Consider the following 55,652-nt stretch of genomic DNA (forward strand, 5'->3'; position numbering starts at 1 on the left):
TTTTCCGGTCAGCGTGGATATCGCGCTGTGATGCGCCGGATCATCGGCCCCCCTGAACAACCGTGGCGGAAAGGTTATATTGGCACCATGAAACATCTTGCGATGATCCTTGCCGCGGCGTTGGCCGTGGCGCCCGCCGGGGCGCAAGCCCCCGATCCCGATTCCGCGCCCGATCCCGCGCCCGAAAGCGAGGTTGAGGAAGGCTTCAGCCTGCTGGAAGAGGGGGCAAAGCTGATGCTGCGCGGTCTGATGGGCGAAATCGGCCCCGCGCTGGAAGACATGCAGCGCAGCCTGGAAGATGCGGGTGCGGAACTTGGGCCGCTTCTGGCCGAAATGGTGCGCCTGATCGACGATCTGCAGCATTATCAGGCGCCGGAACGCCTGCCCAATGGCGATATCATCATCCGCCGCAAGCCGGATGCGCCGGCGCCGCCCGCTGACGGGGCCGGCAGCCCCGAGATCGAGATCTGAAGGCCTACGCCCCGGGTGCGCCCGGGCGGATCACGGCGGCCTCGGCCTTCATCGCATTGGCCAGCGATTGCAACCGCGCCTCGGCCACCTCACCGAACAGGCCCGCGCCCTGTTTTGTCAGCTGCAGTTCCAGCACCCGCCGCCTGGCATGGAATTTCAGCGCGCCCGCATCCTGGGGCGAGCTGATGGCGAACATCGCGCCAAAGCGCATCGCCTTGCCCAGAACCTCGGCCTGTTGCTGCTGATCGGGGGGCAGCAGGGTGAAGACCCGTTCCATCCGCGACCCCGCGCGCGAATTCTTGTAGCGGTGCAGCAGCGCAAGCCCCAGGAACACCCGTTCGGCATGCGACAGCGCGGCCATGTTGGCACGGGTCACATTGTCGAAACAGGCCTCGGCCCGGTAATCGGGATGGGTGCGCCAGGTTGTGTCATGCAGCAGGCAGGCGGCCTTGATCAGCCGGACCCGGTCGGGCGGGGCATCCTTGAACAGCGGCTGGATGAAGGCAAACAGCTTCTTTCCGAACCCGGGCATCCGCGCCATCGTGCGTTCGGCATGGCGGCAGGCCTCGATCAGCGGATCGCGCCGGCGCAGCTTTTCGGGCATCTGTTCATACAGCAGCCCCTCGCGGATGCCATAGGACGACACGTCGATTTCCTTCGGGGCGAATTCCTGAACCAGGGCGCGCAGCACCAGGCTGGCCAGCGGCACCAGGTCCATCCGCGCGGCCGAGGTGCCGGTGCGCGCGCGCAGGGCCGCCATGTCGTTCTTTTCGATCCAATCCACCGTGCGGGCGATGCTGTCGGGATCCATCCGGTATTCGTGCAGCACCAGCAACGGATAATCGCGCCGTTCCATGTCCAGCCGGGCGATCGCCCGCCAGGACCCGCCGACCAGATAGATCCGGTCGTGATCGCGGCCCATCCGGTCGGCCAGATCGGCCATGACCGCGCCGATATGGGCGATGACGTCCTTGCGCCCGCCCTTGATCTGCTGCAGCCGGAACGGCCCCAGCTGCGATGTGATCCGCCGCCCCACGCGCCCGCCGCGCACCTCGGCCAGTTCCATCGAGTTGCCGCCGATGTCGCAGACCAGCCCCTCGGCCTCGGGCCAGCCCAGCAGCACGCCCTGGGCCGACAGGCGCGCCTCTTCGGGGCCGTCGATCACATGCAGCCGCAGTCCGGTTTCGCGTTCCGCCAGCTTGCGAAATTCGGGGCCGTCGGCGGCATCGCGCACCGCGGCGGTGGCGACGCAGGCCAGGTCGATGCCCATGCCGCGCGCCAGCAGTGAAAAGCGTTTCAGCGCCGCCAGCGCGCGTTCGCGCCCGCGCGGGTTCAGCCGGCCGGTTTCGGCCAGCCCCTGGCCCAGCCCCGCCATGACCTTTTCGTTGTAGAAATAGGCCGGGCTGCGCGCCGCGCCGTCAAACACCACCATCCGAACCGAGTTCGATCCCACATCGACCACGCCCACGCGTTCCAGCGCGCGGGCGGATGGGTCGTCGAACAGCGGTTTGCCGAAGGGGTCGAAGTCGTCGCCTTCGGTATCGGTCCATCCGTCCATCGTTCCACCCCGGTTGCGAGTCGCCGCTGCGGCGCGGCGCGAACCTAACCGTTAGTCCATGCTGTGGGCAAGCTTGGGAACATCCTTCGCCCCCGCCGATCCCCGCCCCGACAACGAGGGATTTTCCATGAAGAAGCGGTGACAGCTGAACAGATCCTCACGATCCTCGGGCAGGGGGCGGACGAACTTGCCATCGGGCTGCAGGATCCAGCTTTGCGCCTCATCGGCCATGTTGGCGGCCATGATCTGGCTGACGATCTGCGCCTTTACGGTGTCGTTCTGCGCCTCGATCAGGGTTTCGACCCGGCGGTTCAGGTTGCGGCCCATCCAGTCGGCCGAGGAAAAGAACACCCGCGCCTTTTTCGACGGCAGGCCGTGGCCATTGCCGAAACAGACGATGCGGGAATGTTCCAGAAACCGTCCGACGATCGACTTGACGCGGATGTTTTCCGACAGCCCCTTGATGCCCGGCCGCACGCCGCAGATCCCGCGCACCACAAGGCTGATCTTCACCCCCGCGTTGGATGCGGCATAAAGCGCGTCGATCACCTCGGGTTCGATCAGGCTGTTCATCTTGGCCCAGATCGCGGCCGGCTGGCCCTTGCGGGCGAATTCGGCCTCGCGCGCGATCAGGTCCAGCAGGCGGGGTTTCAGCGTGATCGGGCTGATTGCCAGATTTTCCAGCCCCTCGGGCTGCACATAGCCGGACAGGTAATTGAACACCTTGGTCGCATCGCGCCCCAGCGCCGGATCGCAGGTGAAAAAGCTCAGATCGGTATAGATGCGCGCGGTGATCGGGTGATAGTTGCCCGTGCCGTAATGGGTATAGGTGACCAGTTGGTCGCCTTCGCGCCGCACCACGGTGGAAATCTTGGCATGCGTCTTCAGATGCATGAAGCCATAGACCACATGCGCGCCCGCCCGTTCCAGCCGGCGCGACTGGCGGATATTGGCGGCCTCATCAAAACGCGCCTTCAGTTCCACCAGCGCGGTGACGGATTTGCCCGCCTCGGCCGCCTCGCACAGGGCATCGACGATCGGGCTGTCCTTCGAGGTGCGATACAGCGTCTGCTTGATCGCCAGCACATTGGGGTCCGCCGCCGCCTGGTTCAGGAAGCGGATCACCATGTCGAAGGTTTCATAGGGATGGTGCAGCAGCATGTCCTTTTGCCGGATGGCGGCGAACATGTTGCCGTCATGATCCTGCACGCGTTCGGGCACGCGCGGGGCGAAGGCCGGCCACAGCAGATCGGGGCGTGAGGACAGCACCAGATCCTTCAGATCGGCCATGCCCAGAAGGCCGCGCACCTCGACCACCTCATCGGGGCTGACGTGCAATTCCTCCATGATCAGCGACCGCAGCGTTTCGGGCGCGCCTGCCGTGATTTTCAGCCGGATCACCTGGCCGCGGCGGCGCCGCTTCAGCGCGGTTTCGAATTCGCGCACCAGATCCTCGGCCTCGTCCTCGACCTCCAGGTCGCTGTCGCGCAGCACGCGGAAGGCGCAGTGGCCGGTGTCGCTGTAGCCCGGGAAGAGCGAGCCCAGATGCAGCAGCAGCAGTTCTTCCAGCGGCAGGAACCGCGCTTCGCCCGGCAGGCGGATGAAGCGGTCGATCTGCTGCGGGATCGGCAACAGCGCCTGCAAGCGGCGCTTGTCGGTACGCCGTTCCAGTTCCAGCGCCAGGCAAAAGCCGGTGTTGGGGATGAAGGGGAAGGGGTGCGCCGGGTCGATCGCCAGCGGCGACAGCACCGGGAACACCTTGTTCAGGAAGTGATCGGCCAGAAAGGCCTCATCGCGGCGGGTCAGCTTGGCGCGGGTCAGCAGATGGATGCCTGCCCCCTCCATCTCGCGGTGCAGGCGGTTCCAGGTGGTCTGCTGCTTTTCCAGCAGGCGGCGCGCGTCGGAATTGATCAGCACCAGCTGTTCGGATGGCGTCAGCCCGTCGTCCGAGGTGTTGGTATTGCCTTCGCGCACCAGTTCGCGCAGGCCGGCCACGCGGACGGTATAAAATTCATCCAGGTTGGTGGCCGAAATCGACAGAAAGCGCAGCCGTTCCAGCAGCGGCACGCGGGGGTTCGTCGCCTCTTCCAGAACGCGCCAGTTGAAGGCCAGCCAGCTCAGCTCGCGGTTGAAGAACCGGCCCGGCCCGGCGATCACCTCGGGCGGCATCTCGACGGGGTCGGGGAAGGGGGTCTTGAGGAAATCTGCCTGTGTCATGATGCGCTTATGCTGTCGATCTGTAAAGATTTTGCGACAGTCATACTGCGCCCCTCAGCCCAGACTGTCCAGCACCTCGGCGGCCAGTTGGCGCGTGATCGCGGTGCCCTTGGCCAGCGCGCGCGCATCCAGCGCGGCCACGACCCGCCGGGCGGTGGCCAGCGATCGGTCCATGCGCAGGACCAGCCACGGGATCAGCGCGGGCGCCACCATCAGCTGTCGGTCGGCGAACAGCTTGACCAGAACGGCGGCCAGAAGCGCCTCATCTGGCGGTTCGATTCGCACGCTGGCGGTGGCCTGCATCCGGCTTTTCAGATCGGGCAGCGCCAGGCCCCAGTCGCGCGGTGGGGTGCGGGCGGAAATCAGCAGATCCGTGCCTTCGGCCAGGGCCAGGTTGTGCAGGTGAAACAGCGCGGCCTCGGCCTCGGGGTGGCCGCCGATGGTTTCGGCATCCTCGACCACCACCGCCCGCGCGGCCACCAGTGCGGGCGCGGCGGCGATGGTCAGCGCCCCCCCCGCGATCACGGCAGCGCCCCGTTCATCGGCCCAGATCTGTGCCAGATGGCTTTTGCCCGCGCCTTCGGGCCCGATCAGCAGCATCTTGCGCTGCGGCCAGGTGTCGGGGCGATCCAGCGTCGCCAGCGCCAGCGCATTGGCGGGCGCGACAAAGAAATCATCGCGCCCCTGCGCGCTGCGGCAGGGCAGGTCAAGGATCAGCTGGCGTTCCACGGGCGTTCAATCGGCTTTGCTGTCGGGTGGCGTTTCTTGCAGCGCGCTCTGCCCCTTGTAAAGCCGCCCCGCAAGATATTGGTCCAGCACAAAGCGTGTCACCACCCCGATCACCGCTGCCACCGGCACCGCCACCAGCATGCCGACAAAGCCGAACAGCGTGCCAAAGGCCGACAGCGCAAAGATCAGCCACAGCGGATGCAGCCCGACCGAGCTGCCCACCAGTTTCGGCGTGATGATGTTGCCTTCCAGGAACTGGCCCACGGCGAAGATCGCCGCGATGATGCCGATCGACAGCCAGTCGCCCCAGAACTGGAACAGCGCCAGCCCGATCGCCAGCACCCCCCCGAACAGCGCGCCAACATAGGGGATGAAGGTCACCGCCCCCGCGATCGCGCCCACGACCAGGCCAAAGTTCAGCCCCGCCGCCATCAGGGCCACCGCATAGAAGGTGCCCAGGATCAGGCAGACCGAGATCTGCCCGCGCACAAAGCCCGACAGAACCCTGTCGATGTCACGCGCGATCTGGCGGATCGTGTCGGCATGATCGCGCGGCAGCCAGCCGTCGATCCGTTCCACCATCCGGTCCCAGTCCAGCAGCATGTAGAAGGCCACGACCGGAACCACGACGATGAAGATCACCGCATTGACCACGCCCATGGCCGAGCTGAGCAGCGTCTGCGCCAGTTCGCCGCCGCGTGCCTTTACCGCCTCGCCCAGCGCGGCCAGGGTTTCGTTGATGGCCGGGCCTTCCTGCATCAACGAGGGGAATTGCGCGGTCAGGAAAGCGCGCAGCCGGCCCGTCATCTCAGGTGCGATGGCGACCAGATCGGCAAGCTGGGACACCAGCGCCGGGATCACCGCAAGGCCCAGGATCACGAAGCCCAGCATCGCCAGAAGCGCGATGGTGGTGGTGGCGGCGACCCGGCTCAGGCCCAGCCGTTGCAGCCGGTCGGCCACGGGATCCATGAAATAGGCGATCGCGCCGCCCACCAGAAACGGCAGGATCACATCGCCCAGGCCCCACAGCGCAAGCCCAAGGCCCGCCGCCGCCACGCCCCAATAGCCAACCTGTTGCCGAACCGGCAGCGCCATGATGAAAACCCTTTCCCAGCCTGTGCCATACTTGGCGCATGGCCCCCGGCTGCGCAAGGGCGCCACCCTTGCCTGAAGGCGGCCGATCGACTAGGACGGGGCCAAGTTTCAGCCCATTTCCGCCCATTTCCGCCCAAGAGGTCCCGATGCGCCTGTCCCGCTACTTCCTGCCCGTCCTGAAGGAAAACCCCGCCGAGGCGCAGATCGTCAGCCACCGGCTGATGTTGCGCGCGGGCATGATCAAGCAACAGGCCGCGGGTATCTATTCCTGGCTGCCGCTGGGCTATCGGGTGCTGCGCCGGATCGAGCAGATCGTGCATGAAGAACAGCAGCGCGCGGGCCATATCCCGCTGCTGATGCCGACGCTGCAACCCGCCGACCTGTGGCGCGAGTCGGGCCGCTATGACGATTACGGCCAGGAAATGCTGCGCATCAAGGACCGCCATGACCGCGACATGCTGTATGGGCCCACGAATGAAGAGATGGTCACCGACATCTTCCGCAGCCATGTGAACAGCTACAAGGACCTGCCGCTGACGCTGTATCATATCCAGTGGAAATTCCGCGATGAGGTGCGCCCGCGCTTTGGCGTGATGCGGGGCCGGGAATTCCTGATGAAGGATGGCTACAACTTTGACCTGACGCGCGAAGATGCGTTGCATGCCTACAACCGTCACATGGTCAGCTATCTGCGCACCTATGAACGCATGGGCCTGACCGCGATTCCGATGCGCGCGGCCTCGGGCCCGATCGGGGGCGACAATACGCATGAATTCCTGGTGCTGGCCTCGACCGGGGAATCCGAGGTGTTCTATGATGCCAGGGTGCCCGAACTGAAGCTGGGCGACCGGCAGGTGGATTACGATGATCGCGCCGAAGTGGCGAAGATCTGCGAGGAATTCACCAGCGCCTATGCCCGCACCGACGAAACCCATGACGAGGCGGTTTTCAACCAGATCCCCGAGGACCGCCGCCGCGTGGGCCGGGGTATCGAGGTGGGCCAGATTTTCTATTTCGGCACCAAGTATTCCGAGGCGATGGGCGCCACCGTGGTCACCCCCGATGGCAGCCGCGTGCCGGTGGAAATGGGCAGTCACGGCATCGGCGTCAGCCGCCTGCTGGGCGCGATCATCGAGGCGAGCCATGACGACAAGGGCATCATCTGGCCCGAGGGCGTGACGCCCTTCCACGCGGGGATCGTGAACCTGAAACAGGGCGACGTGTCCACCGACAGCGCCTGCGAGGCGATCTATGGCGCGCTGAAGGCCCGTGGGCTGGACCCGCTTTATGACGACCGTGACGAACGCGCGGGCGCGAAATTCGCCACGATGGACCTGATCGGCCTGCCCTGGCGGATTACCGTCGGGCCGCGGGGGATTGCGAACAACATGGTCGAGCTGACCTGCCGTCGCACCGGCGCGGCCGAGGAAATGTCGCCCGAGGCCGCGGTGGCGCGTGTGGCCGCGATCTACGAGGGGATCTGAGCGCGCGCCCGGGGGTGCCGGGCGGGCAGGGGGGCGCTGCCCCCCTTCGGGCTTCGCCCTTCCCCCCCGAGGTATTTCGGGCAAGATGAAAGGGCTCGCGCGATTGTCAGGGGGCGGCGGCGGGCCGGCCTTGACCTTGGTTCGGGGCGCGGTCACGTTGCGCGCGTTTGAGGGATAGATCTGATGGCCAGCCGCACCGCGCCCTTTTCCGCGTTTGAATTCATGATCGCCTGGCGCTACCTGCGCGCGCGCCGCGCCGAGGGCGGCGTCAGCGTGATGACCTGGATCAGCCTGATCGGCATCACCCTGGGGGTGGCCGCGCTGATCCTGACGCTGGCGGTGCGGGCGGGGTTCCGGGCGGAATTCGTTGATACGATCCTGGGGGCCAATGCCCATGTCACCGTCTATTCCGCCCCGCAAGAGGTGGTGGCGGGCAGCGGTGTGATGTCGCCCCTGATGCGCGATTATGAGGCGCGGGCCGCGCGGCTGCGCGCGGTCGGGGGGGTGACGCGGGCTGCGCCCCTGGTGCGCGGGCAGGTCATGGTGACGATGGGTGAGCGGTCGAATGTGGCCGAGGTCTATGGCATCGCGGCCGGGGATCTGGCGACGATCCCGCGGGTGGCGAACCCGGAAACCGCCTATGGCGATCTGGCACGGTTCGGCGAGGGTATCGCGATCGGGTCGGGCCTTGCGCGCGAACTGGGGGTAAGTCTGGGGGACCGGGTGCGGGTGATCTCGCCCAACGGGGCGCGTACGGTCTTTGGCACAAGCCCGCGGGTCAATGCCTATGAGGTCGTCTATATCTTTACCGCCGGGCGCTGGGATATCGACCGCACGCGGATCTACATGCCTTTCGCCGAGGCGCAGAGCTATTTCAACCGCGAAGGCGCGGCCGATGAGATCGAGGTTTTCGTGACCGATCCCGAGCGGGTGGATGACTGGGCCGGGCCGCTTTTGGCGGCGGGGGGCGCGGGGACGCTGCTGTGGAGCTGGCGCGACAGTTCGTCCGGGTTTCTGCGGGCGCTGGATATCGAGGATAACGTGATGTTCGTGATCCTGGCGGTGCTGGTGCTGATCGCGGCGATGAACATCACCTCGGGGCTGATCATGCTGGTCAAGAACAAGGGCCGCGACATCGGGATATTGCGGACCATGGGGCTGACGGAAGGGTCGGTCCTGCGGGTATTCTTTTTGTGCGGGGCGTTCACCGGGGTGATTGGCACGGTGGCCGGGGTGGCGCTGGGCAGTGCGATGGCGGTCCATATCGACCAGATCATGTCGTTCGTGAACTGGCTGAACGGGGGCGGGGCCTGGGATCCGGCGATCCGCGGCATCTATGCGCTGCCCGCGAAGCTGCAGGGCTGGGATGTGGCGCGTGCGGTGATCCTGGCGCTGGGGCTGTCCTTCGTGGTGACGATCTTTCCCGCGCGCAGGGCCGCGCGGATGAACCCGGTGGAGGCGCTGCGCTATGAATGAGGTGTTGCGCCTTGCGGGCATCGAGAAAGCCTATAACCGGGGCAAGCCGACGGCGGTGCCGGTGCTGCGCGGGGTCGACCTGACCATCGCGCGGGGCGAGGTGGTGGCGCTGGTGGCACCATCGGGGGCGGGGAAATCCACCTTGCTGCATATTGCGGGGCTGCTGGATACGCCCGATGCGGGGCGGGTGGTGCTGGCGGGGCAGGATCTGACCGGGCTGCCGGACCGTCGCCGGACCGAAGCGCGGCGCCGCGATCTGGGTTTTGTCTATCAGTTCCACCATCTGCTGCCCGAGTTTTCGGCCGAGGAAAACATCATCCTGCCGCAGCTGGCCAATGGCGTGGGCCGGGCGGCGGCGCGGGTGCGGGCGCGGGCCTTGCTGGCGCGCGTGGGCCTGGGCGCGCGGATGGATCACCGGCCCTCGGCGCTGTCGGGGGGGGAACAGCAGCGCGTGGCGTTTTGCCGGGCGCTGGCCAATGCCCCGCGGCTGATGCTGGCGGACGAGCCGACGGGGAACCTGGATCCGGCGACCTCGGACCAGGTGTTCGGGGTGCTGATGGAGGTGGTGCGCGAGACCGGACTGTCGGCCCTGATCGCCACGCATAACATGGAGCTGGCCGCGCGGATGGACCGGGTGGTGCGGCTGGCAGAGGGTCGGCTGACGGATGAGACGACGGCAGACAGGGGACTGGCGGATGGCAAGCAAAGCGGGGGCTGAGATGATCGTTTATGGGATCAAGACCTGTGATACGGTGAAAAAGGCGGTGAAGGCGCTGGAGGCGGCGGGCCATGCGGTGCGCCTGCGCGATGTGCGGGCGGAGCCGTTGAGCCCGGCCGAGATTGGCGAATTCGTCGAAGCCTTCGGCGACCGGCTGATCAACCGCGCCTCGACCACCTGGCGGGGCCTGGATGAGGCGGCGCGGGCCCGCCCGATGGCGGATCTGCTGGCGGCCCATCCGACGCTGATGAAACGGCCGGTGATCCGTGGCGGGGTGCTGACGCTGGGCTGGGACAAGGCGGCGCAGGTCGCGCAGGGGATCTGACGGCGCGCCGGTGGCCACGGCGGAATCCGAGTATTTTTGCCAAGAAGAAATCGAAAACGGCCCGCGCGATGCCGGGCCGTTCGGGTGTTTCGGGCTGTGATCAGAGCAGCTTCAGATCCGACGCCGAGGCGCGGCCGTCGCGGCCGGACTGCAGTTCATAGGCGATCTTCTGGTTGTCGTTCAGCCCCTTGAGCCCTGCACGTTCGACCGCCGAGATGTGCACGAACACATCCTTGCCGCCGTCATCGGGCGCAATGAAGCCATAACCTTTGGTGGTGTTGAACCATTTCACGGTGCCAGTGGCCATTCCGTCTCTCCGTCAAGTCATCCCGGGCGGGATTGCCACGGGCCGTGCAGCCAGGTCTTTCGGGTCTTCCGGCTGCCCCAGATAGGGAGGCGGTAGGAAAGTCGCAGGTCACGCGCGGGAAAGGATGCCCGAAGCGCGCCAAAAATCAACAGAAAAAGGGGCCGCGCTGCGGCCCCGGGCCTGGATTCACAAAAGCGTCACCGAAGGTCGGGCGGTGTGGCCTGCGCGCCAAGTTCGGCGATGATGGCGTCCAGCGCGGCGGTTTCGGTGCGGGTTTCGCCCAGGCGGCGGACGGAAACGGTGCGGTCCTCGACCTCTTTCATGCCGATGGCCAGGATCACCGGGACCTTGCCCACCGAATGTTCGCGGACCTTGTAGTTGATCTTTTCGTTGCGCGCATCGGCCTCGGCGCGGATGCCGGCGGCGCGCAGGGCGGCTACGACCTGATGCACATAGTCATCCGCATCCGAGACGATCGAGGCCACCACCACCTGGCGCGGGGCCAGCCAGAAGGGCAGCTTGCCCGCGTGGCTTTCGATCAGGATACCGATGAAGCGTTCGAACGACCCCAGCGTGGCGCGGTGCAGCATGACGGGGCGGTGCCTGGCGCCATCTTCGCCGATGTAATTGGCATCCAGCCGTTCGGGCAGGACGAAATCGACCTGCAGGGTGCCGCACTGCCAGTCGCGCCCGATCGCATCGGTCAGCACGAATTCCAGCTTCGGGCCATAGAAGGCGCCTTCGCCGGGGTTCATGATGAAGTCGTAACCGGCGGCGCGGGTGGCCTGCATCAGCGCGGCTTCGGCCTTGTCCCAGACCTCATCCGATCCGGCGCGGGTGTCGGGACGGTCCGAGAATTTGATCTTGAACGCCTCGAAACCCAGGTCGCGATAGACGGTCGAGAGGAATTCGATGAACCGCTTGGTTTCCGATTCGATCTGATCCTCGCGGCAGAAGATATGCGCGTCATCCTGGGTGAAGCCGCGCACCCGCATGATGCCGTGCAGCGCGCCCGAGGGTTCATAGCGGTTGCACGAGCCGAATTCGGCCATGCGCAGCGGCAGGTCGCGGTAGGATTTCAGGCCCACGTTGAAGATCTGCACATGGCAGGGGCAGTTCATCGGCTTCAGCGCGTTGATCGACTTTTCGCGCGCATGTTCCTCGTCCACTTCGACGATGAACATGTTTTCCTGATATTTTTCCCAATGCCCCGAGGCTTCCCAGAGCCGCCGGTCCACCACCTGGGGGGTGTTCACCTCGACATAGCCGCCCGTGCGCTGCATCCGGCGCATATAGTCCTGCAGCGTGACATAGATGTTCCAGCCGTTGGGGTGCCAGAAGATCTGGCCCGGCGCCTCTTCCTGCATGTGGAACAGGTCCATCTCGCGGCTCAGCTTGCGGTGGTCGCGCTTGGCGGCCTCTTCCAGCATGGTCAGGTGGGCCTTCAGCTGGTCGCGGGTCCTGAAGGCCACGCCGTAGATGCGTTGCAGCATCGGGCGGGTGCTGTCGCCGCGCCAGTAGGCGCCGGCCACGGTCATCAGCTTGAAGGCATCGGCCGGCAGCTGGCCGGTGTGCTGCAGATGCGGGCCGCGGCACAGGTCCTGCCAGTGGCCGTGCCAATACATGCGGATCGGCTGGCCTTCGGGGATCATGCCGACCAGTTCGACCTTGTAGGGTTCGTTGTTGGCCTCATAATACCGGATCGCACGGTCGCGGTCCCAGATCTCGGTCGTCACCGGGTCGCGGCGGTTGATGATGTCCTTCATCTTCGTTTCGATCTGGCCAAGGTCCTCGGGGGTGAAGGGATCCTTGCGGTCGAAGTCGTAATACCAGCCGTTTTCGATCACCGGGCCGATGGTGACCTTCACATCGGGCCAGATTTCCTGCACCGCGCGCGCCATCACATGCGCCAGATCGTGGCGGATCAGTTCCAGCGCCGGGGCGTCGTCCTTCATCGTGTTGATGGCGATGGCGGCATCTTCGGTGACCGGCCAGGCCAGATCCCAGTGCTTGCCGTCGATCTGGGCCGAAATGGCGGCCTTGGCCAGCGAGGGCGCGATCGAGGCCGCGACCTGGGCAGGTGTCACGCCCGCGTCATAGCTGCGCTGATTGCCATCGGGAAAGGTGAGGGTGATCTGGGACATGTCGTCCTCCTCGTCGGTTTGGCGCCCACGGAACGCCCGGTTGCGGGTTATGGTCGCGCCGCTATCGGGGCTTTCGGGGCAAAAGTCAATGCGGCGCCCCGCACCGCGGCCGGGCGTGCGCGCCGCCGTCCCGGGGGCCCCGGCTTGCGCCAACGTGTCAGAGTTTGGACAGTTTCGATTGCAGTTCGGCCAGCTGCTTCTTGATTGCGGCCAGATCATCGCGGTCGCCCGATGCGGGCTGGTTGGCATCATCGGTGTCTTCGGTCGCGCCGGGCCAGCCGCTCATCATCGATTTGAGAAAGGCCTGCTGCTGGCGTTGCAGCGCGTCAAAACCGGGCATCGAGGCCATCGGATTGGGGAAAGAGGAAAAATTCTCCATCATCTTCGACTGGCCTTCGCGCAGCATTTCAAAACTGGCGGCCAGGAACTGCGGCACCACGCTTTGCGCGGATGTGGTATAGCTGCGCACCAGATCGGTCAGCACGTCGATGGGCAGAACGCTTTCGCCCCGGCTTTCATGTTCGGCGATAATCTGCAGCAGATATTGCCGGGTCAGGTCGTCGCCGGATTTCAGATCGATAATCTGCACCTCGCGCCCGTCGCGGATGAAACCTGCAATATCTTCCAGCGTCACATAGTCGCTGGTTTCGGTATTGTAGAGGCGGCGGCTTGCATAGCGCTTGATCAGCAGGGGTTTCGCGTCTTTCGCGGTTTCGGCCATCCTGTCCTCCCGGGGTCTGTTGGCAGCGCGGCAATGTTTAGGCCGCGGCGCGGCAAAAGCAACACAAGAAAAAAAGGGCGAGCCATGGGCTCGCCCTTCCAGGTCCGACCCGGCAGGGAGGAGGAAGCCGGGTTGCGGAAACCTTATTTCGCGGCGGTCGCCTTCTTGGCGGCGGCGGTCACTTCCTCGGTCGCTTTCTTGACCGCGGCGGTGGCGTCGTCGGACATGTCCTTGCCGGCGGCCAGCATCAGCTCGACGGTTTCCATCTGCACCTTCTTCGCCACTTCGGCAAAGGCGGCCATGTTTTCGGCCGCCATTTCCGCGGCGGACGAGGCGAAATCGCTCATCGCCTTGGCGTAATCGGCCGGCTCTTCCTTGGACTTGGCCAGCGCGCCGACCTTGGTCAGGGTTTCCTTGGCCCATTTCGAGGAAATCTCGGTCGATTTCTCGGCGGCGTCCAGCGCCACCTTGGTCATCTTTTCGCCCAGCGCGGCCTGCGATTTGAACGCGTCCTGGAATTTTGCGGTATCCACCGGGAAGGACGCCATCATGTCCTGCATGATCTTGGTGAAGTCTTGGGTCTTGGCCATGTGCTCTCTCCGAATTGCTGTGGGCCCGGAAGAAGATCGGCGAGGGGCCCGTGTCGCTCTGCACATCATATACATGCTGCGGCGCAGCAATTCAAGGCCCGTATGCCGCACCGCAGAAAATTCATGAAAACCCGGATCGGGTTCAGACCTGGACCTGTTCCACGACATAGGTGCCCGGCGCCGGGGCCAGCACCGGATGATCCGGCCCGCCGGGTTTGCGTGCCGCGACCATGCGCCCGGACCGTTCGGCCAGCCAGGCGCCCCAGCGCGGCCACCAGCTGCCCTTGTGGTAATCGGCCATCCCCTTCCATTCGTTGGGATTTTCGATGGGCGCGGTACTGGTGTAATGGCCGTATTTGCCCTTGCTGGGCGGGTTCACGATGCCCGCGATATGGCCTGATTCCGACAGGATGAAGGTCTTGTCCGTCGATCCCATCTGCGCCACCCCGTTGAACGATGCGATCCAGGGCGCGATATGATCGGTTTCGCAGGCGATGGCGCACAGCGGCACCTTGACGCCCGACACATGCAGCGTTTCGCCCATCATATCCACGCCCTCGCGCGTGAAGCGGTCCTGCTGACACAGCCAGCGCAGATATTCCACCGCCATGCGCGCGGGCAGGTTGGTGCTGTCGCCGTTCCAGAACAGCAGGTCGAAGGCGGGCGGCGGTTCGCCCATCATGTAGCTGCGGATCGCGGGCTGATAGATCAGGTCGTTCGAGCGCAGATAGCTGAAAGTGCGCGTCATGAAATAGGATGACAACATCCCATCGGCCTGGCATTGCGCCTCGATCCCGTCGACGAAATCATCCTGCAGGAAGGCAGTGAATTCGCCCTGATCGGAAAAATCGGTCAGGGTGGTGAAGAAGGTGGCGGAATTGATCGACTTGTCGCGCCGCTTGTCCTGCAACGCCAGCGTCAGGCCCAGCGTGGTGCCGGCGATGCAATAGCCGACGGCGTTGACCTTTGGCTCGCCGGTGATCGCCTTGACCTGATCGATCGCGGCCAGATATCCGTCCTGGATATAGGTGTCGATGCCGGTGTCGGCATAGCCTGGATCGGGGTTCTTCCAGCTGACGACGAACAGCGTGAACCCCTGATCGACGATCCAGCGCACAAGGCTGTTCTGCGGCTTCAGGTCCAGAATATAGAACTTGTTGATCCACGGCGGAAAGATGATCAGCGGGGTCTTGTGGACCTTGTCGGTCGTGGGGCTGTACTGGATCAGTTCAAACAGGCGGTTGCGATAGACCACCGCGCCTTCGGCCGTACCGATGTTGCCGCCGACCTGAAAGGCCTCTTTGTCGGACAGGGTCACGACCAGGTCGCCCTTGTTCGTCTCGATGTCGCGCACAAGGTTTTCCAGCCCCTTCACCAGGCTTGCGCCTTCGGTTTCAATGGCGCGTTCCAGCGCGTCTGGGTTGGTCGCCAGGAAATTCGTCGGCGCCAGCATGTCGATGATCTGGCGGGTAAAGTAATCGACGCGCCGGCGATCCTTTTCTTCCAGCCCGTCGATTTTTGAAACCGTTTCCTCCAGCGCGCGGGCCGAGATCAGGTATTGCTGCTTGATGAAGTTGAAATAGGGGTGGCTGTCCCACAGCGGGTTGGCAAAGCGGCGGTCCTTGGGGCCGGGGTCGGCGGGCGGCTTCATCGGGCCCTGGGCCAGCGCCTGGCTGGCCTCAAGGTAGTGCTTCATCGCCTGGCCCCAGTAATTCACCTGTGATTCGAGAATGCGCGAGGGATGATCCATCCATTCCTTCATCATCGCCGCCCCTGCCGTAAGGTAAAGGTCGGCACCCGGACCTTCCAGCGCGGGGTTCGGGCTGCGCTTGTTGGACAGCGCGGCGACAAGGCGTTGCGACAAAGCCTCGATTTTCGCCAGATTTCCGATCATTTGCTGCGATGCAGCGGGCGGAGACTTGTCACTTGTTGTCATGGTAATGAATCCTCCCTATCTTCCGTGAATCATACCGTCGCATGCGCGGGGGGGTAAAGCGGCGAAATGGTTAATAGTGCCTCTCGCGAAGGAGACCTGAATGAAGGGCATGATGCGATACGACCTGATGGAAACCATCAGAAATACCAATGAATGGATGGGGGCCTCGGCCCGCGCGATGGCGTCCTACCCGGTCTGGGGCATGGTGCCACATCCGATGTTCAAGGTCATGTCCGCCTGGGGGCGGGTGACGGAACGGTCCTTCGCGCGCATGGTGATCAAACCCGACTGGGGCATCCGGTCGATCACCGGCACCGACGGGCGCGACCATCTGGTCGATGTCGAGACGCTGGTGGAAAAGCCCTTCGGAAACCTGATCCATTTCAACGTCTCCAGCCGCGAACCGATGGCGCGCCGGGTGTTGCTGGTGGCGCCGATGTCGGGCCATTACGCGACGCTGGTGCGGTCAACCGTGGCCAGCCTGCTGCCCGATTGCGAAGTCTATGTGACCGATTGGCACAATGCCCGTGACATTCCGGTGTCGGCGGGCAAGTTCGACATCGAGGATTACACGCTCTACCTGGTGGAATTCCTGCGCCACCTGGGCCCTGACATCAACGTGATCGCGGTCTGCCAGCCCGCGCCCCTGGCGCTGGCGGCCACCGCCTATCTGGCCGAGGAAGAGCCCGCCGCCCAGCCGCGCACGCTGACGCTGATCGGCGGTCCGGTCGACCCCGACGCCGCGGCTACCGATGTCACCGACTTTGGCCGGCGCGTGACGATGGGTCAGCTGGAACATCTGGTGATCCAGCGCGTGGGCTTCAAATACAAGGGCGTCGGCCGGATGGTCTATCCCGGGCTGATGCAGCTGGCCTCCTTCATCTCGATGAACCTCGACAAGCATTCCGCCGCCTTCCAGGAAAAGATCCTGAACGAGGCCAAGGGCGATGGGTCCGAGCATGACCACCACAACCGCTTCTATGATGAATACCTGGCGGTGATGGACATGACGGCGGAATTCTACCTGTCCACCGTGGAACGCCTTTTCAAGGGCCTGGAGGTCGCGCAGAACCGCTTTGTCGTGGCCGGCAAGCAGGTGGATATCGGCAAGATCACCACCGTCGCGGTGAAAACCGTTGAAGGCACGGAAGACGACATTTCCGCGCCGGGGCAATGCGTGGCGGCGCTGCGGCTGTGCACCGGCCTGCCGGACAGCAAGAAGGCGCGTCATCTGGAACCGGGCGCGGGCCATTACGGCATCTTTGCCGGGTCCAGCTGGCGCAACAACATCCGCCCGCTGGTGCTGGACTTCATCGACCAGAACGCGGGCGGCAGCGTCCGGCCCAAGGGACGCACCAAGGTGTCCGCATTGCGCCCGGTCGGCTGACCCGCACGCAATTCCGCAAGACCGGCGGCCCTGCGGGGCCGCCTTTCATTTCAGCAGAAGGGGCGCATCCAGCCATTCGCGCAGCGCCTGGGTGACCTTTTCCGGCTGTTCCAGCGGTGCCAGATGGCCCGCGCCCAGAATCAGCCGGAAGCTGGCATGGGGCATCAGCTCGGCCAGGAATTCATGCCGCCGGGGCGGGCAGATCGTGTCATGTTCGCCGCACAGCAGCAGCGCCCGCACCCTGGTATTGCGCAGCGCGCGCTGTTGGTCGGGGCGGCGCATCAGCGCGCGGGACTGCCGCTGAAAGACCCCGGCGCCCAGGGCCTCGGCCATGTCGATCATCATCGCCTGCACCTCGATCCGGCCCGGGCCGGGGGCCAGCGCCTCGGGCGGGATTTCCTCCAGCATCGCTTCGGTCAGCTTGCCCGCGCGGGCGCGCACGATGCGCGGTTCGCGCGCGGCCGCGAGCTGGGGCGATTCGGGCAGGGGTGAGACATCGGCCAGCGCGATCCGCGTCACCCGGTCCGGCGCACGGCGCAGGATTTCCATCGCCACCAGCGCGCCCAGCCAATGGCCCAGCAGCGCAAAGGCCGGGGGTGCATCGGCCAGCACCGCCTCGGCCATTTCCTCGATCGTGGTGCCCTGCGCAAGGGTGGCCACATGCACCGGGCGGGTGGCGGAAAAGGTGACGATCTGGTGCCAGAACAGCCGTGCATCGGCCATCAGTCCGGGCAGGATCAGCAGCGGTTCAGGGCGCATCTGGGCCTCGGGCGGGCTGGCTGGCTGGGGGCGCGAGTGGGGGGGGGGACGGGGATCACAGACGGGCCAGTACCTCATCCAGCGCGGTTTCGATCAGCCGCAGGCAGCCGGGGTCGGAAAAGCGGTGATCGGCGCCCTTGACCAGCGTCAGCCGCATGTCGGGGCAATCGGCATGGGCCAGCAGGCGCAGCGCCACATCCTGCGGCACATCCGCATCCGCCGTGCCCTGCAGCATCCGCACCGGGAAGGGCAGGGACAGCGGGCTGCGCAGCACCAGCCGGTTGCGGCCTTCGTTGATCAGGCGGCGGGTGATGACATAGGGATCATCGCTGTAATCCGAGGGCAGTTCGATCCGGCCCGTCTCCTCCAGCCGGCGGCGGGTGGGGGCGTCCATCGCGGCCCACATGCTGTCTTCGGTGAAATCGGGGGCGGCGGCGATGGTGACCAGGCCCGCCACCCGTTCGGGCATCGCCCGCGCGATCAGCAGCGCGATCCAGCCACCCATGGAAGACCCGACCAGAACCTGGGGCCCCTGCGTCAGCGCGGTGATCGTGTCGCGGGCATCTTCGAACCAGTCGCCGATCGCGCCGTCCAGGAAATCGCCGCCCGACTGGCCGTGGCCGGAATAGTCAAAGCGCAGGAAGGCGCGGCCCTGCGCGCGCGCCCACGCCGCCAGCGCCAGGGCCTTGGTGCCTTCCTTGTCGGACCGGAAGCCGCCCAGAAAGACGATGCCCGGCCCCTTGCCCTCGGTCCGGTCATAGGCGATGCGGCGGTTTTCGGGGGTGGTAAGATATTCGGTCATCTGGCCTCCTTGTCAGGGGCAGACTAACCCGCCCCGTCGCCGGGTGCCAGTGTGATGGGTGCCAGTGTGATGGGTGCCGCTTGCAGGGTCCCTGCCTGGGGGCCCTGCTTTTGGGGCCGGTGGGACCGGCCCGGGTCAGCCCCGCGCGGCCTTTTCCGCGATGCCCGAGGTGCCTTCGCGCCGGTCGAGTTCGGCCAGCACATCGGCCAGCGCCACATCGCGCGCGGCCAGCATCACCAGCAGGTGATAGATCACATCGGCGGCCTCGGCGGTCAGCCGGGCGCGATCGCCCTTCACCGCCTCGATGATGGCCTCGATGGCTTCTTCACCGAATTTCTCGGCGCATTTTTCCGGGCCCCTGGCCAGCAGCTTCGCGGTCCAGGAACTGTCGGGATCGGCACCCTTGCGGGCGGCGATGGTGGCGGCAAGGCGGTCAAGCGTGGGTGTCGTCATGGATGCGGCTTTCTTCACAGGCGGACGGGGATGCCGGCGGCGGCCATGTGTTCCTTGGCCTGCCGGATCGTGTATTCGCCGAAATGGAAGATGGACGCGGCCAGCACCGCCGAGGCATGGCCCTGCGTGACGCCCTCGACCAGGTGGTCCAGCGTGCCGACCCCGCCCGAGGCGATGACGGGGATGTCCACCGCATCGGCGATGGCGCGGGTCAGCGGGATGTTGAAGCCCGCCCGCGTGCCATCGCGGTCCATCGAGGTCAGCAAAATCTCGCCCGCGCCCCTGGCGGCGACGGTGCGGGCGAAGTCCACCGCGTCGATGCCGGTCGGGCGGCGCCCGCCGTGGGTGAAGATTTCCCATTTGCCGGGGCCCACGGTCTTGGCGTCGATCGCCACCACGATGCACTGGCTGCCAAAGCGGTCGGCGGCCTCGGCCACGACATCGGGGTTGGCGACGGCGGCGGAATTGAAGCTGACCTTGTCGGCGCCTGCCAGCAGCAGCGCGCGCACGTCATGCTGCGTGCGTACGCCCCCGCCCACCGTCAGCGGCATGAAGCATTGTTCCGCCGTGCGGGTGACCAGATCATACATCGTGCCGCGGTTTTCATGCGTGGCGTGGATGTCGAGGAAGGTCAGTTCATCCGCGCCGGCCGCGTCATAGGCCTTGGCGGCCTCGACCGGGTCGCCCGCGTCGATCAGGTTGACGAAGTTGACGCCCTTGACCACGCGGCCATCGGCCACGTCAAGGCAGGGGATGATGCGGGTCTTGAGCATGGCGGACTCCTTTGCGCCCTCTTACAGGGCAGGGCTGTCCCGGGGCAAGCACCGAGACGTCAGGCAGGGCGGGGGCGCTGCCCCCGCACCCCCGGAGTATTTCGGCCAAGAAGAAGATCAGGCCTTGAGTGCGGCCAGTGCCGCCGCCAGGTCGAGGGCGCCATCGTAAAGCGCGCGGCCCGAGATGGCGCCCGCGATCACGCCGGTGTCGCGCAACGCGATCAGATCGGCCAGCGACGACACCCCGCCCGAGGCGATCACCGGGATGCTGACGGCGCGGGCAAGCGCCTCGGTCGCGTCGATATTGGGGCCGGTCATGGCGCCGTCGCGGTTGATGTCGGTGTAGATGATCGCGGCGACGCCGGCATCTTCAAAGCTGCGGGCCAGGTCGGTGACCATGACATCGGTTTCCGTGGCCCAGCCCTTGGTGGCGACGCGGCCGTTGCGCGCGTCGATGCCCACGGCGACCTGGCCGGGGAAGGCGCGTGCGGCCTGGCGCACGAGGTCGGGGGTTTCCACCGCGACCGTGCCCAGGATCACGCGGGCAAGGCCCCTGGACAGCCAGCGTTCGATGGTGGCCATGTCGCGGATGCCGCCGCCAAGCTGCGCGGGCACATTGATCCGGGCGAGGATCGCCTCGACCGCCGCCGCGTTCACCGGCGCCCCCGCGAAGGCGCCGTTCAGATCGACGAGGTGGACCCATTCGCAGCCCGCGGCCTGGAACCTGGCGGCCTGGGCGGCAGGGTCGTCGCCGAAGACGGTGGCCTTGTCCATGTCTCCGTGCAGAAGGCGGACGCATTGGCCGTCTTTCAGGTCGATGGCGGGGTAAAGGATCATGAAGCCTCCGGTGGGTTGGGCGGCGGGGTTGGCGTCTCATGCCACAGGGGTGGGGGGAATGCAAAGCCCCGCGGGCGCGGGGGACAACGCAACGTCATGCTTGCCGTGCGCGGCGGGGGCATGGCCAGATGGTATCGGGCAACCGGGGAGGGTTTTGCATGAAGATCTGGATGTGGGCGGCGCTGGCGGCGCTGGCGGCGGGGGCGGCTGTGGCCGAGCCGATCGAGGGGTTGTGGCAGACACAGGCGGATGACGGGGCCTATGCCCATGTCCGCATCGCGCCCTGCGGGGCGAATTACTGCGGTGTGATCGCGCGCAGCTTCCGCGACGGTGCGGAATATCCATCGCCCAATGTCGGGCGGCAGATCGTGATCGACATGGCCCCGAAGGGTGGCGGGAAATATGAGGGCAAGGTCTGGCGGCCCGCGAACGACAAGATCTACACCGGCAAGATCGCGCTGTCGGGCAAGCGCATGAAGCTGTCGGGCTGCGTGGCGGGCGGGCTTTTGTGCAAGTCGCAGGACTGGACGCGCATTGACTGAGCCGCGCCCGGCGGTCAGGGCGCCCAGCGCAGGAAATTGCCGATCAGCCGCAGGCCGGTGGCCTGGCTTTTTTCCGGGTGGAACTGGGTGCCGACGATGTTGCCTTCGCCCACGATCGCGGTGATGGGGCCGGCGTAATCGGCATGCGCCAGCAGATGGGCGGGGTTGTCCACCTTGAAGTGATAGGAATGCACGAAATAGGCGTGATCGCCGGTGGCGATCCCGTCCAGCACCGGGTGGGGGCGGTCGATCACCAGATCGTTCCAGCCCATGTGCGGCACCTTCAGCGTGGCATCGGCCGGCGTGATCCGCACCACCTCGCCGGGGATCCAGCCGAAACCGGCGGTGTCGTGATATTCGCGGCCCCAGCTGGCCAGCATCTGCATGCCCACGCAGATGCCCAGGAACGGCTTGCCGTTGCGGCGCACGGCCTCTTCGATCGCCTCATGCAGGCCGGCGAAGTCGTCCAGCGCCTGCCGGCAGGCCGGAAAGGCGCCGTCGCCCGGCAGCACGATCCGGTCGGCGCGGGCCACATCCTCGGGGCGCGAGGTCACCAGGATTTCGCCGCCGCCGACCTCGGCCGCCATGCGCTGGAAGGCCTTTTCCGCCGAATGCAGGTTGCCCGAGTTGTAATCGACCAGCGCCGTCAGCATCACAGCGCCCCCTTGGTCGAGGGCAGGACGCCCGCCATGCGCGGATCGGGTTCCACCGCCATGCGCAACGCGCGCGCGACCGCCTTGAAGGCGGCCTCGGCCAGGTGGTGGCTGTTGAAGCCGTGCACCCGGTCGACATGCAGCGTGATGCCGCCATGCGTGGACAGTGCCTGAAAGAATTCGCGCACCAGTTCGGTGTCGAACTGGCCGATCTTCTGCGTCGGGAAGTCCAGGTTCCAGACCAGGAAGGGCCGCGCCGACAGGTCCAGCGCGCAGGCGACCTGCGTGTCATCCATCGCCAGCGCGAAATGGCCATAGCGGCGGATGCCGCGCTTGTCGCCCAGCGCCTGCGTCAGCGCCTGACCCAGCGCGATGCCGGTATCTTCCACCGTGTGGTGATCGTCGATGTGCAGATCGCCTGCCGCCCGGATCGTCAGGTCGATCAGCGAATGGCGCGCCAGCTGGTCCAGCATGTGGTCAAAGAACCCCACGCCGGTCTTGTTGTCATAGGCCCCGGTCCCGTCGAGGTTCACCGTCACGGTGATCTGCGTTTCGGCCGTGTTGCGCGTGATGGTCGCTGTCCGCATGAGGCGCCTCCGATGCTGTGGCGCCGTTATAGGCGGCGGGGGGCGACAGGGAAAGGGGGGCGGAAAATCAAAAGGGCGCCGTTTCCGGCGCCCGTTTCGATTGGAGCGGGCGATGAGATTCGAACTCACGACCCTAACCTTGGCAAGGTTATGCTCTACCCCTGAGCTACGCCCGCACTCCGTTCCATCTGGTCTGCCTTGCGGCGGTCCGTCCGGCCCCTTCGGTTCTGCCTTGCAGCGTCCCCTTCGGTGGAGCGGGATTTACAAATCCCCGGCGGGGGCTGCAAGGGGGAAAATGATGTTTCGGCGAAAATTTTTTCGCAGCCCTTCGCGGCGGACGATTTTTTTGGGGGGGGGCGTTGCGGCTGACGATTCGGGGGGCGCCGTTTCCCGCGGGCCTGCGGTTGCAAAGCATTCCAGCGCCGTACGCATGTTGCCCGGCGCCGGAATCGCCTTTTCGATCAGGGCGGCATCGGCCCGGACATTGCATCCCGACATATCACATCACACCGATGGCCCGGGGGGGGGATGCTGGCGCAAGGGGCCAGCAGAAGGCCAGGCCCCTGCCCAGCCTTGCCTTGCTCTCATTCCAGCTCGATCAACAAATCCTTGGCGTCGATCTGGCTGCCGGCATGGACGTGCAGCGCCTTGACGGTGGCGGGGCGGTCGGCATGCAGGCCGGTTTCCATCTTCATCGCCTCGATCGTCAGCAGCAGATCGCCCGCATTGACCTTTTGCCCCACGCTGACCGCGACCGAGGCGACCGAGCCCGGCATCGGCGCGCCGATATGGGCGGGGTTGCCGTCCTGCGCCTTGGGTTTGGCGGCGGTCCTGGCCTTCACGGCGCGGTTCGGGACACGCACGGTGCGCGGCTGGCCATTCAGTTCAAAGAAGACCTTCACCTCGCCCGTGTCATCGGTTTCGCCCAGTGTCAGGAAACGGATTTCCAGCGTCTTGCCGGGGTCGATCTCGGCGGTGATCTCGGCGCCCGGTTCCATGCCGTAGAAGAAGACCGGCGTGGGCAGGGTGCGCACCGGACCATACAGCCGGTGCCGGCCCATGTAATCCAGGAACACCTTGGGATACATCAGGTAACCGGCCAGATCCTCATCATCCACCGCATAGCCGTTCAGTTCCGCCGACAGCTTCGCGCGGGTTTCTTCCAGGTCCACGGGCGGCAGATGCGCGCCGGGGCGGTCGGTGACGGGCGTTTCGCCCTTCAGCACCTTGCGCACGATACCTTTGGGCCAGCCGCCGGGCGGTTGGCCCAGATTGCCGCGCAGCATGTCCACCACCGAATCGGGGAAGGCCACATCCACGGCCGGGTTTTCGACCTGATCGCGCGACAGGCCCTGCGCCACCATCATCAGCGCCATGTCACCCACAACCTTGGACGATGGCGTGACCTTGACGATATCGCCGAACATGCGGTTGGCATCGGCATAGGCTTGGGCCACCTCATGCCAGCGTTCCTCAAGGCCAAGGCTGCGGGCCTGCGCCTTGAGATTGGTGAACTGCCCGCCGGGCATTTCGTGCAGATAGACCTCGGAGGCGGGGGCCTCAAGGCCCGACTCGAAGGCGCGATACTGGTGGCGCACGGCTTCCCAATAGTTCGACAGGGCGCGGATCGCGCCGATATCGAGCCCCGTGTCACGGTCGGTATGGCGCAGCGCCTCGACGATCGACCCAAGGCAGGGCTGCGAGGTGCCGCCCGAAAACGCATCCATCGCCGCATCCACCGCATCGACGCCGGCATCGCAGGCCGCCAGAACCGTGGCGCCCGCGATGCCGCTGGTGTCATGGGTGTGGAAATGGATCGGCAGGCCGACCTCTTCCTTCAGCGCGCGGATCAGCGCGCGCGCGGCGGCGGGCTTCAAAAGCCCCGCCATGTCCTTCAGGCCCAGAACATGCGCACCCGCGGCGCGCAGATCGTGCCCCATCGTCACATAATACTTCAGGTCGTATTTCGCGCGGTCCGGGTCCAGGATGTCGCCGGTGTAGCAGATCGTGCCTTCACACAGCTTGTTCGCCTCCAGCACCGCATCCATCGCGACGCGCATGTTTTCAACCCAGTTCAGGCTGTCGAATACGCGGAACACATCGACCCCGGTCCGCGCCGCCTGCCGGACGAAAAAGCGCACCACATTGTCGGGGTAATTGGTGTAGCCCACCCCGTTTGACGCGCGCAGCAGCATCTGCGTCATCACATTGGGCATGGCGGCGCGGATGTCGCGCAGCCGCTGCCAGGGGCATTCCTGCAAGAAGCGATAGGCCACGTCGAAGGTGGCCCCGCCCCAGCATTCGACCGAGAAGAGCCCCGGCAGATTGGCCGCATAGGCGGGTGCCGCCTGGATCATGTCGATCGACCGCATCCGGGTGGCCAGCAGCGACTGATGCCCGTCGCGCATCGTGGTGTCGGTGATCAGCACGCGGGTTTGCGCGGCCATCCAGTCGGCCACCGCCTGCGGGCCTTTTTCGTCCAGCAGGGTGCGGGTGCCGGGTTGCACCTGCGCGTGCGGGGGCTGCGCGTGCGGGGGCTGCGCGTGCGGGGGCTGCGCCTGCGGGGCGGGGGCGCGGGGCACGCGTGCCTCGGCGGGGGGTCTGGGGCGGCCTGAGGTTTCGGGATGCCCGTTCACCGTGATGTCGGCGATATAGGTCAGGATCTTGGTCGCCCGGTCGCGCCGGGTCTTGAACTGGAACAGCTCGGGCGTGGTGTCGATGAACTTGGTGGTGTAGGTGTCGTTCAGAAACACCGGGTGTTTCAGCAGGTTGATGACGAAATCGATATTCGTCGAAACGCCGCGGATGCGGAATTCGCGCAAGGCCCGGTCCATCCGGGAAATCGCCTGTCCGGGGGTCTGCGCCCAGGCGGTGACCTTGACCAGAAGTGAATCGTAATAGCGCGTGATCACCCCGCCCGCATAGGCCGTGCCGCCATCCAGCCGGATGCCCATGCCGGTGGCCGACCGATAGGCGGTGATGCGGCCGTAATCGGGGATGAAGTTGTTCTGCGGGTCTTCGGTCGTGACCCGGCATTGCAGCGCGTGGCCCGACAGGGTGATGTCGTTCTGGCGGGCGTGGCCGGTGGCTTCGGCCAGGGTGGCGCCCTCGGCGATGCGGATCTGCGATTGCACGATGTCGATGCCGGTCACCTCTTCGGTGACGGTATGTTCGACCTGCACGCGCGGGTTCACCTCGATAAAGTAGAAGGCCTGGGTCTCCATATCCATCAGGAATTCGACCGTGCCCGCGTTCTGATAGCCGACCGCCTGGCCGATCTTCAGCGCCAGGTCACAGACCTCGGCGCGTTGTACCTCGGTCAGATAGGGGGCGGGCGCGCGTTCGACCACCTTCTGGTTGCGGCGCTGCACGGTGCAGTCGCGTTCATAAAGGTGATAGAGCCCGCCGTGCAGATCGCCCAGCAGCTGCACCTCGACATGGCGGGCGCGCAGGATCATCTTTTCCAGATAGCCCTCGCCATTGCCGAACGCCGCCTCGGCCTCGCGCCGGCCCTCGCGGACCTTCTCGACCAGCTCGTCGGGGCCCATGATCGGGCGCATGCCGCGTCCGCCGCCGCCCCAGCTGGCCTTGAGCATCAGGGGATAGCCGATCCGGGCCGCCTCGGCCTTGATCGCGTCGAAATCATCGCCCAGCACGTCGGTGGCGGGAATGACCGGCACGCCCGCGGCAATCGCCACGCGCCGGGCGCTGGCCTTGTCGCCCAAAGCGCGCATGGTTTCGGCGCGCGGGCCGATGAAGGCAATGCCCGCGGCGGCGCAGGCCTCGACGAAGTCGGGGTTTTCCGACAACAGGCCATAGCCGGGGTGGATCGCATCCGCCCCCGACAGTTTCGCCACCCGGATGATTTCGGGGATGCTCAGATAGGCCGCCACCGGGCCCAGCCCCTCACCGATGCGATAGGCCTCATCGGCCTTGAAGCGGTGCAGGCCCAGCTTGTCCTCTTCAGCATAGACGGCGACCGTCTTCTTGCCCAGCTCATTGGCCGCGCGCATCACGCGAATGGCGATTTCACCGCGATTGGCGATCAGGATCTTGCGAAACATGGGTGGCCCCCCTCCCAGGTGAATTTCGTGGGGAACGCTAGCGGTGCTGCAGCGCAGCGCAAGGGGGAAATTTCCGGAATGTAACAGAATCTTTCCGCCCCTGTGGCATTCGGCCCCGGGGGGCGGCGCCGTGCCGCGCGCCACACGCCCCGTGCCGCGCGGCCTTGACAGGCGCGCGGGCGCATGGGCAAGCAAGGGCCATGATCGACCTTCGCCCCGTGGGATATGTCATTGGCTTGCTGATCGCCGCCCTTGGGGTGGCGATGCTGGTGCCAATGGCGGTGGATCTGCAGCGCGGCGATCCGCATTGGCGCGCCTTTCTGGAAGCCGCGATCATATCTGTCCTGGCGGGCGGGTTGTTGGCGATGGCCTCATCGAACGCGCTGCGCGGGACATTGAGCCTGCAGCAAAGTTTCGTGCTGACCAGCGGGGTCTGGCTGGCGCTGCCGTTGTTCGGGGCGCTGCCCTTTGTGATCGGCGCGCCCGGCGCCAGCTTTACCGACGCCTATTTCGAGTCGATGTCGGGCATGACCACCACCGGCACCACGGCCTTCCCAAGCCTGGACGACCTGCCCGCGGGCACGAACCTGTGGCGCGCGATCCTGCAATGGCTGGGGGGGCTGGGGATCGTGATCGTGGCGATGATCTTCCTGCCGGTGATGAAGGTCGGCGGGATGCAGTATTTCCGGTCCGAGGGGTTCGACACGCTGGGCAAGATCCTGCCGCGCGCCAAGGACATCTCGACCGCGATGATCCGCATCTATGTGGCGCTGACGGTGATCTGCGCGGCGGTCTATGCGGGGCTGGGCATGACCTCGTTCGATGCGGTGGTGCATGCGCTGACCACGCTCAGCACGGGCGGGTTTTCCAATTACGACGTCAGCTTCGGCGCCTACACCGGGGCGCCGGAATATGCGGCCTCGGTCTTCATGATCCTGGCGGCGCTGCCCTTCATCCGCTTTGTGCAGCTGACCCAGGGCCATGCCACGCCGCTGTGGCGCGATCCGCAGGTGCGCGCCTTCCTGCGCTGGAACGCCTATGCGATCGGGGTGATCGTGGCCTATCGGATGGTCCGCCACGAGGCGGCCTTTCTGCCCACGCTGCGCGAGGTGACCTTTAACGTGGTGTCCACCTTCACCGGCACCGGATTCGCGTCCGAGGATGTGACGAAATGGGGCCATATGGCCTTTGTCGTGCTGATCGTGGTGGGGCTGATCGGGGGCTGCACGGCATCCACCGGCTGTTCGGTCAAGGTGTTCCGCTATCTGATCCTGTTCGAGGCGGTAAAGGCCCAGATCCGCCGCCTGCACAGCCCGCACCGGGTGGAACCCGTGCGCTATGACAGCCGCCCCGTGGATGATGAGGTGGTGAACTCGGTCATCGCGTTCTTTTCCTTCTTCATCCTGACCTTCGGCCTGCTGATCGTGGGCCTGTCGCTGACCGGGCTGAACCCCAGGACCGCGATGACCGCCGCCTGGACCGCGATTGCCAATGTCGGCCCCGCCTGGGGCCCCGAGGTGTCGGGCAATGGCGCGGTCAACGCCTTTCCCGCCAGCGCGAAATGGCTGATGATCCTGGGCATGTTCCTGGGCCGGCTGGAACTGCTGTCGGTCTTCGTGCTGCTGCTGCCGCGCTTCTGGCGCAACTAGGGACGCCGCCGGTCATTCCCAGCAGTCGACCCGCACCGTCATGTCGCGCGCCAGCGCGCCCAGATCCTCGGCGGCGCGGGTTCCCGCGTCCTGGGCCGGGGCGGGGGCAAAGCCGCGTTCGGCCAGCAGCGGCGCGATCGCGTCCAGGGGGCGCGCCAGCGACAGGTCGGGCGGCAGACGTTTCGCATCCCCCCGGGCCTGCGGCATCAGGATGGCGATCACCGCGCCGGTGCCATCCAGAACCGGCCCGCCCGCATCGCCGGGCAGCGTCGTCGCCGCAAGCCGCGCCAGACCCGGCTCGCCGTTCAGGCCGGTCAGGTCGGACAGGCGTCCGAAGGTCAGCACCGGCGCCGACAGCGCCTCGGGGTAGGAATAGCCTGCAACCGCGATTTCCGTGCCGGGGCGGGGCGGGGCGGCCCGCAGGCCGGCCACCGCCGCAGGCGCCAGCGGCGCGCGCGGGGTCAGCACGGCGATTCCCGCGGCCGGATCGGCAAAGGCCAGATTGGCCTCGACCCCGTCGATGGTCACGCGCCCGCATTGCGCCACGCCCTGGGCCGCGGTCAGCACCGCGCCGTCGCCGGTGATGTAGAACCCCGATTGCGCGCGCAGCGGGCGGCGCAGGTCCAGCCCCGCCAGCATCGCGGCGCGGTCCAGCGCCAGCGGCTGGCCCAGCCCTTCATCCAGCGCGCGGGTGCCCACCGGGCGGAAACTGTCGCGCATCGCGGCCAGCACCCGGCCCATGCGCGCGCCATCCTGCGCGGGATAGACCAGCGTGAAGCCCTTGATCAGCCCGCCCTGCAGGCGCGCCTCGGTATGGGAATGGATGCGCGCATCCTGCCCGGTCAGCACAAAGCCCGCACGGTCGCGGCGCCGGTCGCCCTGGGGGGGGACAATCTCCAGGCCCTGCATCACGGTGTAAAGCGCCTCCAGCGCCGCGCCATCGCCGGGGCGTGAAATCAGCAGCACCCGCACCCCCGACCCGTCCTTTTCGCGGTAATGCACGAAGGGCGGTTCGTAATGGTCGAATTCCACAAGCCCCAGCGGCAGGTCGATGGCGATGCCCGCCTCGGGATCCTCGACCGGGGTCAGGCCCAGGGCGTCACGCTCGGCCTGCCAGCGGGCCAGCAGCGCGCCGCGCTGGGTCGAGGACAGCACCCCGGTTTCGGGATGGCCGTTGGCGCCCTGCCAGGCGGAAATCGCGGCCCGCGTGCCGCGCCCGAAGGCGCCGTCGATCGCGCCGGCATAGTGGCCCTGCCATTGCAGGGCGGTCTGGATCTGCTGGCGTTCGGCACCCGTCAGCGCCGCCTCGATCTGGCGCGACCGGGTCAGGGTTTCGACCGGCCCGGCCGCCGGTTCCGGGATCGGGGCGGGCGTTGTGTCGGGCGTGGCTTCGGGGGCTGCGATGGGGGCTGCGGCGGGGGCTGCGATGGGGGCGGGGCGGGCACCGGCCACGGGCCAGAACCGCTGGCGATAGGTGCGCCCGTCCGAAACATAGCTGTCCGCCGGGATCAGCCCTTCGCCGCGCAGCACGCGCAGGCGGCTTTCGGCGGTTCCGGCATCGGCAAAGGGGCCCAGCGCGATGGCATACCAGCCGGTGGACATGGCATGGCCCGCCACATCGGGCAGATCCGCCGCCCAGTCGCGCGCCCGTGCCTCGGCCTCGCGCAGCGAGGGTTTCGCCTCGATCTGCACCCAGGCCTCGGCCAGCGCCGCGCCGCCCAGCGCCGTCGACAGCCACAGCCCCAGTGCCGCCCCCAGCGCCATCGGCGTCACGCCCCATCCTGCCTTCATCGCCCAACCCCCTTTGCGCCAGCCATTCTGCGGGCGCAAATTAGCAGGATCGCCAGCGGCGTCACCCCAAAATGCGCAGCCCCGAACCACGCCATCCCCGGGGGACCCCGTTGACCCTGACCGGCCCCTTGCATAAGGAAGGGGCGCTTTCAGCCAGAGGTGCCCCATGTCCCCTTCGCCCGCTGCCCCGCGTTCCTTTCAGGAAATCATCCTGCGCCTGCAGGCCTATTGGGCGTCAAAAGGCTGCGCCGTGCTGCAACCCTATGACATGGAGGTGGGGGCCGGCACCTTCCACCCGGCAACGACGCTGCGCGCGCTGGGCAGCCGCCCCTGGGCCGCGGCCTATGTGCAGCCCTCGCGCCGCCCGACGGACGGACGCTATGGCGAAAACCCCAACCGCCTGCAGCATTATTACCAGTATCAGGTGCTGATCAAACCCAGCCCGCCGGATCTTCAGGCGCTGTATCTGGGCAGCCTTGAGGCGATCGGCATCGACCTGTCGCTGCATGACATCCGCTTTGTCGAGGATGACTGGGAAAGCCCGACCCTTGGCGCCTGGGGCCTTGGCTGGGAGGTCTGGTGCGACGGCATGGAAGTGTCGCAATTCACCTATTTCCAGCAGGTCGGCGGACATGACTGCAAGCCCGTCGCGGGCGAGCTGACCTATGGCCTGGAACGGCTGGCGATGTACGTTCTGGGCATCGACCATGTGATGGACATGCCCTTCAACGACCCCGACGCGCCGATCGCGCTGAAATATGGCGACGTGTTCCGCCAGACCGAACAGGAATACAGCCGCTGGAACTTTGATCAGGCCGATACCGCGATGCTGTTGCGGCATTTCGAGGATGCCGAGGCCGAATGCGAACGCATCCTGGCCGCCGATGATACCGACGCCGCCGGCCGGCGCATCGTGATGGCGCATCCGGCCTATGATCAATGCATCAAGGCCAGCCACCTGTTCAACCTGCTGGATGCGCGCGGCGTGATCTCGGTTACCGAACGGCAGGCCTATATCGGGCGGGTGCGCACGCTGGCCAGGAAATGCGCCGATGCCTTCGTGACCACCGAAGCGGGCGGGGCAGTGGCGTGAACGGCAAGATCGTCGGAGGCGCAATCGTGTTCAGCGCAGTGGTGGCAGGGGCCGCGGTCTATTACCTGCAGGTCTATGGCTTTTACGAACCCGTCCCGGCCTCGGCGCCGGCGGCGGAAATCCGGCTGACCTCGGTCGTGACCGGCCAGCCCGAACCGATCCTGACCGAAGGTTTCGAAGGGATCGATGCCGACAGTTCGCCCCTGCGGTTCCGCGGCTGCTTTACCACGCCCCTGTCGCTGGCAATGCTGTCGGAAACCTTCACCGTCTATGACGACGCCACGCCCTTGCACGGGCCGAACTGGTTTTCCTGCTTTGATGCCGCGCGCATCGGCGCCGATCTGGAAACCGGGGCGGCGGTGGCCTTTCTGTCGGAACATGAAATCCGCCCCGGCGTCGATCGCGTGGTCGCGGTCTATCCCGATGGCCGGGCCTTCGCCTGGCACCAACTGAACGAAAACGCCGAGAAATGATTGGGGACGTGACATGGCCGACCTTCTGATCGAACTCTTCTCCGAGGAAATTCCGGCCCGGATGCAGGCCCGCGCGCGCGAGGATCTGAAGAAGCTGGTGACCGACGGGCTGGTCAATGCCGGGCTGCATTACGTCAGCGCCGGGGCTTTTTCCACGCCGCGCCGCCTGACCCTGACGATCGAGGGGCTGTCGGCCGAAAGCCCCACCCTGCGCGAAGAACGCAAGGGCCCCGCCACCACCGCGCCCGAGGCCGCGGTGCAGGGCTTCTTGCGGTCGACCGGCCTGACGCCGGATCAGCTGGATGTGCGCGACGACAAGAAGGGCCAGGTCTATTTCGCGGTCATCGAAAAGCCCGGCCGCAAGGCGCCCGAAATCGTGGCCGAGGTGCTGGAAACCACGATCCGCAATTTCCCCTGGCCGAAGTCGATGCGCTGGGGGGCGGGGACGTTGCGCTGGGTGCGCCCGCTGCATTCGATCCTGTGCCTCCTGTCCGATGAGACCGGCGCGCAGGTCGTGCCGCTGAACGTTGACGGGATCGTGGCGGGCAACACCACCGAAGGCCACCGCTTCATGGCGCCGGGCCGCTTTGCCGTCACCTCGTTCGACGACTACCGCGCGAAACTGCGCGCGGCCAGGGTGCTTCTGGACAGCGCGGAACGCGAAGCCCACATCCTGCACGATGCGCAGAACCAGGCCTTCGCGCGCGGCCTTGAACTGGTCGAGGACCGGGGCCTGCTGGCCGAGGTGGCGGGCCTTGTCGAATGGCCCGTGGTGCTGATGGGCGACATCGCCCCCGATTTCCTGGGCCTGCCGCCCGAGGTGCTGCAGACCTCGATGAAGGAACACCAGAAGTTCTTCTCGCTCCGTAACCCACAAACGGCCCGGATCGAGGGCTTTGTGACGGTGGCCAACCGTGAAACCGCCGACCACGGCGCCACGATCCTGGCGGGCAACCTCAAGGTGCTGTCGGCGCGGCTGTCGGATGCCAGGTTCTTCTGGGAAAACGACCTGCGACTGGTCAGGACCGAGGGGCTCGAGGGCATGGGCGCGGGCCTGGCCAACGTCACCTTCCACAACAAGCTGGGCAGCCAGGCCGACCGCATCGCCCGCATCGCGGCGCTGGCACGCGAAATCGCCCCGCTGGTCGGCGCCTCGCCGGATCTCGCCGCCGAGGCCGCGCGCGTGGTCAAGGCCGACCTGCGGTCCGCGATGGTCGGCGAATTCCCCGAATTGCAGGGCGTGATGGGCGGCTATTACGCCCGTGCCGCCGGCCTGCCGGATGCCGTGGCCAATGCCTGCAAGGCGCATTATTCGCCCCTTGGTCCAGGCGACGAGGTGCCGACCGAACCCGTCTCGGTCGCCGTGGCGCTGGCCGACAAGATCGACACGCTGACCGGCTTCTGGGCGATCGACGAAAAGCCCACCGGGTCGAAAGACCCCTTCGCGCTGCGCCGCGCCGCGCTGGGGGTGATCCGGCTGGTGCTGGGGAATGGGGTGCGGATTTCGCTGGTCGAGTTGTTGCACAGCCATTTTTCGTTGCGGGACGCCGGGACGCTGACCCCCTTCTTTGAAGGAGCCTATCAAGACCGCGGCGCCGACCTCCTCGCCTTCTTCCATGACCGCCTCAAGGTCCATCTCCGCGATCAGGGCATCCGTCATGACGTGATCGACGCCTGCCTGGCCATGCCCGGCAACGATGACCTCACGCTGCTGGTCAAACGGGCCGAGGCGCTTTCGGCCTTCCTTGGGACCGAGGATGGCGGGAACCTGATCCAGGGCTTCCGCCGCGCCAACAACATCCTGATCCAGGCCGAGGCAAAGGACGGGGTGGAATACAGCTTTGGCGCCGATGTGAAATTCGCCGAAACCGATGAGGAACGCGCGCTGTTTGCCGCCCTCGACACCGCCGGGGCCGCGATCAAGCCCGCGATGGGATCGCAGGATTTCGCCGCCGTCATGGCCGCGATGGCCGCCCTGCGCGCGCCCATCGACGCCTTCTTCACGGCGGTGCAGGTCAACAGCGACAACCCGATCGTGCGCCGCAACCGGCTGAACCTGCTGTCGCGCATCCGCCAGATCTGCCTGTCCGTGGCCGATCTGACCCGGATCGAGGGCTGACCCGGGGCCTGCGCCGGCCCCGCCCGGGGCAGGTATTTGAAGCAAGGTGAAACTGGCTTTCATCTTGCCCCAAATACCTCCGCCGGAGGCTTCCGCAGGGGCCGTGCGCGCAGGTGGCGGGGCGGGGCGGTCCGGTGGGGCCCGCGCGCAAATCGCGCCTTGCCAAGACCCGCTTTCGGCCTATGCTGCGCAAGGGCCCCGGGGATTGCTGCGATGCAGAAACATGCTGAGATCACGGAATTCGTCGAACTGACGCCGGTGGCGGCCGTCAGCACGGCGCGGCATGGCTGGCGCGCAAAATGCCTGCAGCGGCTGATCCGGCTGGACCTGCCGGTGCCGCGCACCGTCGCGCTGCCGGTGGAAACTGTCCGCGCCATTGCCGCAGGCCAGATGCCCGATACCCAGGCGATTGCCGCGGTGTTTGGCGTGGGGCTTCTGGTGTCGGTCCGGTCCAGCCCCGAGAACCCGGAATGGGGCGGGCCGGGCACGGTTCTGAACGTCGGCATGAATGATGCGATGCATGCCCGGCTGACCCGGACCCACGGCGCCGAGGCGGCCGATGCGTTGTATCTGCGGTTCGTGCAAAGCTATGCCACCCATGTCGCGCGGCTTGATCCCGACATGTTCACCGCCCGTCCGGGTCCCCATGCGCTGGCGGCGGCCCTGGCCGCCTATCAGGCCGAAACCGACGAAAGCTTTCCGCAATCGCCTGCCCGCCAGCTGGCCGAGGTGTTGCGGTCCATGGCCCGTGCCTGGGAGGGCACGACCGCGCGGCTTTTGCGCCAGGCCAAGGGGGCCCCGTCCGAAGCGACGCTGGGCCTGCTGGTGCAGGACATGGCGCTGGGCATCGGGCCCGGCCTGTCGGGATCGGGCACGATGCAGTTCGTCGACAGCGTGACCGGCGCCGCCCAGATCATCGGGCGCTTTCGGGGCCAAAGCCAGGGCCGCAATGCCGCGGTCGAGACGCTGTATCTGACGCGCGATCCGCGCGGTGTCTCGCTGGAGGAAACCGCGCCCGGGGTCTTTGCCGAACTGACCCGCTATGGCGCCGCCTGCCGGGGCAAGCTGCGCGAGGAAATGCAGCTGGAATTCGCGGTGTCCGACGGGCGGGTATCGGTGATCGATGCGGTGCGGGTGCAGCGATCCTCGCGCGCGGCGGTCAGGATCGCGGTGGCGCTGGCCAGCGATGGTGTGATTACCCGCGAAGAGGCCTTGTTGCGGGTGGAACCGCGCGCGTTGTCGGAACTGTTGCATTATCAGGTCGATCCGCGCGCCCCGCGCGACCGGTTCGCGCGCGGTATCGCCGCCAGCCCGGGGGCCGCGACGGGGCGCATCGTCTTTACCGCGGCCGCGGCCCAGGCCAGCGCGGCGCGCGACGAGCCTTGCATTCTGGTGCGACGCGAAACCGCGCCCGAGGACATTCGCGGCATGCATGCCGCCGTGGCCGTGCTGACCGAACGTGGCGGCATGACCAGCCATGCCGCGGTGATCGCCCGCGGGCTGGGTTTGCCCTGCATCGTGGGCTGTTCGGAAATCCAGCTGAACCCGCGTGAACGCACCCTGCGCGGCCCTGACGGGCGCATCTTCCGCGAGGGCGAGCCGATTACCGTTGACGGCACCAACGGCGAGGTGCTGGCGGGCGCCGCCGCGATGCTGGAACCCGCGCTGGACGAGGGTTTCCGCACGCTTTTGCGCTGGGCCGACAATGTGCGCGACATTGGTATCCGCGCCAATGCCGACACGCCCGATGACGCCCGCACCGCCCGCATGTTCGAAGCCGAAGGCATCGGCCTGTGCCGCACCGAGCACATGTTCTTTGACGATGACCGTCTGACAGTGATGCGCGAGATGATCTTTGCCGACACAGCCAATGACCGGCGCATCGCGCTGGAACGGCTGTTGCCGATGCAGCGCGACGATTTCACCGCGCTGTTCGACATCATGGCGGGCCTGCCGGTCACCATTCGCCTGTTCGACCCGCCGCTGCATGAATTCCTGCCCCATGACCGCGAAGGCATGCGCGAACTGGCCGAGGCGCTGGACCGGCCTTTGTCCGATGTGACCCGCCGGGTCGAGGCGTTGTCGGAATTCAACCCGATGCTGGGGATGCGCGGGGTGCGGCTGGGTATCACCGTGCCCGAAATCTATGAAATGCAGGCGCAGGCGATCTTTGAGGCGACGGTCGAGGCCAGCCGCCGTGGCGCCCCCGTGGTGCCGGAAATCATGATCCCGCTGGTATCCGCCCAGCGCGAGGTGGAACTGGTCAAGACCCGGATCGATGCGGTCGCGGCCGCCGTGCGCACCCAGACCAAGACCGATTTCACCTATCGTCTGGGCGTGATGGTGGAAACGCCCCGCGCGGCGTTGCGGGCGGGGCAGATCGCGGAACATGCGGCCTTTCTTTCGTTCGGCACCAATGACCTGACGCAGATGACCTATGGCCTGTCGCGCGACGATGCGGGGCGTTTCATGGGGTCTTACGTCACGCAGAAGGTCTATCTGGAAGACCCGTTCCACATTCTCGACGTGGAGGGGGTGGGCGAGCTGTTGTTGATCGGGGCGCAGCGCGGGCGCGCGGCGCGGCCGGATGTGACGATCTCGGTCTGTGGCGAACATGGCGGCAACCCCGAATCAATCGCCTTTTGCCGCGCGGCGGGATTCGATTATGTGTCCTGTTCGCCGTTTCGCGTTCCGGTTGCGCGGCTGGCGGCGGCGCATTTTGCCCTGCTGGCGCCGAAACCCGCCCGCGATGCGTAAGATTTCTGACGGATTCCTCTGGCGTTAACAGTGTCTTGAGAGTATCCGATCCACAGGCACAGGATGCTGATTCGCAGTGCCTGCTTTGGCAGATTTCCGCCGTTTTCATGGCGGAAATGGGTTGTTTTTTTCCCTTGGGTGGACTCTGTGGGTCGCTTCGGTTAATCGGCTGCGGTCGCGGCTGATGCCGGGGCGCTTGTCCTTATCGGGAAGTAAACATGTCAGTGCTGAAAAGCTGGACGGGGGGCGCGGTCGTCCTCCTGGCCTTGGCCGGAGGCTTGCGTGCCGAAGTCACGGTAAGCCAGTCCAATGATCCCACCGCCAGCGTGGATCAGGGACTGGTCGCGCTTCTGGGCCAGGAACGCTCGGCCTTTGAAACCGTCGCACCCAACCGGATCGTGGCCATTTCCAACGCGCCGAAACCTGCAAGATCGAAAGATGCCCCCGCCGAAGTCACCGCGGAATGGCTGGCCAGCCAGCCTGCGCCCACGGGGGGGCCGGAACTGACCTGCCTGGCCGAGGCCCTGTATCATGAGGCGCGCGGCGAATCGCTGGCCGGTCAGGTGGCGGTTGCCGAGGTGATCCTGAACCGGGTCGATGATGCGGCTTTCCCCGGATCGGTCTGCGGGGTGGTCAAGCAGGGCAATGCGCGGGGCTGCCAGTTTTCCTATGTCTGCGATGGCAAGCCGGACCGCGTGCGCGAACCGGGGGCCTATGACCGTGTGGCCAAGATCGCCAAGGCGATGCTGGATGGCGCGCCGCGCGGCCTGACCGACGGGGCGACCTATTTCCACACGCCGGCGGTGCGGCCCAGCTGGTCCAGGCGCTTTACCCGGACCACGCGGATCGGCAGCCATATCTTCTATCGCCCGCCGCTGCGCACCGCGCAACGCTAGGGCCGGGGCAGGTTGCGGCGGCGTCCTTGCGATGCCGTTTCGGGGTGGGCCTTGGCCCGCCCTTTGCCTATGATCCGCCGACTGAAAGCGGAAGCCCCATGACCAGCGACATCACCCTTGCCTTCGCCCATCCCGAAGAACGCGCCGAGGCGTCAGCCGGGGCCGATCCGCGCGACCGGATCAGCCTGCGCGATCATGTGGTCGAGGCCGATATCGGCGCGTTTCAGCAGGAACGCGGCCATAGCCAGCGGCTGCGCTTCAATGTGGTGGCCGAGGTGCGCCCCCATCCCGCGCCGCTGGAAGATGACGTGGATCGTATCCTGTCCTACGACCGCATCACCGAGGCGATCGCGGCGGAACTGGCGGCGGAACGGCTGAACCTGCTGGAAACGCTGGCCGAACGGGTGGCCGAACGGGTGTTGGCCGAACCGCAGGCGATGCGGGTGTTCGTGCGCATCGAAAAGCTGGACCGCGGGCCCGGCGCGCTGGGGGTGGAAATCGTGCGGTCACGCGCGGGCGTTCCGGTGCAGGCGCTGGCCGCCGATGGCAGCGCGCAGGCGCTGCATCCGCTGGTGGTTTATCTGTCCAATGCCGCGATTGCGGCGCCGGACCTGCCGGCGCGGCTGGACGCGTTGCAGGCGACGGGGCTGCCGGTGATCCTGACGGTGGGGTTGCCCGACAGTCCGGCGCCGCAGACCGGCCACCGCCCGACGCAGCGCCGGATCGACCTGCTGGCGATCGAACAGAACGCCTGGGTGCTGGCCGCACGCGACCCGCGCTGTGTGGTGGTGGCGACGCGGACCGAAATCGACTGGGCGATGAAGCATGGCCAGATGATCGTCTGGGCGCCGTCCAAGATCGTGCTGGACGCGGTCGATGGGCCGAAGGCGCCCGCCCATAATGCAGTGGCGCTGACGTTGTGGCTGGCCGAGACGCTGGCGGCCACGCGGCTGGAACTTCACGGTGATGTTTCAGCCCCGGCAGGAAGCCGCGTGCCGGTGTTGCCGGTGCCGCTGGATGGCTTGCCAAGCCGCGCCTGATCGGGTGAAAGCGGGGCATGAGCAGGCTGTATTACCGACCGATCGCGATGACCGATGCCGCGCGCCCCGCCGGGGCCTTGCCGCTTGCGGGGGGGTGGTGCTGGTTCGACCGGGTCGAGGTGCTGGCCCGTGACGGCGCGCGTGGGATCATCGCCGCCGCCGATCTGCCCGCCGATGTCGCGCAGCGCCTGACCGCGCCGCGCGCGCCGTTGGCGGGCCTGGATTTCGCCGCGCCCCGGATCATGGGCATTGTGAACGTGACGCCCGACAGCTTTTCCGACGGTGGACGCTTTGACCGCCCCGGGGCAGCGCTGGCGCAGGCGCGCGCGCTGCTGGCGGCGGGGGCGGATATTCTGGATATTGGCGGGGAATCGACGCGCCCCGGTGCCGCGACCGTGCCGGTGGCCGATGAAATCGCCCGCACCGCCCCGGTGATCGCCGCGTTGCGTCAGGCGGGCCAGGGTGCGCCGGTGTCGATCGACACGCGCAAGGCCGATGTGGCGCGCGCGGCGCTGGCGGCGGGGGCCGATCTGGTCAACGACGTGGCCGCGATGGGCTATGACCCCTTGATGGCCAGCCTTCTGGCCGAAACCGGCGCGCCGGTCTGCCTGATGCATACCCAGGGTACGCCCGAGGTGATGCAGAATGATCCGCGCTATGACGATGTGTTGCTGGATGTCTATGACCATCTGGCCGCCCGCATCGCGGTGGCCGAGGTGGCGGGCATTGACCGCGCGCGGATCGTGGTCGACCCCGGCATCGGCTTTGGCAAGACGGTGCAGCATAATCTGGCGCTGATCCGGGGGCTGTCGCTGTTTCACGGGCTGGGCTGCGTGGTGTTGCTGGGCCTGTCGCGCAAGCGTTTCATCGGCACCATTGGCGGGGCCGGGGCGCCTGATGCGCGCCTGCCGGGCACGCTGGCGCTGACGCAGGTGGGGCTGGCGCAGGGGGTGCAGATCCACCGCGTGCATGATGTGGCCGGGATCGCGCAGGGCCTGGCCCTTTGGCGCGCTGTCATCGAGGGATATGGGGCATGAGCAGAAAGCTTTTCGGAACCGACGGGGTGCGCGGGTGCGCCAACAGCTGGCCGATGACCGCCGAAATGGCGCTGCGGCTGGGGGCCGCGGCGGGGCGCTATTTCCGGCGCGACGGGCGCAACGGGCACCGGGTGGTGATTGGCAAGGATACGCGCCTGTCGGGCTATATGCTGGAAAACGCGCTGACGGCGGGGCTGACCTCGACGGGGATGAACGTGCTGCTGCTGGGCCCGGTGCCCACGCCGGCGGTGGGGTTTCTGACGCGGTCCATGCGGGCGGATATCGGCATCATGATTTCGGCCAGCCATAATCCCGCGGCTGATAACGGCATCAAGTTCTTCGGACCCGATGGCTTCAAGCTGTCGGATGAGGCCGAGGCCGAGATCGAGGCGATCGTCGCCGCCGAAATCACCCCCGCCCAGCCGCAGAACATCGGCCGTGCCAAGCGGATCGACGACGGGCGGGGCCGCTATGTCGAATATGCCAAGACCACCTTTCCGGGGCGCGGCCAGCTTTCGGGCCTGAAGGTCGTGGTCGATTGCGCCAACGGCGCGGCCTATCGCGCCGCCCCCGAGGTGCTGTGGGAACTGGGCGCCGAGGTGATCCCCGTGGGGGTCGCGCCCAACGGGTTCAACATCAACGACAACTGCGGATCAACCCATACCGATACGGCGGCGGCGGCGGTGCTGGCGCATGGCGCGGATCTGGGGATCAGCCTGGATGGCGATGCCGACCGGGTGATGATCCTGGATGAAACCGGCCGGGTGGCGGATGGCGATCAGATCATGGCGCTGTTCGCCGCCCGCTGGGCCGCCGAGGGGCGGCTGCGCGGCGGGGCGCTGGTGGCGACGGTGATGTCGAACCTGGGGCTTGAACGGTTCCTGCAGGCGCGGGGCTTGCGGCTGGAGCGCACGGCGGTGGGCGACCGCTATGTGGTGGAACGGATGCGCGCGGGGGGCTTCAACCTGGGGGGTGAACAATCGGGCCATATCGTGATGACCGATTATGCCACCACCGGCGACGGGCTGATCGCGGGGCTGCAATTCCTGGCGGCGATGGTGGAAACCGGGGCGAAGGCGTCCGGGCTGGTGGCCCAGTTCGATACGGTGCCGCAGATGCTGAAGAACGTGCGCTATGAAGCGGGGCGCGAGCCTTTGGCCAATGACCGCGTGCGCCAGGTGATTGCCGCGGCCGAGGCGCGGCTGGAGGGGCAGGGGCGTGTGCTGATCCGCAAATCGGGGACCGAACCCCTGATCCGTGTCATGGCCGAAGCCGAGGATGCTGCGCTGTTGGCGCGCACCGTCGATGAGATTGTCGAGGCCGTCGCGACCGTCGCCTGAGCGGGGTGCGCGTGGCCGCCGCCGGGGGTTTTCCACCCCCGGACCCCCGGAAGGTATTTCGGGCAAGATGAATGGGGAAAGAAAAAGGGCGCCCGGCGGGGCGCCCTTCGGGTGTCTGGGGCGCGATCAGTTGCGCGCCTTGTCGACCATCTTGCCCTTGGAAATCCAGGGCATCATGGCGCGCAGCTTTTCACCGACCTGTTCGATCTGGTGTTCGTCGTTGATGCGGCGGGTGGCCTTGAAGAAGGGCTGGCCCACGGCGTTTTCCTGCATGAAGTCGCGCACGAACTTGCCGGTCTGGATGTCGGTGAGGACTTCCTTCATGCGGCGCTTGGTTTCCTCATAGGGGAGGATGCGCGGGCCGCTGACATATTCGCCATATTCGGCGGTGTTCGAGATCGAGTAGTTCATGTTCGCGATGCCGCCTTCGTAGATCAGGTCCACGATCAGCTTTACTTCGTGCAGGCATTCGAAATAGGCCATTTCCGGCTCGTAGCCGGCTTCGACCAGGGTTTCAAAGCCCATGCGGATCAGTTCGACCAGGCCGCCGCAAAGCACGGCCTGTTCGCCGAACAGGTCGGTTTCGCATTCCTGGCGGAAGTTGGTTTCAATGATGCCCGAACGCCCGCCGCCGATGGCCGAGCAGTAGGACAGGCCGACTTCCATCGCCTTGCCGGTCGCATCCTGATGCACGGCCACCAGGCAGGGCACGCCGCCGCCCTTGGTGTATTCGCCGCGCACGGTGTGGCCGGGGCCCTTGGGGGCCATCATGATGACGTCGACGCCGGGCTTGGGCTCGATCAGGCCGAAATGCACGTTCAGGCCGTGGGCGAACGCGATCGCCGAGCCTTCGCGCAGGTTGTCATGGACGTATTTCTTGTAGGTTTCGGCCTGCAGTTCGTCGGGCATGGTGAACATGATCACGTCGCACCAGGCGGCGGCTTCGGCGATGCCCATGACCTTCAGGCCTTCGGCTTCGGCCTTCCTGGCCGAGGGGCTGCCTTCGCGCAGCGCGACCACGAGGTTCTTTGCCCCCGAATCGCGCAGGTTCAGCGCATGGGCGTGGCCCTGGCTGCCGTAGCCCAGGATGGCCACTTTCTTGTCCTTGATCAGGTTCACATCGCAATCGCGATCGTAATAAACGCGCATCGGCGGTTCTCCGGTTGTTGATGGGGGCAGGATAGCGGGGTATCCGGGAATGGCTGTGCAAAATTTGCTTTTGTGACCTGTTTTGGCTAATAACTATTCGTCAAATTGGAATTTGGTGAAACAACCATGCAGATTGATGATACGGACCGGCGCATCCTGCGCCAGCTGCTGGCCGAGCCGGACCTGCCCACCGCCGAACTGGCCCTGCGCGCGGGTGTGACGGCGGCGACCTGCTGGCGGCGGTTGGAGCGGCTGCGGGCGGGGGGGGTGCTGCGCGGCGAGGAGGCGGTGATCGACTGGCGCGCGCTGGGCTGGGAGGTTGAGGTGTCGTTGCGATTCACGCTGGACAAGACCCACCCCCGCGCCTTTGACGAGTTTCTGGAAGCCGCGCGCAAGGTGCCCGAGGTGCTGGAGATCCAGACCTTTCTGGGCCAGACGGATGTGCGCCTGAACGTCATCGCGCGCGATATGGCGCATTATCAGGACATTTACCGCGCCCGTATCCTGACGCTGCCGCATATCGCGGATACCGACGCCCTGATGCTGATTTCCACCATCAAGAACAGCACGGAGCTGCCGCTGTGATCGCGCTGGATGATCTGGACCGGGCGATCCTGCGGGCGCTGGTGCAGGATGCGGGGCAAAGCGCGGGGGCGGTGGGGCGGCGGCTGGGGCTGTCGCAGCCGGCGGCCTGGCGGCGCATCCGGCGCCTGCAAGAGGCGGGCGTGCTGCGCGGGCGGCGGGTTGCGATCGATCCGGCGGCGCTGGGCTTTGGCGTGACGGTGTTTCTGGGGATCAAGCTGGCAACCAAGGGCCGTGTCAGTCTTGAGGACTTTGAACGCGCCGCCACCGCCATCCCCGAGGTGCAGGTGGTGCAGCACGTTCTGGGCCTGTTCGATTATCGCCTGCGCGTCACCGCCCGCGACATTGCCGATTTCGAACGCGTGCTGCGCCGCCGGATCATGACGTTGCCCGGGCTGGGCCAGGTCGAGGCGAATGTGCTGTTGTCCGAAGAACGCCGCCCCGGCCCGCTGGGTTGATGCGGGTCACTGCAGCAGCAGTTCCCAGAACAGGCTGCGCGGGCGCAGGCCGCGCGTGTCAAAGGCGGGCTGGGCGGTATCGGCCTGGTCCAGCGCGACGGTGCGCAGCGTCCGCGTGACCTTTTCGCGCTGATAGACCGGATTGTTGCGGATTTCGGCGGGCAACAGGCGCGGATCAAAGATGGTGCTGCGCCGGGTGATCAGTTCGACCTTCATCCGCCGGCCGGCCTTCGGCAGATCGGGCTGGGTCAGGTAGGCCGCGCGCAATTCCGCCTCGCGCCGTTTCAGCCGGGCAATCTCGGCCCGGATGTCGGCCAGTTCGTCGGCAAGGGGTTTAAGGTGCATGGTGCGGCTCCTGTTGCATCGGGGTCGGGGGCAGAGTGCCGCATCGCCCTTAACAAATGGCTAAGCCGGGTGGGGAAATCGCATTGAATTGCCGGAAACCTCAGCGCATGCCAAGACCGGCGCGCATCATGCCCCGGCGCACCGGCGCCAGCGCGTAAAGCGCGCCCAGAACGCCGGCCCGCAGGTCGCGCAGCGGCCGCGCCTGCACCATCGAGGCGCGGTTCAACAGGTCAATGCCGGTCACCCGCGCCTTCACCTCGGGCCAGCGGCGGCGGTTGTAGGCGGCCAGCATTGCGGGCGATCCAAGGCCCGCGGGGTCGTGCGCGGCCAGATCCAGCAGGCAGGCCAGATCGGCCAGCGACATGTTCAGCCCCTGCGCGCCGATGGGCGGGATCACATGCGCCGCCTCGGCGATCAGGGCGCTGCGCTGGCCGTGAAAGCGGCTGGCGATCTGGCTCATCATCGGCCAGACCGACCGGCGTGTGACCAGTTTCAGCGGCCCCAGCAGGCCGGTCGATCGTTCGAACATCGCCGCTTCGAACGCCTCGACGGGCAGGGCGGCCAGACGCTCGGCCTCGGGCCCGCGTTCCATCCACACCACCGAGGATGAGGGCACCCCGTCCCGGTCGGGCAGCGGCACGAAGGTGAAGGGCCCGCCCGAGCGGTGGATCTCGGTCGAGATATTGTCGTGCGGGATCGGGTGGGTCACGGCGAAGGCCAGCGCCTTCTGGCCGTAGCGGGTGGTATGCACCGGGATGCCCAGCGCCTGGCGCACCGGCGAATGGCGGCCATCGGCGGCGATCAGAAGCCGCGCGGTGATGTGGCTGCCGTCCGACAGCGTCACCTCGGCCCCGGTGTCGCGGGTCAGAACGCCCGCGGTCGCCTGCCCCGGGCGAAAGCTGACCTGGGGCAATTCGGCCAGCCGTGCCACCATTTCGCGCCGCAACAGCCAGTTGGGCAGGTTCCAGCCGAAGGGGTCGTCGGACAGTTCATCGGCGTTGAAATCGCGCGTCAGCCGCGCCTCGGGGCTTGCGCCGCCCGCGTCGATGATGCGCATGACGCGCAGCGCCGCCGCATGGGGCGCCAGACGCGCCCACAGGCCCGCGGCCTCCAGCACCGCGCGTGAAGGTTGCAGAAAGGCTGTGGTGCGCAGATCGGCACCCGCGGCGGTTTCCTCGGTGACGGGGGGGGCGGGATCGACGCAGATCACGCGAAACCCGGCCGCGCCAAAGGCGGCGGCGGCGGTCAGCCCCGCCACCCCGCCGCCCGAAATCACGATGTCGGTCTGTTCGCGCGTGGCTTGTCCGGTCATGGCACCCTCCGTTTGGCGCATAATCTAGCGTCTTGCGGCCAAGGTGCAATGCGGCGCGCGCGGCGGTGGGGGCAGGGGCGGGCGTCAGCTGCCCGCGGTCATCACCACCAGAAAGCCCAGAATCGCCCAGGCGCCGATCACGGCCGAGATCGTCAGCCCCGCCAGCCCGAAGGCCAGGGTGGCGATCGCGGTGGCGATGACCACGGCGATCAGGAAAAAGGCGATCGAGATCGTGGCGTTGCGTTCGCGGTCATGGGTGGGGTGCGCGCCACCCTGGGCGCCGGTTTCGATGGTGGTGGTCATTGTGCGGTTCCTTGCGGTTGGTCCTGTTCGCAAACTGGCGATCTAGGGTGCCGGGGCGGGCAGGGGAACCGGATGAATTGTCGCACTGCGGCAGGGTGTCGCAGGGGTCAGGGGCGCAGGCGGGCCAGAAAACCGGCAAGATCGGGGGTGTGGTGTTCGATATGCGGCGCGGGCCGGGGGGCGGGGGCCACATGCACGGTGCGCATCCCCATGGCATGGGGCGCGGCCAGGTTGCGGGGGTCATCTTCGAACATCGCGGCGCGGTCGGGGGTGATCCCGGCGCGCGCAAAGACGGTTTCAAAGGCCGCACGGTCGGGTTTGGGCCGAAAGCCCGCGTGTTCCACCCCATAGACCCCGTCGAACAGCCCCGACAGGCCGCGCGCCGCCAGCACCCGTTCGGCATAGGGCGCCGAGCCGTTGGTATAGACGATCTTGCGCCCGGGCAGCGCGGCAATGCCCGCGCGCAGCGCAGGATCGGGATCCAGATGGTCCAGTGTGATTTCATGCACCTGGTGCAGATAGGGGCCGGGGTCGATGTCATGTTCCTGCATCAGCCCCGCCAGCGTGGTGCCATAGCTGTGCCAGTAATGCCGGCGCAGGCGGTCGGCCTCGGGGCGGTCGACGCCAAGGGCCTGCATCACGAAGGCGGTCATGCGGATCTCGATCTGATCGAACAGCCGCGCCTCGGGCGGGTACAGCGTGTTGTCGAGGTCGAAGACCCAGTCGGTGACATGTGAAAAGCGCGCGGCAGGCATGGCGCTACCCTAGCGGCGGATCGGTGTGGGCGCAATCGGGGGCGGGCGCAATCGGGGCGATTTGCGCGCCCGCCAGCCGCGCCAAGCCCTTGTCAGGACAGCCGATCCCCGCTTAGGGTCTGGGCCCCGGCCCCGATCGAAAGCAGGACGATGCAGAAAGACGCCTATACCCTGATTCTCGAAGCGATCGACAATGGCGTCTACCGCCCTGGCGACCGGCTGGTGGAATCGGAACTGGCCGAGCGGTTCGGCGTGTCGCGCACCCCCGTGCGCGAAGCCCTGCAGCGCCTTGAGACACAATCGATGCTGGCGCGCGACGGGCGCAGCCTGATCGTGGCCTCGCTCGATCACAACCAGCTGGCCGAACTTTATGTGGTGCGCGCCGAACTGGAGGCGCTGGCCGCGCGGCTGGCGGCCAAACATGCCACGCCCGAAGAGGTCAAGGTGCTTAACGACATGGTCGCCGAGGACCGCACCTACATGTCCGACCCCGAGGCGTTAAGCCGGGCCAACCGTCGCTTTCACCATCAGCTGCACCTGGCCTCGCACAACCGTTATCTGGTGCAGCAGCTGGACCTGGTGCATCGGTCCATGGCGCTGCTGGCGACGACCTCGCTTGCCGCCGAGGGGCGGGGGGAAACGGCGCTGGCCGAGCATCAGGCGATTGTCGATGCGATCGCCGCCGGCGATGGCGCGGGGGCGCAGGCGGCGCTGCGGGCGCATATTTCAAAGGCGTTCGAAACCCGGCTGAAGCTGGATGCCGGGGGCGTAAAGCCCCCGCGCGATGCGGGGCGCGGCGCCGCAGTGCGGGCCTGAGCGGGCCTGACTGGTCAGGAACCTAGTCGATCAGCGGCGCGCGCGCGATTCGGGCGGCGGCGGGTGGCGGGGCGGCGGCCGCGGCAATCGCAGGCACCAGCGCACTGGCCGTGGCCACGGGATGGGGCGTTGCGTCAAAGACGCCGTGGCAGGTCTTGTCCCAGTAGAAGGGCGCGGCTACCACCTCATAGATCGCCTTCCACCCGGCCAGCGCGCCCAGCGGGAAATAGAAATGCAACGTCGGCACCCAGACGATCAGATGCCGGTGCGCGCGCCCCCGCACCGCCCATAGACCGACCGTGATGTTCACCACCTCGGCGGCGATGAAACACAGGCCCAGCGCGATCAGCTGGCCCTGGCTCAGCACCGCCTGCAGCGGGTGCCACAGGCCCAGCGGAATGGCCCAGAAGCTCCACAGGATCGGCGACAGCAGGTATTGCGACAGCCCGCCCAGGAACTGCACCTGAAAGCCCAGGAAACGCCAGGCCCCCAGATCGCGCCACAGGCGCACCGGGTCGCGCATGTGCACCCCCCAGGTCATGGCATAGCCTTTCAGCCAGCGCGACCGTTGCTTGACCCAGGGCAACGCGCGGCAGTTCGCCTCTTCGCCGGTGACGGTGGGGATCAGTTCCGTCCGATAGCCGTGACGCACCAGGCGGATGCCCAGATCGGCGTCTTCGGTGACGTTATGCGCATCCCAGCCGCCAAGCGCCTCCAGCGCGTCGCGGCGGAAGAACAGCGTGGTGCCGCCCAGCGGAACCACCAGCCCCAGCCGCGCCAGCCCCGGCAGCATCGCGCGGAACCAGGCCGCATATTCGATGGTGAAACACCGCGCCAGCCAGTTGGTGCGGGGGTTGTAGTAATCCAGAATACCCTGCAGGCAGGCCACCTCGGGGCCGGTTTCGGCAAAGCGGCGCGCGACGATGTGCAACTGGTCGGGGTCGGGCGCATCCTCGGCATCATAGACGCCGATGATGCTGCCCCGGCAATAGTTCAGCGCATAGTTCAGCGCGCGGGGCTTGGTCTTGATCGGCCCGCGCGGCACCGACACGACGCGCATCCAGCGCGGCAGATTGGCCTGCGCCAGCGTCTCGCGCGTGGTGGTGTCGTCTTCCTCGACCACCAGCAGGATGTCCAGCAATTCGCGCGGATAGGTCAGCTTGCCCAGCCGTTTGATCAGCCGGGTGGCAATGTCGCGTTCGTGAAACAGCGGCACCATGACCGAAATGATCGGCAGCCGCCCCATCGGCGCGGGCGGCGTGGGCGGGGCGCGCCGCCCGCGGACCTGGCCGCGCAGTTCGGCCGCGAAGGCCAGCGTCTTCAGCGCGGTGCCCAGCACCAGCACCAGCACCGCCCAGGCAAAGACCAGTGTGAAGGCCGCGACGGGGGCGGCAAACAGGCCCAGCGTCACCGCCGCCATCGCCCCCATCGCCACCCGCGAGGCGCGTGCCGCATCGCGGGTGCGGCAGCTTTCCTGCGGCGCCACCCGGGTTTCGGCGCGCCGGATCATCGCGGTCTGGCGCTGGGCGATCAGGCTGGCATGCACGTCGCGTTCTGGCGCCAGCACCATCGCATAGGGGCCGAAGGCGGGGGGCAGGGCGGCGCACAGGGCGACAAAATCCTCGGGGCGGGCGGTGGCGATGACGGTGGTGGCGCCGATCCGCCGCCAGGGCACCATGGCATGGCGCAGGCAGGTTTCCGTACCGATGCCGTCGATCAGGCGCGGATCGGGGCGTTCGGCCAGCAGATCGACGACCGCCGCCCCCCATTGCCGCGCCAGCGCCGCCATCAGGTCGGTCTCGGACACCCAGCCATGCGCCTGCAGGATGTCGCCCAGCCGCACCTCTTGCCGGTTGCGCAGCGCCAGCGCCTTCAGAAGGTTGCCCGGCGTGATCGCGCCCATCTCCAGCAGGATCTGGCCCAGCGGGACCCGCCCGGTTGCCGGGCGGGCGGCGGCGGGTGCGGGTTCTGGCGGCTGCACATTCTGGGCGGGCAGGATGCGGGCAAGCGTTGCGGCGGACATGATCACCCTTCGGATGGCGGACCATCCGAAAGGTGGAGTCATAAGGTTAACAGAACGTTAACAGAATTTTAACGCAACCTTGCCAAGGCCTTGGACAAGGCCTTGGCGGCGCCTTGAACCGTCCCGGCAAACCGTGGCAAGGGCAGGCATTTTCGTGGCGCCCGGCCCTTGCGCGTGGATTACCCTGCGCGGCGGGCCTGCATCGCCGCGGCGAAGCGTTCGAACAGGTAATAGCTGTCCTGCGGCCCGGGGCTGGCCTCGGGGTGGTGTTGCACGGAAAAGACCGGCTTGCCATCCACCGCGATGCCGCAATTCGACCCGTCAAACAGGCTGACATGGGTTTCCCTGACGCCGTCGGGCAGGGTCTGGCTGTCCACGGTGAAGCCGTGGTTCATGCTGGTGATTTCAACCTTTCCGGTGGTCAGGTCCTTCACCGGATGGTTCGCGCCGTGGTGGCCGTGGTTCATCTTGATCGTGCGCGCACCCAGCGCCAGCGCCAGCATCTGATGGCCCAGGCAAATGCCGAACACCGGCAGACCACGGGCCAGAATACCCTGGATCATCGGCACGGCATAGGCGCCGGTGGCCGCCGGATCGCCGGGGCCGTTGGACAGGAACACCCCTTCGGGGTTCAGCGCCAGCACGTCTTCGGCGGTGGCGGTGGCGGGCAGAACCGTCACCTCGCAGCCCGCACTGGCCAGGCAGCGCAGGATGTTGCGCTTGGCGCCATAATCGATCGCCACGACGCGCAGGCCCGGGCCTTCGCGGCGGCTATACCCCTCGGGCCAGGCCCAGCGCATTTCATCCCATTTATAGGACTGGGTGCAGGATACCTCTTTCGCCAGGTCGAGGCCGACCAGGCCCTTCCAGTCGCGGGCCTTCTTCACCAGCGCCTCGATGTCGAACACGCCATCGGGGTTGTGCGCGATCGCCACATGCGGCGCGCCCTGCTGGCGGATCGCGCGGGTCAGGCGGCGGGTGTCGACGCCGCCGATGCCGATGCGGCCGCGCTTTTCCAGCCACTGCACCAGATCGCCGGTGGCGCGCCAGTTCGACGGTTCGGTCGGGTCCCATTTCACCACCATGCCGGCCGCGACGGGCTCGGCGGTTTCGTCATCCTCGGGGGTGACGCCGACATTGCCGATATGGGGGAAGGTGAAGGTCACGACCTGACCGGCATAGGACGGGTCGGTCATGATTTCCTGATAACCGGTCATCGCGGTGTTGAACACCAGCTCGGCCACCGTTTCGCCGGTGGCGCCGAAGCCGCGGCCATAGAACAGTTGCCCGTCCGCAAGCGCAATCAGCGCGGTGGGTTTTTCCGATGTCTGGTGTTGTGCAGCCATGGTGCGACTCCCCGGGGCAAAATCTGCTGGAACCTACGGGGGGCGGCGGCTGGGGTCAAGGGGGTAAGGTTATTCATGTTATCGTTTGAATTCAATGGCTTGGCGTAGTTGTGCCCGGCGCGCATTTTGGCTATTCTGTCGCCCTTCAACCACACGGGGATGAAAACATGGACATGCGCGACCGGATCGCCCAGGCGCTCAAGGATGCGATGAAATCGAAGGAACAGGATCGGCTGTCGACCCTGCGCCTGATCAATGCCGCCATCAAGGACCGTGAAATCGCGCTGCGCGGCGAAGGCGATGGCGGCACTGTGGGGGATGGGGAAATCCTTGCGATCATGGGAAAAATGGTCAAGCAGCGCCAGGAAAGCGCGCGCGCCTATGAAGAGGGCGGGCGGCTGGAACTGGCGGAAAAGGAACTGGCCGAGATCAAGGTGATTGAGGAATTCCTGCCCCGTCAGCTGTCCCCGGATGAGGTGGCGGCCGCCGTCGATCAGGCGATCAAGGCGCTGGGGGCCAGCTCGATCCGCGACATGGGACGGGTCATGGCCGAGCTGAAGGCGAAATACACCGGGCAGATGGATTTCGGCGCCGTCGGGCCCATGGTGAAATCGCGTCTGGGCTAGATCGCTGACCAGGTGAATGAAAACGCCCGCGGCACAGGCCGCGGGCGTTTTGCGTTTGTGATACGGGGCAGGGGCCTCAGGGCGTTGCCACCGCCTTGCGCGCGCAGGCCAGCGCCGCGGCCAGTTCGCGCCGCAGACGCAGCCGTTCCGCGGGCGTCAGGAAGGCGCCCAGTTCCACCACCCGCGGGCCGCCCTTCAGCGTCAGATATTGCTCGACCGGGCCGCCCTTGGCGTGGATCTCGGGGCTGACCCAATAGGGATTGGCCTGCCAGTGGCGCGCGGGGGCCTTGGGGTCGTGGCGGATCAGCTCGACGCGGTCCGACCAGATCCGCATTTCCTCCAGCACTTCGCCGGTACGATAGCTATGCGCCAGCGCCCACCAGACCGCGACCACCGCGATCATCAGGAAGGGCAGCAGCGCCCACAGGATGACCGAGCCCAGCACCGCCAGCAGCGGCAGCGCCAAAAGCCCCGCCGTCACCCCGATGAAGATCACGAATCCCTTGCGCGGCAAGGATCGGTAGGGCCAGGCGTGCAATTCAGCCAGCGGCGGGCCATCCGGGCGGCCCGATGCGCAAACGGCCCCGGAAATCTCCGGGGCCGTGTCGGGGTGTGTCACCCATTCATAAGGCATCTGCCTGCCTCAGTGCGCGTGGGATTTGTCCCAGTCCTCGCGCTTGGGCAGCTGCTCGAACGTATGTTCGGGCGGCGGCGAGGGCAGGGTCCATTCCAGCGTATCGGCATATTCGTTCCAGTAGTTCGCCTCGGTCACGCGGCGGCCTGCCAGCAGGGTGTAGGCCACGATGCCGATGAAGAACAGGAACGAGGCGAACGAGATGAACGCGCCGATCGACGAGATGTAGTTCCAGGTGGCAAACGCCTCCGGGTAGTCGATGTAGCGGCGCGGCATGCCCTGACGGCCCAGGAAGTGCTGCGGGAAGAAGGTCAGGTTCGCACCGATGAACATCGCCCAGAAGTGTAGCTTGCCCGCCCATTCCGGATACTGCCGGCCCGACATCTTGCCCATCCAGTAATAGATGCCGGCAAAGATCGCAAAGACCGCGCCCAGCGACATCACATAGTGGAAGTGCGCCACGACATAGTAGGTGTCGTGATAGACCCGGTCCAGCGGCGCCTGCGACAACACCACGCCGGTCACGCCGCCGATGGTGAACAGGAACAGGAAGCCGAACGCCCAAAGCATCGGGGTCTTGAACTCGATCGAGCCGCCCCACATCGTGGCGATCCAGCTGAACACCTTCACGCCCGTGGGCACCGCGATGACCATCGTGGCCAGCATGAAGTAGGACTGCTGCGTCAGCGACATGCCCACCGTGTACATGTGGTGCGCCCAGACGACAAAGCCCAGAACCCCGATCGCCACCATCGCATAGACCATCGGCAGGTAACCGAAGACCGGCTTGCGCGAGAAGGTGGCGATGACGTGGGAGATGATGCCAAAGCCCGGCAGGATGATGATATAGACTTCCGGGTGGCCAAAGAACCACAGGATGTGCTGATACAGGATCGGGTCACCGCCACCGGCCGGATCGAAGAAGGTCGTGCCGAAGTTGCGGTCCATCAGCAGCATGGTGATCGCGCCCGCCAGCACCGGCAGCGACAGCAGGATCAGCCACGAGGTGACGAAGATCGACCAGCCGAACAGCGGCACCTTGTGCAGCGTCATGCCCGGGGCGCGCATGTTCAGGAAGGTGGTGATCATGTTGATCGCGCCCAGGATCGAGCTGGCACCCGAGACGTGGACGGCGAAGATCGCCAGATCCATCGAGATCCCGCCCTCATTGGTCGACAGCGGCGGGTAAAGGACCCAGCCCACGCCCGACCCCAGCTGCCCGTTGCCGCCCGGCGCCAGCAGCGAGGCCACGCCCAGCGCCGTGCCCGCGACATAAAGCCAGTAGGACAGGTTGTTCATCCGCGGGAAGGCCATGTCCGGCGCGCCGATCTGCAGCGGCATGAAATAGTTGCCGAACCCCCCGAACAGCGCCGGAATCACCACGAAGAACATCATCAGGACGCCGTGATAGGTGATCATCACGTTCCACAGATGCCCGTTGGGCGTGCATTCTGCCGAGGCATCGGCGATGAACCGGGCCCCTTCGGCGCACATGTACTGCACGCCCGGTTCCATCAGTTCCATCCGCATGTAAACGGTGAAAATCACCGAAATCAGGCCGACAAGGCCCGCGGTGAACAGATAAAGAATCCCGATGTCTTTGTGATTGGTGGACATGAACCAGCGGGTAAAGAACCCGCGCGTGTCATGTTCACCATGGCTGTGAACGGCTGCGTCCGCCATGCTGATCTCCCATTTCGCGCCTGGCCCGCGGGTCTCCCACCCCGGGCCTGCATGGAATACTTCTAGAACGCAATTTCGCGATCGGCAATGATCGAGCGTCGGAATGGCGCAAAAATAGGCGCCAAAATGCGGCGGGGCGCCGTTGGGGCGCCGCGCGGGGGATTTCCGGCGCCGATCCGTTGCCGATCAGCGCACGACCGAGGCCAGATAGGCCGCCAGGTCGGCCTGTTTGGACTGCTGCTTGAAGGTCATGCCGGTCCTGGCTGCGGGATCGCCGGTCTTTTCGACCAGCCAGGCCTTCGGATCGGTCATGTAGGCGGCCAGTTCGGCCTCATCCCAGACCAGACCGGATTCGCCCACCGCGACGATCGGGTCCTTGTATCTGAACCCTGCCAGCCCGCCGACCGTGCGGCCCACGACGCCATACAGGTTCGGGCCGACCTTGCCGCCCGTGACGATTTCGGTGCCGTCATCGGCCACGATCGCATGGCAGGCCTTGCATCTGGCGAATTCCTTTGCGCCCACGGCGGGATCCCGGGCCGCGGCAGGGGGCACAAGGGCAAGCGCGCCAAGGGTGGCGGCGGCGAGGCTGGCAATGACGCGGGTTTTCATGGGCGATCCTTCACTCTGCACACTGGCCGTCATGAAACACCACGGTCGTCACAAACGGGTCGGGGTCCACGCCGCGCAGATGGGGTGCCGGCGCGGCTTATTCCATGGGACAGGCCGTCGCGCCCCCCGCTTGCCCGGCCTCATCGCCAAAGATTGCGGTGAACTGCCGCTTCAGCGCCACGTCCAGATCGGCCATGCCGACGGGCAGGCCCAGATCGACCAGGCTGGTCACGCCATGTTCGCGGATGCCGCAGGGCACGATGCCCTGAAAATGGTCAAGGTCGGGTTCCACATTGATCGAGATGCCGTGAAAGCTGACCCAGCGGCGCAGCTTGACGCCGATTGCGGCGATCTTGTCCTCACGCGGGGTGCCATCGGGGCCTGGTGCCTTGTCGGGGCGCACCACCCACACGCCGACGCGGCCCGCGCGCCGTTCGCCCCGGACGTTGAATTCGGCCAGTGTGTCGATGACCCATTGTTCCAGCTTGCACACGAAGGCGCGCACATCGCGCCCGCGGCGGTTCAGATCCAGCATCACATAGGCCACGCGCTGCCCGGGCCCGTGATAGGTATATTGCCCGCCGCGCCCGGCCTGATGAACCGGAAAGCGGCCGGGATCGGTCAGATCCTGCGCCCGGGCCGAGGTGCCCGCGGTATAAAGCGGCGGATGTTCCAGCAACCAGACCGCCTCGGGGGCCTGACCGCGCGCGATGGCCGCGGCGCGGTCTTCCATGAAGGCCAGCGCCTCTGCATAGGGCACCAACCGCCCGGAATGGATCCATTCGACCATGCGCGCCTCCTGATCGGGTCAGGTCCGGCTTAGGCGAACGGGGCCGGTGGCTCAAGCCTGATTGCGCGCGGGGGCGGCCGGGACAGGGGCCGGGACAGGGGCCGGGACAGGCGGGCCAAGATTTTCGGGGGCGGCGTGAAAATTCCCTTTTCAACGCCGGACCGCTCGGCTAATACGCCGCCACCAAGCCCTGACGTGCGGTCGTGGCGGAATTGGTAGACGCGCAGCGTTGAGGTCGCTGTGGGGTAACTCCCGTGGAAGTTCGAGTCTTCTCGACCGCACCATTTTCCTGACAGCCTGCCGGTCACGACGCCGGGGAAATCGTTTTTCCGCGTCGCTTTGCCATCTGCCGGGCGGGCCGGAACCAGGGACCCCGCAACGATTCGCCGATTCGCACCGCCCCCAGGGGGCGGCCCGCGCCCGAAGGCGCGTTTCGCCGGGGCGGCCGATGGTCGCGGACCGCGCGCGGGGTGCCGTATTTGGGCCATTTGCGGCCCCGAACCCCCGCGGACTGCCTCCTGTGCCCTGCCGGTCCCGGCCCCGGATTTGTGACGGGTTGAAATGCGCATCTGCTTCCGTTTTAGTCGGCGCTACGGGAAACAGGATCACAAGAACAAACAGGGAGCCCGCATTTGACTACCGCAGCCACCGACGATGGATTCGTCGTTTTCGACCACGTTCAGAAAAGTTACGACGGCGAGACACTGGTCGTGAAAGACCTGAACCTGTCGATCGGCAAGGGAGAGTTCCTGACGATGCTGGGGCCTTCGGGGTCCGGTAAAACGACCTGCCTGATGATGCTTGCGGGGTTTGAAACCGCGACCAACGGTGAAATCCGGCTGGACGGGCGCAACATCAACATGGTCCCGCCGCACAGGCGCGGGATCGGGATGGTGTTCCAGAACTATGCGTTGTTCCCGCACATGACGGTGGGCGAGAACCTGTCCTTCCCGCTGGAGGTGCGGGGCATGGGCAAATCCGGGCGCGAGGCCAAGATCGCCCGCGCGCTGGACATGGTGCAGATGGGGGCCTTCGCCAACCGCCGCCCGGCGCAGCTTTCGGGCGGCCAGCAGCAGCGCATCGCGCTGGCGCGCGCGCTGGTCTTCGACCCCGCGCTGGTGCTGATGGACGAACCCCTGGGTGCGCTGGACAAGCAGCTGCGTGAACATATGCAGTTTGAAATCAAGCGATTGCACGAAAGCCTTGGGATCACGGTGGTCTATGTCACCCACGACCAGGGCGAGGCGCTGACGATGTCCGACCGCGTTGCGGTGTTCAACGACGGCCGCATCCAGCAGCTGGCCCCCCCCGATGAGCTTTACGAACGCCCCGGCAACAGCTTCGTCGCCCAGTTCATCGGCGAAAACAACAAGCTGCCCGGCACGATCGAGGAAA

At 66.5% G+C, this 55,652-nt stretch carries 51 protein-coding genes and 2 tRNA genes (2 of these 53 only partly in view); 23 read left to right on the forward strand and 30 right to left on the reverse strand.

The window, feature by feature from the left end:
- Positions 1–31, forward strand: the final stretch of a protein-coding gene (locus ACK8OU_RS01895) for an endonuclease/exonuclease/phosphatase family protein (RefSeq protein WP_410301643.1). The gene continues 983 nt to the left of window position 1, outside the view; only the last 31 of its 1,014 coding nucleotides appear in the window; its start codon lies off the left edge, out of view; its stop codon occupies positions 29–31.
- 56 nt (positions 32–87) lie between these two features.
- Positions 88–471, forward strand: a complete 384-nt coding sequence (locus tag ACK8OU_RS01900) for an AAA+ family ATPase (RefSeq protein ID WP_410301645.1) — start codon at positions 88–90, stop codon at positions 469–471.
- A gap of 4 nt (positions 472–475) precedes the next feature.
- Here the strand turns inward: ACK8OU_RS01900 and ACK8OU_RS01905 are convergent, their stop codons facing one another.
- Genes ACK8OU_RS01905 through ACK8OU_RS01920 form a run of 4 tightly spaced genes read right to left on the reverse strand, consistent with a single transcriptional unit; the run spans position 476 to position 6,070 of the window.
- Positions 476–2,029 carry a Ppx/GppA family phosphatase gene (locus ACK8OU_RS01905; protein WP_410301647.1) on the reverse strand — a complete coding sequence of 518 codons (1,554 nt, stop codon included), beginning with the start codon at positions 2,027–2,029 and terminating at the stop codon, positions 476–478.
- Positions 2,030–2,080: 51 nt separating this feature from the next.
- Entirely contained in the window at positions 2,081–4,246 is a 2,166-nt protein-coding gene (locus tag ACK8OU_RS01910) for an RNA degradosome polyphosphate kinase (RefSeq protein WP_410301649.1), read from the reverse strand.
- A 54-nt stretch (positions 4,247–4,300) separates the two neighbouring features.
- On the reverse strand, positions 4,301–4,975 hold the full coding sequence (locus tag ACK8OU_RS01915) for a P-loop NTPase family protein (RefSeq protein WP_410301650.1): 675 nt from the start codon (positions 4,973–4,975) through the stop codon (positions 4,301–4,303).
- A gap of 6 nt (positions 4,976–4,981) precedes the next feature.
- Positions 4,982–6,070 (reverse strand): AI-2E family transporter, encoded by a 1,089-nt coding sequence (locus tag ACK8OU_RS01920; protein WP_410301651.1) that lies wholly within the window; start codon positions 6,068–6,070, stop codon positions 4,982–4,984.
- 146 nt (positions 6,071–6,216) lie between these two features.
- Here ACK8OU_RS01920 and proS point away from each other — a divergent pair, with 146 nt between their 5' ends.
- The 4 genes from proS (at position 6,217) to ACK8OU_RS01940 (ending at position 10,073) form a co-directional block, all read left to right on the forward strand.
- On the forward strand, positions 6,217–7,554 hold the full coding sequence (gene proS, locus ACK8OU_RS01925; protein WP_410301653.1) for a proline--tRNA ligase: 1,338 nt from the start codon (positions 6,217–6,219) through the stop codon (positions 7,552–7,554).
- Between the two features lie 183 nt (positions 7,555–7,737).
- On the forward strand, positions 7,738–9,030 hold the full coding sequence (locus tag ACK8OU_RS01930; protein WP_410301655.1) for an ABC transporter permease: 1,293 nt from the start codon (positions 7,738–7,740) through the stop codon (positions 9,028–9,030).
- A complete protein-coding gene (locus ACK8OU_RS01935) occupies positions 9,023–9,748 on the forward strand; it encodes an ABC transporter ATP-binding protein (RefSeq protein WP_410301656.1) in 726 nt (241 codons plus the stop codon). The genes ACK8OU_RS01930 and ACK8OU_RS01935 overlap by 8 nt, the downstream gene beginning before the upstream one ends.
- A gap of 1 nt (position 9,749) precedes the next feature.
- On the forward strand, positions 9,750–10,073 hold the full coding sequence (locus ACK8OU_RS01940) for an ArsC/Spx/MgsR family protein (RefSeq protein ID WP_410302003.1): 324 nt from the start codon (positions 9,750–9,752) through the stop codon (positions 10,071–10,073).
- A gap of 100 nt (positions 10,074–10,173) precedes the next feature.
- Here the strand turns inward: ACK8OU_RS01940 and ACK8OU_RS01945 are convergent, their stop codons facing one another.
- From ACK8OU_RS01945 to phaC, 5 genes are all read right to left on the reverse strand, one after another.
- Positions 10,174–10,380 carry a cold-shock protein gene (locus tag ACK8OU_RS01945; RefSeq protein WP_275733150.1) on the reverse strand — a complete coding sequence of 69 codons (207 nt, stop codon included), beginning with the start codon at positions 10,378–10,380 and terminating at the stop codon, positions 10,174–10,176.
- Positions 10,381–10,577: 197 nt separating this feature from the next.
- Positions 10,578–12,524: a threonine--tRNA ligase gene (thrS, locus tag ACK8OU_RS01950; protein ID WP_410301658.1), complete on the reverse strand. Its 1,947-nt coding sequence runs from the start codon at positions 12,522–12,524 to the stop codon at positions 10,578–10,580.
- 157 nt (positions 12,525–12,681) lie between these two features.
- The gene (gene phaR, locus ACK8OU_RS01955; protein WP_410301660.1) at positions 12,682–13,245 is read right to left on the reverse strand and encodes a polyhydroxyalkanoate synthesis repressor PhaR; all 564 of its coding nucleotides are present in this window, start codon (positions 13,243–13,245) and stop codon (positions 12,682–12,684) included.
- A 143-nt stretch (positions 13,246–13,388) separates the two neighbouring features.
- Positions 13,389–13,835, reverse strand: a complete 447-nt coding sequence (locus ACK8OU_RS01960) for a phasin family protein (RefSeq protein ID WP_410301662.1) — start codon at positions 13,833–13,835, stop codon at positions 13,389–13,391.
- Between the two features lie 142 nt (positions 13,836–13,977).
- Positions 13,978–15,771 (reverse strand): class I poly(R)-hydroxyalkanoic acid synthase, encoded by a 1,794-nt coding sequence (phaC, locus tag ACK8OU_RS01965; protein ID WP_410301664.1) that lies wholly within the window; start codon positions 15,769–15,771, stop codon positions 13,978–13,980.
- A 100-nt stretch (positions 15,772–15,871) separates the two neighbouring features.
- Here phaC and phaZ point away from each other — a divergent pair, with 100 nt between their 5' ends.
- A complete protein-coding gene (gene phaZ, locus ACK8OU_RS01970; protein ID WP_410301666.1) occupies positions 15,872–17,158 on the forward strand; it encodes a polyhydroxyalkanoate depolymerase in 1,287 nt (428 codons plus the stop codon).
- A 45-nt stretch (positions 17,159–17,203) separates the two neighbouring features.
- Here the strand turns inward: phaZ and ACK8OU_RS01975 are convergent, their stop codons facing one another.
- From ACK8OU_RS01975 to hisA, 5 genes are all read right to left on the reverse strand, one after another.
- Positions 17,204–17,917 carry an alpha/beta fold hydrolase gene (locus tag ACK8OU_RS01975; protein ID WP_410301667.1) on the reverse strand — a complete coding sequence of 238 codons (714 nt, stop codon included), beginning with the start codon at positions 17,915–17,917 and terminating at the stop codon, positions 17,204–17,206.
- 55 nt (positions 17,918–17,972) lie between these two features.
- The gene (locus ACK8OU_RS01980) at positions 17,973–18,719 is read right to left on the reverse strand and encodes an alpha/beta fold hydrolase (protein WP_410301668.1); all 747 of its coding nucleotides are present in this window, start codon (positions 18,717–18,719) and stop codon (positions 17,973–17,975) included.
- A gap of 135 nt (positions 18,720–18,854) precedes the next feature.
- Positions 18,855–19,172, reverse strand: coding sequence for a phosphoribosyl-ATP diphosphatase (locus tag ACK8OU_RS01985; protein ID WP_410301669.1), 318 nt, complete (start codon positions 19,170–19,172; stop codon positions 18,855–18,857).
- 14 nt (positions 19,173–19,186) lie between these two features.
- A complete protein-coding gene (hisF, locus tag ACK8OU_RS01990) occupies positions 19,187–19,945 on the reverse strand; it encodes an imidazole glycerol phosphate synthase subunit HisF (RefSeq protein WP_410301670.1) in 759 nt (252 codons plus the stop codon).
- A gap of 117 nt (positions 19,946–20,062) precedes the next feature.
- Positions 20,063–20,782, reverse strand: coding sequence for a 1-(5-phosphoribosyl)-5-[(5-phosphoribosylamino)methylideneamino]imidazole-4-carboxamide isomerase (hisA, locus tag ACK8OU_RS01995; protein WP_410301672.1), 720 nt, complete (start codon positions 20,780–20,782; stop codon positions 20,063–20,065).
- 158 nt (positions 20,783–20,940) lie between these two features.
- Between hisA and ACK8OU_RS02000 the strand changes: the two genes are divergently transcribed.
- The gene (locus ACK8OU_RS02000; protein ID WP_410301673.1) at positions 20,941–21,324 is read left to right on the forward strand and encodes a DUF2147 domain-containing protein; all 384 of its coding nucleotides are present in this window, start codon (positions 20,941–20,943) and stop codon (positions 21,322–21,324) included.
- Positions 21,325–21,338: 14 nt separating this feature from the next.
- Here ACK8OU_RS02000 and hisH read toward each other — a convergent pair whose 3' ends face one another.
- The 4 genes from hisH to ACK8OU_RS02020 all read right to left on the reverse strand — a co-directional run bounded on the left by hisH (position 21,339) and on the right by ACK8OU_RS02020 (position 26,628).
- Positions 21,339–21,977, reverse strand: coding sequence for an imidazole glycerol phosphate synthase subunit HisH (hisH, locus tag ACK8OU_RS02005; protein WP_410301675.1), 639 nt, complete (start codon positions 21,975–21,977; stop codon positions 21,339–21,341).
- Positions 21,977–22,564 carry an imidazoleglycerol-phosphate dehydratase HisB gene (gene hisB / locus ACK8OU_RS02010; protein WP_410301676.1) on the reverse strand — a complete coding sequence of 196 codons (588 nt, stop codon included), beginning with the start codon at positions 22,562–22,564 and terminating at the stop codon, positions 21,977–21,979. The genes hisH and hisB overlap by 1 nt, the downstream gene beginning before the upstream one ends.
- Positions 22,565–22,665: 101 nt before the next feature.
- Positions 22,666–22,740 (reverse strand) — tRNA-Gly (locus tag ACK8OU_RS02015).
- Between the two features lie 408 nt (positions 22,741–23,148).
- Positions 23,149–26,628: a pyruvate carboxylase gene (locus tag ACK8OU_RS02020; protein WP_410301677.1), complete on the reverse strand. Its 3,480-nt coding sequence runs from the start codon at positions 26,626–26,628 to the stop codon at positions 23,149–23,151.
- Between the two features lie 200 nt (positions 26,629–26,828).
- Here ACK8OU_RS02020 and ACK8OU_RS02025 point away from each other — a divergent pair, with 200 nt between their 5' ends.
- Positions 26,829–28,277 (forward strand): TrkH family potassium uptake protein, encoded by a 1,449-nt coding sequence (locus ACK8OU_RS02025; protein WP_410301678.1) that lies wholly within the window; start codon positions 26,829–26,831, stop codon positions 28,275–28,277.
- Between the two features lie 12 nt (positions 28,278–28,289).
- Here ACK8OU_RS02025 and ACK8OU_RS02030 read toward each other — a convergent pair whose 3' ends face one another.
- Positions 28,290–30,068: a serine protease gene (locus tag ACK8OU_RS02030; protein ID WP_410301679.1), complete on the reverse strand. Its 1,779-nt coding sequence runs from the start codon at positions 30,066–30,068 to the stop codon at positions 28,290–28,292.
- 166 nt (positions 30,069–30,234) lie between these two features.
- Here ACK8OU_RS02030 and ACK8OU_RS02035 point away from each other — a divergent pair, with 166 nt between their 5' ends.
- The 8 genes from ACK8OU_RS02035 to glmM all read left to right on the forward strand — a co-directional run bounded on the left by ACK8OU_RS02035 (position 30,235) and on the right by glmM (position 40,823).
- Positions 30,235–31,161 (forward strand): glycine--tRNA ligase subunit alpha, encoded by a 927-nt coding sequence (locus ACK8OU_RS02035; protein ID WP_410301680.1) that lies wholly within the window; start codon positions 30,235–30,237, stop codon positions 31,159–31,161.
- On the forward strand, positions 31,158–31,634 hold the full coding sequence (locus ACK8OU_RS02040) for a DUF6446 family protein (protein WP_410301681.1): 477 nt from the start codon (positions 31,158–31,160) through the stop codon (positions 31,632–31,634). The genes ACK8OU_RS02035 and ACK8OU_RS02040 overlap by 4 nt, the downstream gene beginning before the upstream one ends.
- Before the next feature lie 13 nt (positions 31,635–31,647).
- A complete protein-coding gene (gene glyS / locus ACK8OU_RS02045) occupies positions 31,648–33,753 on the forward strand; it encodes a glycine--tRNA ligase subunit beta (protein ID WP_410301682.1) in 2,106 nt (701 codons plus the stop codon).
- 213 nt (positions 33,754–33,966) lie between these two features.
- On the forward strand, positions 33,967–36,510 hold the full coding sequence (locus tag ACK8OU_RS02050) for a putative PEP-binding protein (protein ID WP_410301683.1): 2,544 nt from the start codon (positions 33,967–33,969) through the stop codon (positions 36,508–36,510).
- Positions 36,511–36,728: 218 nt separating this feature from the next.
- A complete protein-coding gene (locus ACK8OU_RS02055; protein WP_410301684.1) occupies positions 36,729–37,406 on the forward strand; it encodes a cell wall hydrolase in 678 nt (225 codons plus the stop codon).
- 98 nt (positions 37,407–37,504) lie between these two features.
- The gene (locus ACK8OU_RS02060; RefSeq protein ID WP_410301686.1) at positions 37,505–38,446 is read left to right on the forward strand and encodes a dihydroneopterin aldolase; all 942 of its coding nucleotides are present in this window, start codon (positions 37,505–37,507) and stop codon (positions 38,444–38,446) included.
- A gap of 17 nt (positions 38,447–38,463) precedes the next feature.
- Positions 38,464–39,483 (forward strand): dihydropteroate synthase, encoded by a 1,020-nt coding sequence (folP, locus tag ACK8OU_RS02065; protein WP_410301687.1) that lies wholly within the window; start codon positions 38,464–38,466, stop codon positions 39,481–39,483.
- Positions 39,480–40,823 carry a phosphoglucosamine mutase gene (gene glmM, locus ACK8OU_RS02070; RefSeq protein ID WP_410301688.1) on the forward strand — a complete coding sequence of 448 codons (1,344 nt, stop codon included), beginning with the start codon at positions 39,480–39,482 and terminating at the stop codon, positions 40,821–40,823. Before folP ends, glmM begins: the two co-directional genes overlap by 4 nt.
- 126 nt (positions 40,824–40,949) lie before the next feature.
- On the opposite strand, the gene ilvC is transcribed toward glmM, so the two are convergent.
- Positions 40,950–41,972, reverse strand: a complete 1,023-nt coding sequence (ilvC, locus tag ACK8OU_RS02075) for a ketol-acid reductoisomerase (protein ID WP_410301689.1) — start codon at positions 41,970–41,972, stop codon at positions 40,950–40,952.
- Positions 41,973–42,098: 126 nt separating this feature from the next.
- Between ilvC and ACK8OU_RS02080 the strand changes: the two genes are divergently transcribed.
- Together ACK8OU_RS02080 and ACK8OU_RS02085 are read left to right on the forward strand one after the other, a co-directional pair.
- A complete protein-coding gene (locus tag ACK8OU_RS02080) occupies positions 42,099–42,557 on the forward strand; it encodes an Lrp/AsnC family transcriptional regulator (protein ID WP_410301690.1) in 459 nt (152 codons plus the stop codon).
- A complete protein-coding gene (locus tag ACK8OU_RS02085; protein WP_410301691.1) occupies positions 42,554–43,012 on the forward strand; it encodes an Lrp/AsnC family transcriptional regulator in 459 nt (152 codons plus the stop codon). Before ACK8OU_RS02080 ends, ACK8OU_RS02085 begins: the two co-directional genes overlap by 4 nt.
- Before the next feature lie 6 nt (positions 43,013–43,018).
- On the opposite strand, the gene ACK8OU_RS02090 is transcribed toward ACK8OU_RS02085, so the two are convergent.
- The 4 genes from ACK8OU_RS02090 to ACK8OU_RS02105 all read right to left on the reverse strand — a co-directional run bounded on the left by ACK8OU_RS02090 (position 43,019) and on the right by ACK8OU_RS02105 (position 45,727).
- Positions 43,019–43,357 carry a hypothetical protein gene (locus ACK8OU_RS02090; RefSeq protein ID WP_410301692.1) on the reverse strand — a complete coding sequence of 113 codons (339 nt, stop codon included), beginning with the start codon at positions 43,355–43,357 and terminating at the stop codon, positions 43,019–43,021.
- Positions 43,358–43,457: 100 nt separating this feature from the next.
- The gene (locus tag ACK8OU_RS02095; RefSeq protein ID WP_410301693.1) at positions 43,458–44,669 is read right to left on the reverse strand and encodes a UbiH/UbiF family hydroxylase; all 1,212 of its coding nucleotides are present in this window, start codon (positions 44,667–44,669) and stop codon (positions 43,458–43,460) included.
- 84 nt (positions 44,670–44,753) lie between these two features.
- The gene (locus ACK8OU_RS02100; RefSeq protein WP_410301694.1) at positions 44,754–44,972 is read right to left on the reverse strand and encodes a hypothetical protein; all 219 of its coding nucleotides are present in this window, start codon (positions 44,970–44,972) and stop codon (positions 44,754–44,756) included.
- Positions 44,973–45,079: 107 nt separating this feature from the next.
- On the reverse strand, positions 45,080–45,727 hold the full coding sequence (locus tag ACK8OU_RS02105; protein ID WP_410301695.1) for a pyrimidine 5'-nucleotidase: 648 nt from the start codon (positions 45,725–45,727) through the stop codon (positions 45,080–45,082).
- Between the two features lie 150 nt (positions 45,728–45,877).
- Between ACK8OU_RS02105 and ACK8OU_RS02110 the strand changes: the two genes are divergently transcribed.
- The gene (locus ACK8OU_RS02110) at positions 45,878–46,543 is read left to right on the forward strand and encodes a GntR family transcriptional regulator (RefSeq protein ID WP_410301696.1); all 666 of its coding nucleotides are present in this window, start codon (positions 45,878–45,880) and stop codon (positions 46,541–46,543) included.
- Positions 46,544–46,565: 22 nt separating this feature from the next.
- On the opposite strand, the gene ACK8OU_RS02115 is transcribed toward ACK8OU_RS02110, so the two are convergent.
- Together ACK8OU_RS02115 and carA are read right to left on the reverse strand one after the other, a co-directional pair.
- On the reverse strand, positions 46,566–48,566 hold the full coding sequence (locus tag ACK8OU_RS02115; protein WP_410301697.1) for a glycosyltransferase: 2,001 nt from the start codon (positions 48,564–48,566) through the stop codon (positions 46,566–46,568).
- A 179-nt stretch (positions 48,567–48,745) separates the two neighbouring features.
- The gene (gene carA, locus ACK8OU_RS02120) at positions 48,746–49,912 is read right to left on the reverse strand and encodes a glutamine-hydrolyzing carbamoyl-phosphate synthase small subunit (RefSeq protein ID WP_410301698.1); all 1,167 of its coding nucleotides are present in this window, start codon (positions 49,910–49,912) and stop codon (positions 48,746–48,748) included.
- A 167-nt stretch (positions 49,913–50,079) separates the two neighbouring features.
- Here carA and ACK8OU_RS02125 point away from each other — a divergent pair, with 167 nt between their 5' ends.
- A complete protein-coding gene (locus ACK8OU_RS02125; RefSeq protein ID WP_410301700.1) occupies positions 50,080–50,538 on the forward strand; it encodes a GatB/YqeY domain-containing protein in 459 nt (152 codons plus the stop codon).
- A gap of 76 nt (positions 50,539–50,614) precedes the next feature.
- Here the strand turns inward: ACK8OU_RS02125 and ACK8OU_RS02130 are convergent, their stop codons facing one another.
- The 4 genes from ACK8OU_RS02130 to lipB form a co-directional block, all read right to left on the reverse strand.
- On the reverse strand, positions 50,615–51,172 hold the full coding sequence (locus tag ACK8OU_RS02130; RefSeq protein WP_410301701.1) for a DUF2244 domain-containing protein: 558 nt from the start codon (positions 51,170–51,172) through the stop codon (positions 50,615–50,617).
- A 9-nt stretch (positions 51,173–51,181) separates the two neighbouring features.
- A complete protein-coding gene (gene ctaD / locus ACK8OU_RS02135) occupies positions 51,182–52,855 on the reverse strand; it encodes a cytochrome c oxidase subunit I (RefSeq protein ID WP_410301702.1) in 1,674 nt (557 codons plus the stop codon).
- Positions 52,856–53,041: 186 nt separating this feature from the next.
- Complete coding sequence (locus ACK8OU_RS02140) at positions 53,042–53,467, reverse strand: c-type cytochrome (RefSeq protein WP_410301703.1); 426 nt, start codon at positions 53,465–53,467, stop codon at positions 53,042–53,044.
- Positions 53,468–53,564: 97 nt separating this feature from the next.
- The gene (gene lipB / locus ACK8OU_RS02145; protein ID WP_410301704.1) at positions 53,565–54,257 is read right to left on the reverse strand and encodes a lipoyl(octanoyl) transferase LipB; all 693 of its coding nucleotides are present in this window, start codon (positions 54,255–54,257) and stop codon (positions 53,565–53,567) included.
- Positions 54,258–54,454: 197 nt separating this feature from the next.
- Between lipB and ACK8OU_RS02150 the strand changes: the two genes are divergently transcribed.
- Positions 54,455–54,541 (forward strand) — tRNA-Leu (locus tag ACK8OU_RS02150).
- Positions 54,542–54,889: 348 nt separating this feature from the next.
- A protein-coding gene (locus ACK8OU_RS02155) for an ABC transporter ATP-binding protein (protein ID WP_410301705.1) crosses the window boundary here: on the forward strand, positions 54,890–55,652 show its 5' portion. It continues 341 nt past the right edge of the window; only the first 763 of its 1,104 coding nucleotides appear in the window; it begins with the start codon at positions 54,890–54,892; its stop codon lies off the right edge, out of view.

Origin of the sequence: Pontitalea aquivivens (assembly GCF_046507575.1) — a bacterium.
GTDB classification, from domain to species: Bacteria; Pseudomonadota; Alphaproteobacteria; order Rhodobacterales; family Rhodobacteraceae; genus Pontitalea; species Pontitalea aquivivens.

What these genes read in the sequence shown, in the direction of transcription:
- ACK8OU_RS01900 (WP_410301645.1), top strand. Translation starts at nt 88, where the DNA reads ATGAAACATCTTGCGATGATCCTTGCCGCGGCGTTGGCCGTGGCGCCC.
- ACK8OU_RS01905 (WP_410301647.1), bottom strand. Translation starts at nt 2,029, where the DNA reads ATGGACGGATGGACCGATACCGAAGGCGACGACTTCGACCCCTTCGGC.
- ACK8OU_RS01910 (WP_410301649.1), bottom strand. Translation starts at nt 4,246, where the DNA reads ATGACACAGGCAGATTTCCTCAAGACCCCCTTCCCCGACCCCGTCGAG.
- ACK8OU_RS01920 (WP_410301651.1), bottom strand. Translation starts at nt 6,070, where the DNA reads ATGGCGCTGCCGGTTCGGCAACAGGTTGGCTATTGGGGCGTGGCGGCG.
- proS (WP_410301653.1), top strand. Translation starts at nt 6,217, where the DNA reads ATGCGCCTGTCCCGCTACTTCCTGCCCGTCCTGAAGGAAAACCCCGCC.
- ACK8OU_RS01930 (WP_410301655.1), top strand. Translation starts at nt 7,738, where the DNA reads ATGGCCAGCCGCACCGCGCCCTTTTCCGCGTTTGAATTCATGATCGCC.
- ACK8OU_RS01935 (WP_410301656.1), top strand. Translation starts at nt 9,023, where the DNA reads ATGAATGAGGTGTTGCGCCTTGCGGGCATCGAGAAAGCCTATAACCGG.
- ACK8OU_RS01940 (WP_410302003.1), top strand. Translation starts at nt 9,750, where the DNA reads ATGATCGTTTATGGGATCAAGACCTGTGATACGGTGAAAAAGGCGGTG.
- ACK8OU_RS01945 (WP_275733150.1), bottom strand. Translation starts at nt 10,380, where the DNA reads ATGGCCACTGGCACCGTGAAATGGTTCAACACCACCAAAGGTTATGGC.
- thrS (WP_410301658.1), bottom strand. Translation starts at nt 12,524, where the DNA reads ATGTCCCAGATCACCCTCACCTTTCCCGATGGCAATCAGCGCAGCTAT.
- phaR (WP_410301660.1), bottom strand. Translation starts at nt 13,245, where the DNA reads ATGGCCGAAACCGCGAAAGACGCGAAACCCCTGCTGATCAAGCGCTAT.
- ACK8OU_RS01960 (WP_410301662.1), bottom strand. Translation starts at nt 13,835, where the DNA reads ATGGCCAAGACCCAAGACTTCACCAAGATCATGCAGGACATGATGGCG.
- phaC (WP_410301664.1), bottom strand. Translation starts at nt 15,771, where the DNA reads ATGACAACAAGTGACAAGTCTCCGCCCGCTGCATCGCAGCAAATGATC.
- phaZ (WP_410301666.1), top strand. Translation starts at nt 15,872, where the DNA reads ATGAAGGGCATGATGCGATACGACCTGATGGAAACCATCAGAAATACC.
- ACK8OU_RS01975 (WP_410301667.1), bottom strand. Translation starts at nt 17,917, where the DNA reads ATGCGCCCTGAACCGCTGCTGATCCTGCCCGGACTGATGGCCGATGCA.
- ACK8OU_RS01980 (WP_410301668.1), bottom strand. Translation starts at nt 18,719, where the DNA reads ATGACCGAATATCTTACCACCCCCGAAAACCGCCGCATCGCCTATGAC.
- ACK8OU_RS01985 (WP_410301669.1), bottom strand. Translation starts at nt 19,172, where the DNA reads ATGACGACACCCACGCTTGACCGCCTTGCCGCCACCATCGCCGCCCGC.
- hisF (WP_410301670.1), bottom strand. Translation starts at nt 19,945, where the DNA reads ATGCTCAAGACCCGCATCATCCCCTGCCTTGACGTGGCCGATGGCCGC.
- hisA (WP_410301672.1), bottom strand. Translation starts at nt 20,782, where the DNA reads ATGATCCTTTACCCCGCCATCGACCTGAAAGACGGCCAATGCGTCCGC.
- ACK8OU_RS02000 (WP_410301673.1), top strand. Translation starts at nt 20,941, where the DNA reads ATGAAGATCTGGATGTGGGCGGCGCTGGCGGCGCTGGCGGCGGGGGCG.
- hisH (WP_410301675.1), bottom strand. Translation starts at nt 21,977, where the DNA reads ATGCTGACGGCGCTGGTCGATTACAACTCGGGCAACCTGCATTCGGCG.
- hisB (WP_410301676.1), bottom strand. Translation starts at nt 22,564, where the DNA reads ATGCGGACAGCGACCATCACGCGCAACACGGCCGAAACGCAGATCACC.
- ACK8OU_RS02020 (WP_410301677.1), bottom strand. Translation starts at nt 26,628, where the DNA reads ATGTTTCGCAAGATCCTGATCGCCAATCGCGGTGAAATCGCCATTCGC.
- ACK8OU_RS02025 (WP_410301678.1), top strand. Translation starts at nt 26,829, where the DNA reads ATGATCGACCTTCGCCCCGTGGGATATGTCATTGGCTTGCTGATCGCC.
- ACK8OU_RS02030 (WP_410301679.1), bottom strand. Translation starts at nt 30,068, where the DNA reads ATGAAGGCAGGATGGGGCGTGACGCCGATGGCGCTGGGGGCGGCACTG.
- ACK8OU_RS02035 (WP_410301680.1), top strand. Translation starts at nt 30,235, where the DNA reads ATGTCCCCTTCGCCCGCTGCCCCGCGTTCCTTTCAGGAAATCATCCTG.
- glyS (WP_410301682.1), top strand. Translation starts at nt 31,648, where the DNA reads ATGGCCGACCTTCTGATCGAACTCTTCTCCGAGGAAATTCCGGCCCGG.
- ACK8OU_RS02050 (WP_410301683.1), top strand. Translation starts at nt 33,967, where the DNA reads ATGCAGAAACATGCTGAGATCACGGAATTCGTCGAACTGACGCCGGTG.
- ACK8OU_RS02055 (WP_410301684.1), top strand. Translation starts at nt 36,729, where the DNA reads ATGTCAGTGCTGAAAAGCTGGACGGGGGGCGCGGTCGTCCTCCTGGCC.
- ACK8OU_RS02060 (WP_410301686.1), top strand. Translation starts at nt 37,505, where the DNA reads ATGACCAGCGACATCACCCTTGCCTTCGCCCATCCCGAAGAACGCGCC.
- folP (WP_410301687.1), top strand. Translation starts at nt 38,464, where the DNA reads ATGAGCAGGCTGTATTACCGACCGATCGCGATGACCGATGCCGCGCGC.
- glmM (WP_410301688.1), top strand. Translation starts at nt 39,480, where the DNA reads ATGAGCAGAAAGCTTTTCGGAACCGACGGGGTGCGCGGGTGCGCCAAC.
- ilvC (WP_410301689.1), bottom strand. Translation starts at nt 41,972, where the DNA reads ATGCGCGTTTATTACGATCGCGATTGCGATGTGAACCTGATCAAGGAC.
- ACK8OU_RS02080 (WP_410301690.1), top strand. Translation starts at nt 42,099, where the DNA reads ATGCAGATTGATGATACGGACCGGCGCATCCTGCGCCAGCTGCTGGCC.
- ACK8OU_RS02090 (WP_410301692.1), bottom strand. Translation starts at nt 43,357, where the DNA reads ATGCACCTTAAACCCCTTGCCGACGAACTGGCCGACATCCGGGCCGAG.
- ACK8OU_RS02095 (WP_410301693.1), bottom strand. Translation starts at nt 44,669, where the DNA reads ATGACCGGACAAGCCACGCGCGAACAGACCGACATCGTGATTTCGGGC.
- ACK8OU_RS02100 (WP_410301694.1), bottom strand. Translation starts at nt 44,972, where the DNA reads ATGACCACCACCATCGAAACCGGCGCCCAGGGTGGCGCGCACCCCACC.
- ACK8OU_RS02105 (WP_410301695.1), bottom strand. Translation starts at nt 45,727, where the DNA reads ATGCCTGCCGCGCGCTTTTCACATGTCACCGACTGGGTCTTCGACCTC.
- ACK8OU_RS02110 (WP_410301696.1), top strand. Translation starts at nt 45,878, where the DNA reads ATGCAGAAAGACGCCTATACCCTGATTCTCGAAGCGATCGACAATGGC.
- ACK8OU_RS02115 (WP_410301697.1), bottom strand. Translation starts at nt 48,566, where the DNA reads ATGTCCGCCGCAACGCTTGCCCGCATCCTGCCCGCCCAGAATGTGCAG.
- carA (WP_410301698.1), bottom strand. Translation starts at nt 49,912, where the DNA reads ATGGCTGCACAACACCAGACATCGGAAAAACCCACCGCGCTGATTGCG.
- ACK8OU_RS02125 (WP_410301700.1), top strand. Translation starts at nt 50,080, where the DNA reads ATGGACATGCGCGACCGGATCGCCCAGGCGCTCAAGGATGCGATGAAA.
- ACK8OU_RS02130 (WP_410301701.1), bottom strand. Translation starts at nt 51,172, where the DNA reads ATGCCTTATGAATGGGTGACACACCCCGACACGGCCCCGGAGATTTCC.
- ctaD (WP_410301702.1), bottom strand. Translation starts at nt 52,855, where the DNA reads ATGGCGGACGCAGCCGTTCACAGCCATGGTGAACATGACACGCGCGGG.
- ACK8OU_RS02140 (WP_410301703.1), bottom strand. Translation starts at nt 53,467, where the DNA reads ATGAAAACCCGCGTCATTGCCAGCCTCGCCGCCGCCACCCTTGGCGCG.
- lipB (WP_410301704.1), bottom strand. Translation starts at nt 54,257, where the DNA reads ATGGTCGAATGGATCCATTCCGGGCGGTTGGTGCCCTATGCAGAGGCG.